The organism is Paenibacillus sp. S150, assembly GCF_019352175.1.
Lineage (GTDB): Bacteria > Bacillota > Bacilli > Paenibacillales > Paenibacillaceae > Paenibacillus_AQ.
This window is the reverse complement of record NZ_JACBYI010000007.1, coordinates 115344-173014: the sequence shown is the minus strand read 5'-3', so window position 1 is coordinate 173014 and position 57671 is coordinate 115344. Positions and strand designations below refer to the sequence as shown.

The window sequence follows — 57671 nt, the reverse complement described above, 5'->3', positions numbered from 1 at the left end:
GGATAAGCTATCCGAAGAGGTAATGAACACGGTATTGCTGCTGGTAGAGCGGGACAGAACCGATATTTTCGCTGATTTATTGGAAACATATGTGAAAATAGAAGGGGACGCTCTGGGAATCGGCGATGCGACTGTGTACTCAACATATGTCCTGAGTCAAGAAGAACAGGATAGTGTGGCTGCAGGGTTCAGTCAGCTTACGAAACGCAAGATTCGCGTTAAGAATCTCGTTGACAAGAGCCTTCTGGGAGGAATGAAGGTCGTAATCGGCGATACGCTGTATGACGGCAGTCTGTCCGGCAAACTTACGCGACTTGAGAAAGCTTTTAATGATAAGCATAGAAGATAGGGGTGAGGATATTGAGCATTAGACCTGAAGAGATCAGCAGTTTGATCAAAAGTCAAATTGAGCAATATAAAGCCGATATCGAAGTTGCCGAAATCGGCACCGTCATTCAAGTCGGCGACGGTATCGCCCGTGTCTACGGTCTGGAAAACGCGATGGCAGGGGAACTGCTGGAGTTCTCCAACGGAGTAGTGGGCATGGCGCTCAACCTGGAAGAAAGCAACGTCGGTGTTGTTATCCTGGGTGAGTACACAGCAATTCGTGAAGGCGACCAAGTAAAGCGCACGGGACAAATTATGCAGGTTCCAGTTGGCGAAGCCCTGCTGGGCCGCGTGGTAAACCCGCTGGGTCAGCCGCTGGACGGCAAAGGCCCGATTGCAACAACTGAATTCCGCCCTGTAGAAAATAATGCACCTGGTGTTATCGACCGTAAATCGGTCCATGAGCCAATGCAGACCGGTCTTAAAGCCATCGACGCGATGGTGCCAATCGGCCGCGGACAACGCGAGCTCATCATTGGTGACCGTCAAACGGGGAAAACGGCAATTGCAATCGATGCGATTATCAACCAGAAGGGCAATGGCATGAAATGTATCTATGTTGCCATTGGCCAGAAGCAATCCACTGTAGCACAGGTTGTTGAAACTCTCCGCCGCCATGGCGCGCTGGATTATACAATTGTTGTAACTGCGTCGGCCTCCGAACCGTCTCCGCTGCTGTATATCGCTCCATACGCAGGCTGCGCAATGGGTGAATACTTCATGTACAAAGGCGAGCATGTTCTTGTTATCTATGATGACCTTTCGAAGCAAGCTTCTGCTTACCGCGAATTGTCCCTGCTGCTCCGCCGTCCACCGGGCCGTGAGGCGTTCCCGGGCGACGTATTCTATCTGCACTCCCGCCTGCTGGAGCGTGCGGCCAAGCTTAGCGATGAGCTTGGCGGCGGTTCATTAACCGCGCTGCCATTCATCGAAACACAGGCCTCCGACGTCTCGGCTTACATTCCTACGAACGTAATCTCGATTACGGACGGTCAAATCTTCCTGGAATCCGATTTGTTCTACTCCGGTCAACGTCCGGCAATCAACGTGGGTATTTCTGTATCCCGTGTTGGCGGTTCGGCGCAGATCAAAGCGATGAAGAAGGTTGCCGGCTCTCTGCGTTTGGATTTGGCGCAATACCGCGAACTTCAGGCTTTCTCCCAATTTGGTTCCGATCTCGATAAATCTACGCAAGCCCGTCTGAACCGTGGTGCGCGCATGATGGAGATTCTGAAGCAGGGTGTTAACCAGCCGCTTTCCGTTGAACATCAGGTTATCAGCTTATACACCGCTGTCAAAGGACATCTGGATGATATTCCAGTCAAAGACGTAAGACGCTTTGAGAAGGAATTCCTTGCTTATGTGGACAGCAACGCCGGTGCAATCGCACAATCCATCTCTGACACCAAGGATTTGACTGCCGATAACGAAGCTGCCCTTAAGGAAGCTATCGACAAGTTCAAGAGAGGTTTCGCGACCAGCTAAGCGCTGCAGCGGCTCTACTAATGCTCCAAACCCGGGCTTTGGCTCAGCCCAAAGCTCTCGAATAGGCTTGCAAACCGGGCCTTGATTAACGTCAAAGCCCGAAAAATGCTGACGATTCTGCTCTGTTTCGTCAAAGCTCAGATTATGCTTGCGAAGTTAGCTTTATTCGTCAAAGCTCTAAGGTGGTGAAATCATGGCAAGAAGCATGCGTGATATTAAACGTCAAATCAAAAGCGTTCAGAACACCAGACAGATCACTAAAGCCATGGAGATGGTTGCCGCCTCCAAGCTGCGCAAAGCGCAGGAGAAAGCGGAAGCTGCCCGGCCTTATTCGGAGAAGCTGAAAGAGGTCGTAACCAGCATCGCTGCCGGTTCAATGGATGTATCGCATCCGATGCTGGTCAGCCGTCCCGTGAAGAAAACCGCATATCTGATCGTAACCTCCGACCGGGGGCTGGCAGGCGGATACAACGCCAATATCCTGCGTAAAGTGGCGCTGCTGCTGGCGGAGCGCCACAAGTCCCAGGATGAGTATGCTCTGTTCGTTATTGGCCGCAAAGGCCGTGACTTTCTGCGCCGCCGTGAATATCCGATCGTGGAGGAATTAACCGAGCTCTCCGATACACCGAAGTTTGCTGACATCAAGTCGATTGCTTATTCGGCGGTGCAGCAGTTTGAAACAGGTGTATATGACGAACTGTACATCTGCTATAACAAGTTCGTGAATGCAATCAGCCAGGTGCCGACCATAGACCGTTTGCTGCCTATGGAGGCGGTGGAACAGCACGAGAAGAGTTCAGCGGGGGTACATGCAATGTACGAGTATGAGCCTTCAGCGAAAGGCGTACTCGAAGTATTGCTTCCAAAGTATGCGGAAACGTTAATTTACAGCGCGGTTCTGGATGGCAAGGCCAGTGAGCTGGGTGCGAAGATGACAGCGATGGGCAGTGCAACGAAGAACGCGTCCAAAATGATCGGAGAACTTAGACTTACGTATAACCGTGCCCGTCAGGCGGCAATTACGCAGGAAATTACCGAGATCGTAGCCGGAGCGAACGCGCAGTCTTAAAGCTGGATTAGGTTAAGCGCAGCGCTTAACCTTCGGATTATATTTTCACGAGAAACAGGTGCCGTATATGTGAAGGGGATATACCCGCCTATACGGTGCGGTGATTTCTTCTTAATGCAACAGCTTTCGAGGAGGGAAATATTAAGATGAACAAAGGACGCGTTGTAAGCATTATGGGTCCGGTTGTCGATATTGAATTTGAACGCGGCCAGCTGCCCGAGATTTTCAACGCTATCAAGATTGTGACCAGCCTGGAAAACGGGCGCACGATTGATTTGACCCTGGAGGTTTCCAATCACCTGGGTGACAATCTGGTACGTTGCATCGCCATGTCTTCCACAGACGGCCTGGTCCGCGGCTTGGATGCCCTTGACCAGGGCGAACCGATTTCGGTTCCGGTAGGCGCGGCTACTCTGGGACGGGTATTTAACGTTCTGGGCAATCCGATTGATAACGGTGCTGAGGTTGTTGCTGACAGAAATCCGATTCACCGCCTGGCTCCGACATTTGATGAACTGTCGACGCAGGCGGAAATTCTGGAAACCGGGATCAAGGTTATCGACCTTCTGGCCCCATATGCCAAAGGCGGCAAGATCGGCCTCTTCGGCGGTGCCGGTGTAGGCAAAACGGTAACGATCCAGGAACTGATCAACAACATCGCTCAGGAACACGGCGGGATCTCCGTATTCGCGGGTGTTGGCGAACGTACCCGTGAAGGGAATGACCTGTATCATGAAATGACCGATTCCGGCGTAATCAAGAAAACGGCAATGGTATTCGGACAGATGAATGAGCCGCCGGGCGCGCGTCTTCGCGTAGCGCTGACCGGACTGACCATGGCGGAGTATTTCCGCGATGTTGAAGGCCGCGATACGCTGCTCTTTATCGATAACATATTCCGTTTCACCCAAGCGGGTTCAGAAGTATCCGCATTGCTAGGCCGCATGCCTTCTGCCGTAGGTTACCAGCCTACGCTGGCCACAGAAATGGGCCAGCTGCAAGAGCGGATTACCTCCACCAAAAATGGTTCGGTTACCTCCATCCAGGCCATCTACGTGCCGGCGGATGACTACACTGACCCGGCTCCGGCAACGGCGTTTGCCCACTTGGATGCTACGACCAACCTGGAGCGCAAAATCTCCGAAAAAGGTATTTTCCCGGCTGTAGACCCGCTGGCGTCAAGCTCGCGTATCCTGGCACCGGAAATCGTCGGCGACGAGCATTACAACGTGGCACAGGGCGTTAAGCAACTGCTGCAGCGCTACACCGAGCTTCAGGATATTATCGCTATCCTGGGTATGGATGAGCTCAGTGAAGAAGATAAGGTCATTGTAGCCCGTGCCCGCAAGGTTGAACGGTTCCTGTCGCAGCCTTTCCACGTAGCCGAACAATTCACCGGCTTCAAAGGCAAATATGTGCCGATCAAAGAAACCGTACGCAGCTTCAAGGAGATTCTGGAAGGCAAGCATGATGATCTTCCGGAAGCGGCGTTCCTGTTTGTCGGAACGATCGAAGAAGCGGTTGAAAAAGCGAAAACATTGTAACCCTGAACTATGTATAATGCTTTCGATGCGAGCTTTATTCCGTAAAGCTCTGAGGAGGAATGAAAGTGAATACCTTTCTGCTTGAAATTGTCACGCCGGAGCATCTCGTTTACTCCAAGCAGGTCAACAGCCTGACAGTAAAAGGAGCTAATGGCGAACTGGGTATCTTGCCGGGACACATTCCGCTTGTGACTCCACTTCAGGTTGCTCCGATGTTCATTAAAGCGGACGGTGCTACAGTTACGGTCGCTGTTCATGGCGGGTTCCTGGAAGTGCATAAAGACAAGGTGACCGTTCTGGCCGAAAGTGCCGAGCTGCCTACCGAAATCGATGTTGAACGCGCCGAAGCGGCACGGGAACGCGCCCAGCGCCGCCTTCAGACCCGCAGCAAACAGGATGAAATTGATCACCGCCGTGCGGAGCTGGCGCTTCAGCGCGCCGTTACACGGATCAAAGTGTCCACGGGAAAAGGACAGCAATAATGATGACACGGTCAAGCCTGAGGCTTGGCCGTTTTTTGCGGAATACAGGCTTTATCGGCTGCCCGCTATCCATTATCCTTAATATTTCTTGCTGAAACGCCGCAGTCCTTCAACAAGGACGGCCAAGGCATTTCTGCCTGGAAAGTGAACATCTCGCAGACATCGCAGCTCACATAGCCTGAAATGTTTAAAAATTTGTAAAAGTACTGGATTCTTTTCCCCTGCACAAGTATGATATAAGAGTCGATTTCCGAGTAACCTAATACACGGGGGGCTAACATGGATCAAAGGTTATATGATGAGTTGTCAAGCTCAATCGGCAGCAGCAGTTTGATTTCAATGGTCGTTTCTTTATTTTGTATTGCAATATCTTGGTGGGCACTTCAGAACCTTAAGCTCGATCTGGTCATAAGATATCCCAAGAGCCCTCAGGGAAGACTGCTGCATTTATTGCTGGCAATCGTGCTGGGTCACTTCGTTGCCGGGTTTCTGCTGGATTACTTAAGCTGGAGCGGGCAGATCCGCAACATGTTTTAAGAATGGACGCTTTGGTTATATCTGTCTTAGGCCTCAGCGGTAAAAAACATGTCGAATAATACGGTTTTATTATGTCAACACTGATGTTTAAGGGCGTGCCCGCATCTCGGGCGCAGGACAAGGAATTTTAACAACTGAATTCTACACTGGGTAATAATTTCAGAAATAATGGACGCGGAGGGAAACCGAAATGAGCAAATTTATCGTCCGCGGTGGCAACAGATTGACCGGGAGCGTGAAAGTTAGCGGCGCAAAAAATTCCGTACTACCGATCATAGCCGCCTCTCTATTGGCAGAAGAAGGAGTCAGCGTCATTGTGGACGCACCTCCGCTAGACGATGTAATGACCATCAGCAAGGTGCTGGAATCTCTGGGTGCGGGTATTACATATCAGAACGATATCATCAAGGTTGATGCCAGGAGCATCACTTCCTGTGAAGCACCATATGAATGGGTAAGAAAAATGCGGGCTTCTTTTTTGGTGATGGGCCCTCTTTTGTCCAGACTGGGGCAGACACGGATTTCTTTGCCTGGCGGCTGCGCCATCGGTACAAGACCGATTGACCAGCATCTGAAGGGATTTGAAGCACTCGGTGCCGAGATCAGCTTGGGCCACGGGTACATTGAAGCGAAATCAAACGGGCGGCTGCGCGGAGCCAAGGTGTATCTGGATGTGGCGAGCGTAGGAGCGACCGAAAACATAATGATGGCGGCGGCACTCGCCGAAGGCGTTACTGTAATTGAGAATGCGGCAAAAGAGCCGGAAATTGTGGATTTGGCCAACTACCTGAACGGGATGGGCGGAGTTGTGCGCGGAGCGGGAACCGGAGTCATTCGCATCGAAGGCGTTGAACGTCTGCATGGCGTGAAGCACCATGTGATTCCTGACCGGATTGAAGCGGGCACCTACATGGCGGCTGCGGCGATTACAGGCGGGGATGTGTACGTGGAAGGCGCAATTGCGGACCACCTGGGCCCTGTGATTGCCAAAATGGAAGAGATGGGCGTTACCATTATACCGGATGAAAACGGTGTGCGGGTAATCAGCGACAAGCCGCTTAAGGCTGTGGATTTGAAGACATTGCCTTACCCTGGTTTTCCTACCGACATGCAGTCGCAAATGATGGCGCTGCTGCTCCGTTCGGAAGGCACCAGCGTTGTAACCGAGACGGTATTTGAGAACCGGTTTATGCATGTGGATGAGTTCCACAACATGAATGCCGAGATCAAGATTGAAGGCCGCTCCGCAATTGTGACCGGCAATGCCCAGTTAGTCGGCGCCAAAGTGTGTGCTACAGATCTCCGCGCGGGCGCTGCGCTGATTCTGGCAGGACTTGTTGCCGAAGGCACAACGGAAGTCAGCGGAACCCATCACATCGACCGTGGCTATGTGCATCTGGCCGAGAAGCTGTCGGGTCTTGGTGCGGACATATGGCGGATTTCCATGGAAGAATCTGAAGCAGCAGCTGCAGTGAAGGAAGAATTGCCCAAGCCGGAAACGGCCAGAAATGAATCCTTTAAGGGCGAAGAGGTTAAACCCCGCTTTCAGATCCAGCCAACCTGGGTATAATTGCAGATCATAAAGCATAAAGGCCATGCCCCTTTGCGGGCGGCCTTTTTTGAAATATAAGAATTTATATGTTTCACGTCATCAATTATCCTTCTATTTTTGGAGAAACGGATACCGCCTCTTTCAGAGGACGGCGAAGCCGTTTTTCTTATTTGCGCAAAGTTAGGAAGAACTCTCTTTCTCTCAATTTGGCGTTCTAGCAGTTGCCGGAAATTCATATCTATAAGAATCAACGGTGACTGTAGGAGGGAGATATAGAGATGAAAGATTACCGCTACCTGCTGCGGCGGATACTGAACCCGCCGCGCCGCACCGTGCGCGCGCGGCGCGCGAAGCCCCCGCTCAGGCGGCTGGCGCCCGCCGCCTGGCTCGCAGCGCCCCTGCTGGCGGCGCTGCTGCTGCCGCTGGCCGTTGTCCCGCTGCGCGGAGGACAACCGGCGCCGCCGGCCGTGCCGCAGGCCACGGCCTCCCCGGCGCCGCCGGGAGCGGCTGCGGAGGAAGCCCCGCAGCCGCAGGTCTCCGTCTATTTGTCGCATAGCGGACAAATCGAGACATTGCCGCTGGAGGACTACGTCAGCGGCGTGGTGGCGGCCGAGATGCCGGCCGACTTTGAGCTGGAGGCGCTCAAAGCGCAAGCCGTCGCGGCGCGCACCTTCATTGTCCGCCGCCTGCTGGCCGGCGACAGAAGCGGCGTGCCCGTTCCGGGCGCGGATGTGACGGATACAGTAAGCCATCAGGCTTATGTATCCGGGGACGTGCTGGAACGGGAGTGGGCGCACGGCGGCAAGAGCGCCGGGCTGGCTAAGGTCCGCCGCGCGGTCCTGGAGACGCGCGGGGTGGTCATGACCTACCAGGGGCAGCCGATTACGGCTTCCTTCTTCGCCTCCAGCGGTGGCTATACCGAAAATTCGGAAGACTACTGGAGTTCGGCTGTACCTTACCTGCGGAGTGTGGCCAGCCCATGGGATCAGCAAATTACGCCAAATCTGGCGGTGACATATACGTTCTCGAATTCGGAACTGATAGAGAAGCTGGGCCTTGCGGACATAATCCTGCCCGCGTCGGGAGATGTGGCGGCTTCTTCCCTGGCGAAGCCGGTCACCTCGTCCACCTCATCAGGACTGCCTGTAGAAGTATTGTCTTTGACAGCCGGACACCGGGTGAAGGAAATATCCATCGGGGGCACGGTGTTCACCGGACGGGAGGTCCGCGAGAAGCTGGGGCTGCGTTCCAGCCAGTTCACCTGGAAGCGGCAGGGCGGCAAAGTTCAGATTACCACTTATGGAAACGGACATGGCGTCGGCATGAGCCAATGGGGGGCCAACGGCATGGCCAAGGGGGGGAGTACTGCTACGCAAATTCTCAAACACTACTACAGCGGGATCTCTTTTAACCAAGTCTCAACTCTCCTGAAAAAATAACTTGAAAGATACGTATAAAAGCGAAGCGCCCGGTAACACTGGTTACTGAGGTGATAAGCATATGAATGAACAAGACAAAAACAAAACAAACCATGATGAATCTCTCAAAAATAAGCAGGGAGATTCAGGCGCACAGCCTTCTTCATGGAACAGACTGTTATCTAAACGGTGGGTATTTCCGGCAGTCTACACGGCGGCAGCGGCAATTATACTAACCTTGGTGTGGGTCTATCAGGACGCAGGCCAGAAGCCGCTGAATCCGGACACCGCCGCCGTTGTTTCACAGGAAGCCGCAGGCACGGGTACTGAAGCAGGAGTAGGCGCAGGCACGGATGACCCTGCAGCACTTGAAGTTGTTGCTTCGGCAGAGAGCCTGGCTTGGCCGGTAGCCAGCCCGGCAGATGTAGAAGTGGTTAAGCCGTTCTATGACGAGAATGGAACAGAAGAGAATCATGTGGCGGCCATGGTGCAGTATAATGACACCTTCGTTCCAAACGTCGGTATCGATATTGCCCGTGAAGACAATCAGACGTTCGATGTAAAAGCCGCACTCAGCGGTGAAGTCACCCGGGTTGAAGATGTTCCGGTATTCGGCAAGGTTGTTGAGGTTACAAGTGCAGGCAATTTGAAGACCGTCTACCAAAGCCTCGGCGAGACCAAGGTGAAGCAAGGCGATGAAGTGAAGCAGGGCGACACGCTGGCAACCGCCGGACGCAGCGAGATCGAGAAGAATCTTGGCAACCATGTGCACTTCGAAGTGTACGAGGATGGCAAGGTAGTCAATCCTTCGGATTTGCTGCCGCAGCGCTAAAGCTTAAAATTCCACAGGGGGCCTGAGCCTCCTGTTTTTTTATTTACCGGGAGCGCATATTTCAGCTTTTCACCGAAATATGGGCCTTTTTAGGTTGTCCAGGAAATAAAATGAGCCTTCCGAAGCTTGTCACGTCCTGAAAGCGCGAATATATAGGCCCGCCCCTCATATAATGTACCAAACTATCCACAGTTGGGAGGCGGGAGCGTGCACGATTACATCAAGGAACGGACGATTAAGATCGGACGCTGCATCGTGGAAACCAGGCATACGGTCCGGACCATAGCCAAGGAATTTGGCGTTTCGAAGAGCACGGTGCATAAAGATTTAACGGAGCGTTTGCCCGAGATCAACCCTGATCTGGCCGATCAGGTGAAGCACATTCTCGAATATCACAAATCGATTCGCCATCTTCGGGGGGGAGAAGCCACAAAAATTAAATATAAGAAAACGACGGGAAAAAAGCGCGAGGTTGCCGTAGCATCGAAGCCATAAGATTTTCGGATTTTAAGAAATAATTCAGTTTTATTACATTGTATCCTTCCCCTAAAGTATGGTATTTTTAAATTTGGGACTAACTAACTATTTTTCTTATTCAAGAAAAAACGGCTGCGCCGTCCATCCAAGGACGGTATCCGTTCCGGCGGGAAATAGAAGGTTAAAGTATATTGTGAAACGTATACTTTCTTATATTTTAAAATAACACTTTGGGGGCTCTTTCATTATGCTTAGCAAGGATATCGGAATCGATCTCGGCACGGCCAATGTGCTCATTCATGTCAAGGGAAGGGGAGTCGTTCTGGATGAGCCCTCCGTGGTCACGCTCGAAAGTGATACGAAGAGAGTCCTTGCAGTAGGCGAACAAGCGCGTCGTATGGTAGGGCGCACACCTGGAAATATCACAACGATCCGTCCGCTTAGGGATGGTGTCATTGCGGATTTTGCAATTACGGAAATGATGCTGAAGTATTTCATTGACCGCGTAGGCGGCCGTACCTGGTACGCAAGGCCCCGTATTTTGATCTGCGCCCCCACCAATATTACCTCCGTTGAACAGAAAGCGATCCGGGAAGCGGCCGAACGCAGCGGGGCCAAGGAAGTTTTTATGGAAGAAGAGCCCAAAGCCGCAGCAATCGGCGCGGGCATGGACATTTATCAGCCAAGCGGAAATATGGTCGTCGACATTGGCGGCGGAACGACGGATGTAGCCGTGCTGTCCATGGGCGACGTCGTTACCGCCTCCTCGATCAAAGTGGCAGGGGACAAGTTCGACGAGGCCATTTTAAGATATATTAAACAGAAGTACAAGCTCTTGATTGGTGAGCGAACGGCAGAGGATATCAAGGTAACCATCGGCTCGGTCCGTCCGGGCGGCATGAAGTCCGAGATGGATATTCGCGGACGGGATATGGTAAGCGGACTTCCCCAGACGCTGACCATTTCTTCCGGCGAGGTGAAGGAAGCGCTGTGGGACCCGGTTTCCTCCATCGTGGCTGCGGCCAAGTCAGTGCTGGAGCGCACACCGCCGGAGCTTTCAGCGGACATTATCGACCGTGGAGTCGTATTAACCGGCGGAGGCGCGCTGCTTAACGGATTGGACGAGCTGCTCTCTGAAGAGCTGCATGTTCCGGTGTGGGTGGCGGAGGATCCGATGCATTGTGTGGTTAAGGGAACCGGGATTATGCTGGATCATTTGGACAAGAGCGTTAAGAAAAAATTCTAAGCCGCCGATAATAAGGTTAACAGCACAATCAGGAAGGGGACTAACCCTCATGCTTAGAGGATTATATACGGCCGCTGCCGGAATGGTAACGCAGCAGCGCAGACATGATACAGCGACGCAGAACATTGCCAATTTGAACACAACAGGGTACAAGCAGGTTGACAGCGTCAGCCATGCTTTTCCGGAAGTGCTTGTCTCCGCAATGAGCGGCGGCACCATCAAGCCCGTGGGCAAGATGAACACAGGTGTGTTTGCCGAACAGTCCGTCTCCCAATATTTACAGGGGGATCTTATTGAAAGCGGAAAGCCTGCCGATTTTGCGTTATCTACGGATCTGCAGGTGGCAGACCCGGCTACAGGCACCAATATTAATTTTGACGGCTCGGGCAAATACGTAAGCGCGGATGGCGAGGTAATATACCGGCCCCAGGCTTTTTTTACGGTTCAGGATAATGACGGCAATAATCTATATACACGCAACGGCAGCTTCACCGTAGGTCCTGCGGGAGAAGTGCTCAGCTCGGGCGGATTTAGGGTGCTTGACAGCAATGGCAACCCGCTCATCTTGACAGTTCCGCAGGACAATCTTAAAGTAGACGGACAGGGGAATGTATTGGATCCTGCGACGGGGCTGCCTTCCGGAAGCCAAATTGGCGTCAGTGTGGTTACAAGACCGCAGGAATTGGTGCGTGACGGCAACGGCGTATTCCACGCTGAAGATGTGGACAATGCGGAAATCCGCTTCGCCAATGCGGCGGACAATCTGCAGGTGCGGCAAGGTTATCTGGAGAATTCCAACGTCGATGCGACGCAGGTGACGGTGGATTTGAACGCGGCCTACCGGGCGTATGAAGCAAATCAGAAGGTAATTCAGTTTTATGACAGCAGCCTGCAGAAGGCTGTAAATGAAGTCGGCAGAGTATAGGACAGGAGGAGTGACCCGTGAATAATTCAACAATTGGCGCAGCCGTCTCTATGTCCAGCCTCCAGCAGCGTCTGGATATTATCGCCGACAATATCGCCAACATGAACACCGACGGCTATAAGAGCAAGGAAGGCTCCTTTGAGGATGTGCTGACCCGTGTTCAGCAGCAATCCAAGGATTATGATCAGCCGGGCCGCAGCACACCGCTTGGCTTTAATATCGGCTTTGGGGTGCGTGTGGCTTCGATTTCCAGAAACTGGGAGGAAGGCGCTCTTCGGGAGACGGGAAATCCTACTGATCTGGCCATTCAGGGCAACGGATTATTTGGGGTTCAGGTGAATGGTGCAACTGCCTACACCCGCCAGGGAGATTTCCACTTTGTGCCTGACAGCGCCAATGCTGATAACATGATGCTGGTGGACAATACAGGCAATCCTGTGCTGGACACAGATGGCAATCCGTTGACTGTTCCGGCGAATGTAAGTGCCGCAATTGATGAGAACGGCCGGGTGCTGACCAAGACAGATGAGAACTCGCCTGTTCAGGTAGCAGGTACCATAATGATTGTAGAACCTTTCAGCAAGAGCTCTCTTCAGGCAGTGGACGGGAATTTCTATGTGCTTGCTGACGGAGTTACGACTCAGCAGGCTTTCAAAGCGGCTGGTGAGCCTTCTACAGTAGGCGTACGGGCCGGATATCTGGAGCAGTCCAATGTGGATCTCAGCAAGGAAATGACGGAAATGATGCAAATTCAGCGCACGTATCAGCTCGCCGCCCGGGCACTCTCCTCCAGTGATCAGATGCTTGGTCTGGCCAATAACATGCGCGGGTAGGTGAAGGAATGGCTCGTCAAAATAACAGGAAGCCGGAAGCAGCGGAAGAAGAGAAACAGCAGCAGCCTGTACGGCGCCGTAAAATCTCTGCATGGACAATTGTTCAGTGGTTTCTGATTCCATTGCTGCTTGTGGCAGCGTTGTCCGGTGGCCTGGTCACCGGTTACGTTGTACTGGGAAAAAAAGAATTCAGCGATGTGCTTCTGTGGAGCACCTGGAAGCATGTTTATGATTTGGTGTTTGCACCATAACTCAGCAGTAATTTTGAACTCCCTTGTTATACAGGGGAGTTTTCTTTTTTATACTGGAAAATGTATAATGATGGAGGCCCCTGAGAGCAAAAAGGGCCCTCTCCGCCATGCTGCCGTGATCGGCGGAGAAAGCCCCTTATCTCAACCTCCACTGCTGCAGGTGGTGAAGGATATTATAGTTTTTGCCGAAGCTGTCCATATTTATGCAGGTCGGTGAAGAATAAAACAAAAACGCTGCAGCGGCAGATAATGTACTAAGATGCGGTTTATATCCGAAAGGAGCTTTGTATCCATGATGAATATCAATGAAATTCAAGAAATAATCCCCCACCGGCCTCCATTTCTGCTGGTGGACAAAATTACCGAAATAGAAATGGGCAAACGGGCAGTGGGCATCAAGAATGTAACGGTGAATGAGCCTTTTTTTGCTGGCCATTTCCCGGGGTATCCGGTTATGCCGGGTGTACTGATCACCGAAGCGCTGGCGCAGGTTGGCGCCGTGGCCATTCTTGGCTTGGAAGCCAACAAGGGGAAGATCGGCTTTCTGGCAGGCTTGGACGGATTCCGTTTCCGCGGCCAGGTTGTTCCGGGAGACACGCTTGTGCTTGAAGTAGAGATTACCCGCCTCAAGGGCAGCATCGGCAAAGGCCAGGCTGCCGCGAAGGTGGAGGGCAAAGTGGTGGCCTCCGGGGAAATTATGTTCGCACTCAGCTAGGACCTGTTATACAATCATATATCATAAATGGAGAAGGAGAGATTGGATATGACTCAATTAAGCCCGAAAGCCGCAGAAACACTGGCACGCTGGCTGCAGGACCCAGCCGTTGACGAGAGTACGAAGTCAGAACTGAACCTTCTTGCGAACGAACCGCAGGAGCTCGAAGAACGCTTTTACAGGGACCTGGAGTTCGGCACTGGCGGTTTGCGCGGCGTTATCGGTGCAGGCAGCAACCGGATTAATAAGTATACCGTGGGCAGAGCGACCCAGGGCTTCGCCAATTATATTATTGAGCAGCATACCGGTGAAGGCAGGCCTTCTGTGGTAATCGCTCATGACTCCCGCCGCTTCTCTCCGGAGTTCACGCTTGAGGCTGCGCTGGTATTGGCCGGGAACGGCATTGAAGCCCATCTGTTCACATCTCTGCGCTCCACCCCCCAGTTGTCCTTTACCGTGCGCCATTTGAAGGCTACTGGAGGCATTGTAATTACGGCAAGCCATAATCCCCCGGAGTACAATGGCTACAAAGTGTATAATGCCGAAGGTGGACAGCTTGTACCGGATGAGGCTGAAAAGGTTATTTCCCATATTATGGATGTCGATTCCTTTAATGGCGTAAAGCGCATGTCTCAAGAGGAGGCGGAGGCAGGAGGGCTGCTGCACTGGCTTACCGAACGGGAAGATGAAGCGTTCACTGATACGGTAGCTGCTGTCAGTGTTGCCCGTGAAGAGATTGCCTCCACGCTGGGACATGATTTCAAAATTGTCTATACACCGCTGCACGGGACAGGCAATCTGCCGGTGCGCAGCGTTCTGAAGAAAATCGGCTTCACCCAGGTGCATGTGGTTCCTGAGCAGGAACAGCCGGATTCGGAATTCTCCACTGTGAAGTCACCCAATCCTGAAGAACGCGAGGCCTTCACTCTGGCAATGAAGCTGGGCGAGGATCTCGGCGCTGACCTGCTGATCGGTACGGATCCGGATGCAGACAGGATGGGCGCCGTCGTACGTGACAATGAAGGCAAGTTCGTCGTACTCTCCGGTAATCAATCCGGCGCGCTGATGATTCATTACTACTTAAGCCGCCTGCAGGAGCTGGGCAAGCTGCCAAGCAACGGCGCAGTTGTCAAGACGATTGTAACAAGTGAAATGGGCGCGGCTGTTGCCGAGCATTACGGGGCTACCGTATTTAATACGCTTACCGGGTTCAAATATATCGGTGAAAAAATGACCCAGTTCCAGCAGTCCGGTGAATATACCTATCTGTTCGGCTATGAGGAGAGCTATGGCTACCTTGCCGGCAATTATGCGCGTGACAAGGATGCCGTGCTTGCTTCCATGCTGATTGCCGAAGCGGGCGCTTATTACAAAGCCCAAGGCAAAACACTGTATGATGTGCTGCAGGAGCTGTACGAGCAGTTCGGTTATTTCCTGGAAAGCCTGGAATCACGCACATTGAAGGGTAAAGACGGTGTGGCGCAAATTCAAGGGATTATGAATGACTGGCGCAGCAATCCTCCGCAGGAAATTGCGGGTGCCGCAGTATCCCAGGTTCTGGATTATTCGCTCGGCCTGAACGGTCTCCCGAAAGAAAATGTGCTGAAATACCTGCTGTCCGACGGTTCCTGGTTCTGCTTGCGCCCATCGGGCACTGAGCCGAAGATTAAAGTTTATTTTGCAGTGCGCGGAGAATCGCTCCAGAACGCCAAGGATAAGGTCGCTACGCTCACACAGCAGGTTATGTCCCGAGTTGACGGGAAATAAATAATAGAAGATACAGGATTCAAGCGAAACGGATACTGCTCCTATAAGGAAGCGCATCCGTTTCTGCTTGAAATATACTTTTTTTAAGCAAAACAGCAGGTTTTTTAGCCTGGAGATGGCTTAAGTGAAAGAGGAGGTACTTTGAAGTGCAGCAGAAATGGCAACGTTGGAACATAGCTTCACGAAAGTGGTTATGGATAATTGTGGTGATTGGTGTGCTTGCCGCATTGCCTGTCGTCTATGACCGTCTGCAGACGGAGAAATCTTCCAAAACGGTTGAATTTGTTTTTGATTACCGCGACCTGGTGGATGTAGCCAGCTACCGGGCAAATCCGCAGGATTATATTTCCCAGCAGCTTGACCGGCTGAAGGCTGCCGGTGTGGGAAGCATGGCCATCTATGAGAACACGCTGGAGGATTACCGCAAGGCCCGCAGGCTGATGATGTGGGGAGCGGCGGATATCGCCAACCTGACGGATACCGTGATTCCGGAGAACGAGAACTATACATATGTCCTCTTTACCAGCCCGGAGAATAGTGAAGCTCTCGCTCCGGTTATCCGTGATGCCTTCAGCGGCCTTGAGATAGCGAGCGAGGACTGGAGCTTCCGCGGGCAGCAGGGGCTTATTATCCGTACCCCGCTGGAGGATGCCACGCTGAAGCCGTTGCAGCCTGACCCGTTCACCCTGGAGATGCTGCATGACAAAGGTTTTAACATTGTTCCTCGTCTTGTGGATTCTCTGCCTTACAATGAGGCTGCCGTTACGAAGCTGCTTGATCAATATCAGGAGCTTGGAGTCAAGCGTCTTCTTTTTGAAGGAGAGTCTGTCAAAGGGTTTAATGATGACGCTGATTCGGGCAGCATCACTGCATTTGCCGACCTTCTTAAGGAGCGCGGGATGGGGATTGCCGCCATTGAGAACATCAAGGTTCAGCAAAAAGGCTTCAATAAATTGGCCTATCAGCTGGATTACAATGTAGCCCGTCTGTATTCGCTCAGCGAAGCCGACTCGGCTCTGTCTCCGGAAACGATAGCCGACCGCTTTGCCCTTGCAACGAAAGACCGTAATATCCGCATGATTTATCTCAACACCATTCCTTCGCGCAACACAAGCAAGGCGCAGATTACCGACACTCTGGATAATCTCATTACGAGCCTTAGCGGACCTGGAGGCGCCGTGGAGAAAATTGAGAACAACGGATTTACTCTGGGACAGGCAACGGCCTTCGATGTCGTGGATTCCTCATTCCAGCGGTATTTTAAATTGGTTGCCGTTATAGGGGCTGTGGCAATGGTCGCCCTGCTGGTTTCTTATTTTATTCCTTGGCTTGCATTGCCTGCCTTTGCGCTAGGCCTGGCGGGAAGCGCTGGACTGATGCTGGTTAAGCCGGAATTGTTCGAGCAGGCTTTGGCGCTGGCTGTCGCCATTAGCGCACCGACGGTGGCAACCATACTGGCTATACGCAAAATTAATGAAATGGGACCTCCGCTGCGGGCGAATGCATTGACCTATACCGTTATGACTCCGCAGCGCCGCCTGGCCCACAGTCTCGTACTCTACATCAAAACAGCGCTGATCTCGCTGAGCGCCGTGCCGTTTGTAATCGCGCTGCTGAACAATATCACCTACGCTCTGGTGCTTAGTCAGTTCCGCGGAGTCAGCCTGCTGCATCTGGCACCCGTTGCGCTTGTTGCCGTATATGTGCTTCTGTACCGTGGAGAGTTTGTGCTGAACAAGACAGGAAAGCTCCTGCGGACGCCGATTACCTTGGCGTGGGTTATTGCAGCCGCCGTTCTGGGCATCATGGGAATGTACTATTTGAGCCGCACCGGCAATAGTGGCAGTGTAAGCTCTCTGGAGATGACTTTCCGCAACTTTCTGGAGAATGCAGCAGGGGTCCGGCCGCGCAACAAAGAATTTCTGCTGGCCCATCCGCTGTTCATCCTGGGCGCCTTTATGGCGTATAAATACCGGAATGCCGCTTTTATAATGATTATCGCCGTTATCGGCCAACTCTCAATGGTTGATACTTTTGCCCATATTCACTCTCCAATCCTGATCTCGCTCGTCCGGGGATTGCTGGGTCTGGGACTGGGACTCATCATCGGGCTTGTCGCGGCAGGCCTATGGCAGCTTGTGGAAGGGTGTTGGAAACGATGGTCGCCGCTGCTCAAAAAATAATCATTTCGGGCTACTACGGCTTCCGCAACAGCGGGGATGAGGCGGTTCTGCTGTCAATTCTAGGAGCACTGCAGAAGCATTCGCTGGCAACGGGAACAGACGTTGAGCCTGTGGTTTTATCGATAGATCCGGATTGGACGACGGCCACCTATGGTGTGAAGTCGGTACACCGCATGAAGCTTGCAGAGGTGCGCAGGGCAATTTCGGACAGTGCCGGTTTGATCAGCGGGGGAGGCAGCCTGCTGCAGGATGTGACCGGGAGCAAAAGTATCCCGTACTACCTGGGCATCATCAAGCTGGCCCAATGGATGGGCAAGCCTACTTTTATTTATGCGCAAGGGATCGGTCCGGTAAACCGCAAGCTCTTCCATCCAATGATCAAAGCGGTTTTCCGCAAGTGCAGCTATATTTCTGTAAGGGACGAGCAGTCACGCCGGCTGCTGCAATCCATGGGTCTTGAGGAGAATAGGATCGAAGTGGTTCCCGATCCGGTTATGGGTCTTAGCCTTTCGGATAATAATGGAACAGGCAGTAAAGGAACAATTGGCGGTACTGAGCCTGTTCCCGGTCAGGATATTTCAAATTCCCGGGCTGCACTGCAGACTGTTGGGATTTCAGTGCGCTTCTGGGAGCAGACGCACAGGGAGCTGGACGCTATCGCGGACGGGTTGCTGAAAGCCGGTGCACAGACGCCGCTTCATCTACGGCTGTTGCCTTTCCACCATCCTTCCGATAATGAGGCTTCACGTTATATCATGCAGGAGCTGGAGGAAGGAATTTTGCAGCACGGCGGAGAGATCAGCATCTGCGAAGATGCACTTCATCCGCAGCAAATGCTCCTTGAGGTGGGGAATTGTGACGTGCTGATCGGAATGCGCCTGCACAGCCTGATTTATGCAGCAGGAAGACGGGTGCCGCTGATCGGGATTTCTTATGACCCGAAGATTGATCATTTCCTGGAGCAGGTCGGCTGCCAGCCTGTTGGATCGACTGCTTCACTGGACAGTGGAAAGCTTGCCGCCGAAGTGCTGCAGCTTTTGGCATCAGGGGATGATTGGAAGCGCAAGCGTGAGCCGCTGATTGCATCTCTGGTCCGGGAAGCCGAGGCACCGGCCCGGCAAATTATTGAACATTTCCGCCGTAAAGGGTGATTGATAAGTGAAAGCAGAAAGTGTGATACCTACGGTGCCGATCTTCGGCATCCGGGTATCCAAAATCGATATGAAAGCCACGGTTTCCTACTTGACCGAAGCAGTTCAAAGACGTGAGCCGCATCAGGTAATTACAGCCAATCCGATCATGGTGATGACCGCTTTGGAGAATCCGGCATATATGCAGATCATGAAATCGGCCGAGCTGGTGGTTCCTGATGGAACAGGAGTTGTATGGGCAGCGGAATATTGCCGTCAGCCGGTAGCCGAACGTGTCGCAGGTTTTGATCTGTTACATGAATTGCTGCGCCAAGGCGAAAGCTATAGCTGGAGGGTATATCTGCTGGGTTCTACCCCTGAGGTGATTCGCGAGACGGCCTCCCGGTTACAAACTCAGTATCCCGGTATCATCATCGCCGGATATCATGACGGCTTTTTTGGACCGGAAGCGGACGAGGAGATTGTAAATGGAATCATCGATGTCCAGCCTGATCTGCTCTTCGTTGCCAGAGGGGCGGATAGCCAGGAGCCTTGGATCGCCAAATACAAATCCCGGCTGAATATCCCGGTGATGATGGGTGTCGGCGGGAGCTTTGATGTGATCTCGGGCAAGAGCCGCCGGGCGCCAAAGGCCTTCCAGAAACTCCGTGCAGAGTGGTTATACCGACTTCTCAAGGAGCCTACCCGTTACAAAAGAATGCTTGCGCTGCCGAAATTTGCAGTAAAAGTGCTGCGTGAGAAAGATAAAGTGACAAAAGCCCATTGAAACCCGGTTATTTACCATGAAAATCCGTTCAACCGCTTAAAAACGGAATTGGAATTTGTTTTTAGTTCAGCGTATAATTCAATGCGGTAGAGAAATGGGGGTCGACTGATCAAATGTTAATCATATACATCGCCGGATTCGTTGTGTGCATGGGACTTGCACTGCTTTTGACACCGCTGGTGAAGAAATTCGCTATTAAGATTGGTGCCACGGATGTGCCGAATGCCCGTAAAGTGCATACTAAGATTATGCCCCGCCTCGGCGGACTAGGTATTTTTCTGGCGTTTGTGTTAGGTCTGCTTGCCGTGTTGCCGATTATTCCTTATGATTTTACTCCGCGGGAGGCAAGCTTCATCAAAGCGCTGCTCTCAGGCGGCGGACTGATCGTTCTTATCGGCGCACTGGATGACCGGTTTGAGCTTTCGGCAAAGGTGAAGCTGCTGGGCCAGATTGCCGCAGCGTGCATCGTTGTTTTCGGATTTGGAATCACTGTTGATTTTGTGAATATTCCATTTAATAATACGTATTCTTCTCTGGAGAGCTGGATTGCCATTCCGCTGACGGTCTTCTGGATTGTCGGGGTCACGAACGCTGTTAACCTGATTGACGGGCTGGACGGGCTCGCTGCCGGAGTATCCGGTATTGCGATTGCAACTATTGCGGTGATGGCCTTTCTGATGGGCAACACCATGGTCGCGCTGCTTTGCCTGCTTTTGCTTGGCAGTATCCTGGGCTTCCTCTTCTTTAACTTTCACCCCGCCAAGATTTTTATGGGGGATACTGGCTCGCTGTTCCTGGGCTTTTGCCTCGCCTTGCTTGCCCTGCTGGGATTCAAACAGATTGCGGTTGTCTCCTTTATTACGCCGCTCTTAATTATCGGAGTTCCACTGTCGGATACGTTTTTTGCCATCGTCCGCCGGAAGCTGCAGAAGAAACCAATCTTCGCTCCGGACAAAGGCCATCTGCATCACTGCCTGCGTGAGCTTGGCTTCAGCCACCGTCAGACCGTACTGATTATTTATGGCATCGCCGCCTTCTTCGGAGTATTGGCTGTTATCCAGACCTCTGCATCTCTGTACGAAGCCAACTGGGTAACCTTCGTAGTCATTTGCGTCATGCTCTTCTTCCTGCAGATCGGTGCGGAGATTACCGGTGTCATCAGTAAGACCAAACGTCCTGTGCTTAATTTCCTGCTTAGAATGAGAGTGAAGCTTAATCCGGAGCGCGGCTCCAAATCATAAAAGCATCCCAACCGTAATCATGCTATTATTTTCCTTTAACTGACAAAGCCCATCCTTTTTAGGATGAGCTTTTTTTGTATATTCCTAAAAAATCCTTCGCCAATGACCGATAAAGAACAAAGTGAAGGATAACGAGAACATAAACTCAAAGGAGAGATATACACATGTTACGCTTTAAGAGACCATTCGTTTGGCTGCTGCTGGCGGCTCTAATCGTTTCCATGTTCCCAGGCCAATATACGCCGCAAGCCGCGGCAGCTACCACGACTTATTTCAGTCCGGATGATCTCACGCTTCGGGATACGGTAGCGCTTAATCCTGATGTGGTAGGATCAATTACACGTTCGAATGTGTATCTGACCACAAATCCAACCTTATCTATTACAGGGACTTACTCACAAGTAACGGCTTCAAGCATGAAGGTTACGATTGAGCAGTTAACTCAAGATAGCAGCGGGAAATGGGTTACAGATTCTACCAGGTTAACTACCGGTACTGTTACGCCTGACACCAATAGCCCGAGCAACCGCTTTACGGCAAGCGGTGTGGTTTTATATACAGGGTTCAACAAAATCACCTTTTCAGGCATGCAGGGGAATCTGACGCGTTCTGAATCTTTCTATGTGCTGTATGACAAAGTGCCTTACCTGACCTCTCTCCAGGTACTGGGTGGCCCGACTGCTCTCAACTTGAATGAGGGAACCCAGGTGGTAGTTCCAGTCGATTCAATTACGCTTCAGGGTAAGGCGACGAATGCTACTCAGGTTACAGTCTCATTAAATGGTGGAACGCCGCTCTTGACTACACTTTTGGAAGACGGTACCTTCTTTACACCGGCATTAACGCTTAAACCGGGGTTAAGCTCACTGAAAATTAATATTAAGAATGCTTCTGACTCTATAGACATTGAGCGTTCCCTGTATTTCTTTGATACAAATCAGCCATATGCTTCATTAAATATAGTTCATGATACCCAAACCTATAATTTGTTGAATAATACGCCTACCTTAAGCAGTGAAGCATCTACTGTGGCTGGTTTTTCCGGTCAGGTGCTTGTGCCCTATAACAGTTCTACCTTCGCCAGCTCTGCCGTAATGACGATTAATAAAGGTTCTTCGCAGGCAGTGGCGATAACTTCATTGGGCGTAACTGAAGAATTGACTATTCCCGGCGCCGATGGAGTAACTCCGGCATATAAGCTGGTGAAATTTACGACTTCAAGTAATCTGACTCTTGTGTCAGGTTTAAATGAATTTACTTTGGCTGTGGATTATGGCAATTACAGCAGTTCGTTGGTCTATTCCTATCGATATTTGCCGGGTGAAATTGTCATTTCAGATATGTACTACCTTCCGGGATACACCGGAACTGGCAGCATAACAGGCATTTCGAAACTGCCGCTCAGCGGCCAACAAATGGAGAAGGACAATTTCTACATCCTGGTCAAAACCAATATACCAGTACCTGCGGCAACCAAATTGACTGCTAACTACCTGCCGCTCAGCACTCAGGCGTTAGCGCTGTCAGATCCGCCTATCACCGGGGTGGCGGGACTCGGAACGAACGAATATATTTATCAAATTACCGGCTTCTCCAATGGACAACAAAAGGTGCAGTTCCGGTATGGGACCTCGGATTCTTATTATAACGCTGACATTTCTTATGTATCCAAGAACTATATTTATGTGAGTAATTTGCAGGATGGGCAGACCTATGAGTTTAATTCTACTACTGATACCAAAATTAACGTTTCCGGTGAATATATTGGATTCGAGAATTTCGTTAGTGCGCAGGTGCAAATTAACGGTATAGATAGTAATCTGCTTCCGGATACATTGAACGGCAATGGTGTTGTTGTCAGATCGAATAGCTTTGCCTTGGGTGTTACGGATACTAAGCAAACTTTTAACTTTGATTTGTGGGTTACCCAATCGGGACCGCTCGTTTACGGTGAAAATAAAATTGTGTTTACAGGAATTTCTCAGGATAACGGTCAGAATCAACGTATCATCACCAAGGAATTAAAAATTTATATTATTGACACCAACGTTTCGAACTTGAGCCAATTCCATCCGGCACTAGGAACAGGCCGCACAACCTTTACCAATCAATCCTTATCTAATGAAACGGAACGCAATAAAATTCTGGCCCTGCCTGCAGAGTTTGTATATAAAGATGAAAAGTACACCACCAATCAGGAAACCTATGATTTGGTGCTAAGAGGCGGGGGCGCTACGATTCTGAATTTGTACAGAGGATCAGAACTGGTGTTCTCATCTGTTGGAATAGCGGACATGCTGGGAACTTCCGATAAGTTGATAGGTCCTATAAATTACGGCACCACTGCACAATATTATGACTATTACGGCAGCAGTACTGATTTCCTTCTGCGTCTTCGTGATTTACAATTCGATGCCCCAGGAAGCCATGTATATACCTTAGAATTAATTAATAAGACTGGCGCTAGAACTACACAGCGTCTTGAAATAGTTCGTGAAGTTTCACCATACAGAATATTGTCACCTGTAGCTACAGTTGGTGATCAAATTGTCGTGAACAAGAACTTCGTCCGTTTCGATATTGAAGCAGAAGGTGCGACCAGGGTGCTTATCGACAAATATGAAGCTACTAAGCGTACCGATTTGGACAACAGATTCACCTATGATTATGTAGGCCTGAAACCCGACAAGGCAACAGCCATCAAAATTCAAGTCATTCGCGCAGACTCAACTCTGAATGATACGGTTTCTGTGTACTATGCCAGTGCCATTCAGGTTGATACACAATATATGGCGGAGAAGGTAGCGACGAAGTACACCGTGTTCAATAAGTCGCTGGAACTGACTTTCCCCAAGGGAACTATAATGAAGGGATACACTACTACGGGGGCAGCTAAATACTACCCGGATACGAAGCTGTTGTTTGGTATTGCCGATCCTGTTGACGGAGTTGTCGAGCGTACCAATGATTACGGGAACATTATTAATGTCAGTCCAACCGATGAGCGCACTCTCGGTGGTAAGCTTCCGCTGGTCATTCCGCAAGAGCTGGTGCTGCGGTTTACATCGACTGCCGCTACGAATAATTTCACAAGAGTATCCAGTATTTACTGGCTGAATGGCGGTCTTGGAGAATCGGGAACCAAGGGCTCGCAATCATACCTTCCGGCGACAAATGGTATTGCTCCATATTCAATTGAAGGATATTTTACCCAATACAGCTCAACACGAAAAATCGTACCTTCCCAACGGGGCGAACTTACACTCAGCTTTAACTCGAGTGTTGTAGACGAAGTCGGATCAACTATTACGGTATTCCGTTATACTGACTCGGGAAAATGGGAGAATATTGGCGGAGAGGTTGATACTAAGGCCCATACCGTAACAGTTCCATTTGATGAATTCGGTTATTACACGGTCATGAAGCTGCGTCGCGGTTATACCGATATTACCAATCATCCTTGGGCCAGAAATATTCTGAATGGGCTCTATTCCAAAGGTATTATGAACAATTTGCGCTCTGATGCATTCGGAGCCGATGATACGACCACACGGGGAGAATTCGCTACCCTGCTTGTTAAGGGGCTCAGCATTCCTTTGAGCTACAATACAAGCCAACAAACGTTTTTTGATATTGTGCCGGAAGCTGTATCGACAACTTGGGATTTCAAATACATCGAAACGGCTGCAAGAGCAGGTATTGTCACCGGGCTGAGCGATGGATTCTTTGGTCCGGATCAGCCGCTTACACGCGAACAGGCGGCCGTCATGATCGCACGGGCACTGAAATTAAAGATGTCAACAAATGATGCGAAATTATTAACGAGTCTGTCCAAATCTTTTGTAGACAGCGGAAGCATGGACTTCTATTCACGTCCTGCCATCGAAGCGGTTTCCAAGGCTAAAATTATGGAAGGCAGCGCTACTACGACAACCGGTTCGACCAAAGCGCTCTATAATTTCAATCCAAAGGGTAAGCTGACACGTGCAGAGGCAGGCAAGATAGCTGTTGAGCTTCTTAAGAAGAGCACAAGCATTTTCCCGAAAACCTTTAACTAAAGCAACTTGGAATAAAAGCGGTCGAATACACACAAGATACTTGTGTGTGATCGGCCGCTTCCGTTTTTGCTGATCAAGGAACTGCAAATGTGAATTATCGCGACATCTTATATAGATAACTTGATGTTACCAGACATAAACTTTGTATTCTGCACCATTTTACGTTACAATAATTTAGAAAATAATATTTTCTGAAAGGTGAAAGCCATCGATGAAACCGATTTTATCAAAAGCACAGCTGGACTACATGAAAGCAAAGAATTCGTTTGAGAATAGAGCAAAAGTTATGGAAAAAGAAATTGCCGCAAAACGGGCACTGCAGGAGATCACACAAGAGGTTATGGAAGAGCTTGTACAGGCTACAGGGTTCCATGATGCATACAACGACCTTGTAACGGCCGAAAATGCTTTGATCGAGTGGTCGCATACCACAATCAAGCATGAGAAGACCTACCGCGAGAACCGCGGGGCAATTGATGCCATGTATGAGAATGTTAATGCAAGTCCTGAGAAGCGTCAGGAATTGATCCAACTATCGATGAAAATTCGTTAGATTATAGCTATAGATAAAAGCGCCGGAAACGGCGCTTTTTGTTTTTCTCGCGATTAGCCAAGCTGGGACAACTAACCGGAGAGAGTCCGGTCGGTGTAAGAACAGATACGCCTTGCGGCTGACAGGCAACAGTTGGATAGCTTCTAAGCTTGTAGTCCTGTGACCAAGCGGCGCTATGGGTTTGTCCGGGCTAAATGGGATGACCAGCGGAAATCACTTTCTGAACGCCGAAGCTCCCTCTCGAAGAAAGTTGCTATTCACATAATTAGACAACTCATTGGGTTTGAAATAGGGTAATTATGTTTATTTACTTAACAAATATTGCTTAATGACGTTTTGAAAGCCTCTATGCTATACTGATTCCCGTAGCTACCCATCATTAGAAATAGTTAGTAGAACATACATATGTATCTTCTATTGGAACGGGAGCAGATCACACGCAAAAAAATTTTTCTAACAAAGCGCAACTTTCTCCAATCATTTGCGTTTAAGGTGTAGAGTCATTTACACTAGGCATTTGCCAGATAACATTTAATGTTGAAGGACATTGCCAAATGGAAAAATTAGCTTTACGTGACTTGAGGCACATTGTATAATACTTAGGTAGAATTAGGAATCTAGTATTACTATGCCTTGAAGCTGTTTACAAGTTTCTGTGATACCCGTCACAGACATTATTTATACTTAATATGCTCAACTCGGGAAAGGGGGTGCATCGGCTAATGAGTGACATGAGCTACCCAACTAAAGAAAAATCTCAGTTCATGAACGTCCAAGGAGGAGAAAAAAAGGTTATGAAGAAAATTTTATCCGTAGCATTATCTACAGCAATGGCATTCTCGATGTTTGCCTCTGTAGCGTTTGGTGAAACTGCAACAACTCCACAACAGAAATTTGATGCTTTGGCAGCTAAAGGTATTCTCAACGGATATCCGGACGGTCAATCTCATCTTGAAAAAGACCTGACTCGCGCTGAATTTGCTAAGATCGTTACTAAACTGTTCGGTCTTACAGAAATTACAGGCAAGTTGTCTTACAACGATAAAGGTTACACTGCAAGCAACTGGGCAGTTCCTTACATCGAAGCTGTTACTGCAGCTAACCTGATGCAGGGTAAAGATACTGTTAAAGGTATCTTCGACTACAACGGCAAAGTAACAGTTGAAGAAGTAGCGGCTGTATTGTTCCGCGCTTTGAAACTTGAAACTCCTGCTACAACTGATAACTCCGCATCCGCATGGGCTAAGGGCTATGCTCAAGCAGTTATCAACGCTGGTCTGGTTGCACAGAGCACTAATTTCAAAGGTAACGCTACTCGCTCTTTGGTAGTGGAAACTGCTTATGCGGTTGATTCTTTGAACGAAGCTCCGGCACTCAAGACTGTTGAAGTTTTGGACGCTAACACATTGAGCGTAACCTTTGTTGACGGCAAAACAGCCGAAATCAAATTGGAAACTGCTCTTGTTGCTGACAAAGCAACTGAAGTGACCTTCACTTACAACGGTTACACTTACAAAACTACTGTTACCCTGACTGCTCCTGAAGTGAAATCTGTAACAGTTTTGAATGCTAAGCAACTTTTGGTTACATTCAACAGAACTGTTGATGAAACTTCCGCAGAAACAGTAACTAACTACACATACCAAATCAATACCTTGAGTGATGATGTAGCAATTCCATCTGACAGTGAGCTTGAGTTGTCTGCTGATAAGAGAAGTGTAACAATCACTACTCCATATGCTATTAACTACAGCTTGGGCAACATTACTGCTGGAACACCATTTAAGTTCTTTGTAAGTGGTGTGAAGGATACTGCAGGAGCAACTGTTGCTGATTACAGCACTACTTTGACTGCTACTGATTCCGTGGCTCCAGTTCTTAGCGCTGCTAGTTCAACTGCTAGAACTACCACAAATATTGTTACATTGACATTCTCTGAACCAGTTGATCCAACAGGCGCTATCGTTTATGTCGGTGGTGTTGCTGCTACTGTAGCTGCTGGTTCTACACCAACTACAATTAAAGTAACAACTAGCCAAACTTTGACTGCTGGTACATCTTATGATATCAGCGCACTGAACTTCAAAGATTTTGCTGGCAACTTCTTGAATCCTAATCCAACTGCTTTGTCTGTAACTGTATCTTCTGATGTAGTTGCGCCGGTTGTTCAAAGTGTTACTGCGACTCGCGATAACAAATTGACAATTAAATTTGATAAATCTATTGATGCTGACAGCGTTCAGACTGCTGGAGCGGTAAAAGTTCTTGACGGAAATGGCTCTGCTATCTCCCTTGATCTTTCCAAAATTACAGTAAGCACCAGCACACTGAGTGTTATTCTTCCTACACTTCCATTCAACTCTGCTGGAACCTTTACTGGAACAGTAATTCTGACTGACGCTATCACTGATACTCTGGGTAATGCCAAAGCGACTTCCAGTCATGCGATTTCTGTGACTAAAGACGTTGTAGCTCCAGTAGTTCAATCTGCTTCTTATACTACTAGCGCAGTTGCCAGTGGTGAAATTGTAGTGAAATTCAGTGAAGATGTTGCAGCGATTGGTGCAACTACTGCCTTCACATTGATTAACTCTAATGGTGTTGTTGTAACAACTCCAGCACTTACTGGCCTGTCTTCCGATGCGGATGATGCAACGCAAATTCGTGTCACTACAGGAACTGCTTTGTCTGCAGGCACTTATACTCTGCGTGTAAACAGCGGAGTTGCTAAAGACCTGTCCAGCCAATCCAACACTAACGGTGCTGCTGTTCTGACATTTACAGTAGGTGCATCTTCGGATTCCACTAAACCAGTTGTAGTTACGACTACTGCTGCTGCTACTGCTGCTACTTCTTCCACTTCCGGTTCGAAAATTGCTATCACACTTACTGATAACATTGGGCTGGATCTTGCATCTGTACAAAGCGTAAGCAACTACCTGTTGAATGGTAAGGCTCTTCCAACTGGTGCTTACGTCACTGTAGCAATTACAAGCGGTTCTGAAAGTGCTGCTACTGGTGTGACTGCAACAATCAACCTGCCTTCCGGGTCTGTTGCTGAAACAGCCAGCTACACTCTGAACGTTACCAATGTGAAGGATAAAGTGGGCAATATCGCTAACCCGGTTGCGATCACTGGTCTTGCCTTGGTTGATGATGTAGCTCCAACACTGAGCACTGCGACAATTTCCAGCAATGGACTTATCGTTATTGGATTCAGTGAAACTGTATCGGGAGTTACACCTGCAACTTATGCTGATTTCGAATTCGTAATCAACAGTGTTACAGTTACTGGTGCACAATTGCAAAACATTGCAAGCTTTGTACCTGGTACTGGAACAGATGCTGGTAAATATGTTGTCACTCTGAAACAAACCGTGGTTGATGGACGTCTGTTCCTGGATCTTGATAACAGCGGTACTTACTCGACCGGTGATATCTCCATCCAAACAAGCTCCAGTGCAACTACTGGTACATTTGATGTGAATAAGGTTACTAGCCTCATTGTTAAGGTTTCGGATACAGCTTCTCATGTAACTGACCTGAGTGCTCTTGCTAACCCAATCACTGCCGGCACAAGCATCACAGTGAAATAATACCTTTCACTTAAGCTTCAATTTAAGGCAGAGAGCAGTAATGCTCTCTGCCTTTTTATTTATTCTCTTCTCAAACATGAATTGAAAGGAATGAGCTTCAACCCGATGAATAAACTTACGAAAATATCTGCGGCTACAGCAGTTCTGGGGGTTACTCTTGTTGCAGGGTCATTATTGAATCCCTTTGCTGAAGGTGCAAGTGTCGGCTCGCAGCCGGGAACGGCGGATGATCCGGTGGTCACCAAAAGCTATGTTGATCAACAAATTCAGAAAGCTCTTCAAGGTGGGGCTGGGGCTACCCAAGCTCCGGCAGCCACGGCTACTCCTGTGCCAACAACCGCGCCCACCGGTGCACCTGTCCAGAATGCTTCAACTGCGTTTGTTATAGTCGATGTGAAGCCAGGCCAGACACTAATTGCCGGAGCAGGTGCTGAGTTTATTGTACGGGCCGGCAAGGCAGTGATCATTACTCAGGATAGCAATGGCGTAGGCGATCTAACTGACGGAATCGATCTTGCCAACGGAGCTGCGGCTCCTGCCAACCACTTGTTGTCTTTTCCGCGGGAAGGCCGGGGAATTGCTGTTCAAGAAGGCCAGACCTTGGGATTGGTTGTGATGGTGCGCGGCACTTATACACTTAAGTAGTCTGCATCACGTAATCAATTTAAGTAGAAAATGATTTTATTACTTATTGAATATAATGCCCTTGCAATAACTTGAAAATACCTTCGGAACGCATTCCCACAGTTGACAAACATTGAGGCGATTCAAAGTCATGGATTCAGCACACAATACTTCCTGTAATCTTAAAAAATACTCAGGAGGTGCTTTAACATGGCACGTACTAATCGCACAGTGGTACCGGAAAGCCGGGCAATGCTGAAACAAATGCAGTATGAAATTGCATCTGAGTTTGGTTTATATGGGGCTTCTTACGGTGGGGGGACAGATACGGAATTTGCCTCCGAGCTGGGTGCAATGGGTGCAGGGACAGGCAGTATTCCTTATCTGGGCCATCTGACTTCCCGGGACAATGGTTCTGTTGGCGGAGAAATCACCAAGAGGCTTGTGAAGCAAGCCGAGCAGTCTCTTTTTAAATAATATCAGCAGCGCAGTTTCCAAGGAATTGTGTTTGGATATTGGAGCTATAAGCAGTTTGTCATTATAACTCTTATTGCAACGGGATGAGGCTTCCTTCAATTGACAGCATACGGTAAATAAGATAATATGACATTTGTGGGAAGCCATAAACCTTTTCCAATCGGAAAAGGTTCATTTTTTGAACTTATCTGACAATATCAACTATGATTATTGAGTCAGGGGATAGAGTAGACGGTCCGCCATAAGCGGACAAGCAGGTTGGCACAAGTTTTTTTGATTTATTTTTGTCCTGTATCTACGATAAAGCCCTTATAAGTGTCAGACTAACAATATGGGAGGTTGTTGTATTGTCTATTAAAGGACGGCATTTGTTTACTTCCGAGTCTGTAACGGAAGGGCATCCGGATAAAATCTGCGATCAGATTTCCGATGCGGTATTGGATGCTTTTTTAGCTAATGATCCTAATGCCCGTGTGGCTTGTGAGGTAGCTGTTGCAACCGGCCTGGTATTGGTCATTGGTGAGATCAGCACCAAATCGGAATATGTAGATATTCCGGCGATTGTACGCAATACGATCAAAGAGATTGGCTACACACGTGCTAAATTTGGTTTTGACTATAATACTTGTGCGGTGTTGAGCTCGCTTAATGAACAGTCTGCTGACATTGCCCAAGGGGTTAATGCTGCGCTGGAAAACCGTGATCCTGCACAGGTTGCGGAAGAGACTGCGAATATCGGTGCTGGTGACCAAGGGTTGATGTTTGGTTTTGCCACCAATGAAACCCCTGAATTAATGCCGCTGCCGATCGCACTGTCTCACCGTATTGCCCGCCGCTTGTCGGAGGTCCGTAAGGATGGAACTTTGGAATATCTGCGTCCGGATGGCAAAACTCAGGTGACTATTGAATATGACAATGAAAGACCGGTTCGTGTGGATACCATTGTTGTCTCCACTCAGCATGCAGAAGAAATTTCGCTTGAGCAAATACAGGCTGACATTAAGGAATATGTAATTTTACCGGTGGTTCCGGCGGAATTGCTTGATGAGAATACGAAATATTTTATTAATCCGACTGGACGTTTTGTGATTGGCGGTCCACAAGGCGATGCCGGCCTGACCGGACGCAAGATTATTGTCGATACATATGGCGGATTTGCCCGTCATGGGGGCGGTGCCTTCTCTGGTAAGGACCCGACCAAAGTTGACCGTTCTGCGGCGTATGCAGCCCGTTATGTAGCCAAGAATCTGGTTGCTGCCGGTCTGGCTGATAAATGCGAAATTCAATTGGCATATGCCATTGGTGTAGCTAATCCTGTCTCGATTAATGTAGATACATACGGAACAGGTAAAATCAGTGAAGAAAAGCTGGCTGAGCTGATTAGCGGCAACTTTGATCTTCGTCCAGCGGGAATCATCTCCATGCTCGATCTGCGCAAGCCTATTTATAGACAAACCGCCGCTTATGGCCATTTTGGACGTACTGACGTGGATCTTCCTTGGGAACGCGTGGACAGAGCTGAAATGCTGAAGGCCCAGGCAGGACTTTAAATAAGAGCCTTTCAAAGCTAGGTGTAAATTCAATTACTTCCTTCATTATATGGAGGTCCGCAGGACAGCGCTTCGATGGTTGAAGCTTGCTGCCCTGCGGGCCTTTTTTTTGCTGCGAATTTGAAGCTAACCGCATACTGCCTATGCAGCTTCCATTCGCGGCAGAGGAATTAATACACATGCTTCTCTCATCCCGGAAGTCTTCTAAACTTTGGAAGCCTATTAGCCGAAATATAAGAATATATGTACAAACGAAAGTACGGCTTGAGAGGAGTCTATCACCGCATGAAAAGAAAAGTTACGATATGGGCGGCACTCATTCTGGCAGGAGATTTGCTCTTGGGTACCGTGTCCCCGGCAATAGGCATCGAAACAACACCGGCAGTCTATGCTGCAAGCGAATTTGGGATTAATGCAACTTCACCGGCAGGGGGAGAGACGAACGTAGATGTGGGTGCCTCCATTAAATTAAGCTTTGATCGTACAGTGATTCCGCAGAGTGGAGATATCACTATTACCCCTGCAGGTTCGAGCACACCTTTTACGACTGTGTCTGTAGGCAGCTCGGGGCTGATTGGCAGCTCCAATCAATATGAGATCAAATGGGGCGCAGGCAAGCTGCTAGAGCGCAATAAGAATTATGCGGTTTCTATTCCAAAGGGATTATTCAAGGACAGCACGGGTGCGGAGTCAGCAGCGGCTTCCTGGACCTTTACTACCGCACCGGAGATTAACCAGGCTCTGACAGCCAGTGAATTCTCACCGGCGAACAGCTCTCGGGTGGATGCGGCAGCGCTGACCCAACTAAGCTTTAAGCTTAACAAGAAGCTGCAAAAAGGTGGCGGGTCCGTCAAGCTTATCTCTTCTGCAAACAATTCACTGATTCAGGAGTTCAAGATCAAGGATGGTGAATCCGGGGTTGAGGTACAGGCTGATGCTGTTTCCACCACCGTGAGATTAACCCTGGCGAGTAAGCTGGCAGCCGGAAGTACATATTATGTGTTAATTGATAATTATGCGCTCAAAGATGATGAGAACAGGACCTTTTCAGGGATATCCAGCGGAAGCGTGTGGAGCTTCTCTACGAAGGGGTCCGGAGTAAATGTGACAGTTGCGCCTGCTGGCGGAGCCACTGCTGTCTCTCCCTCCGGCGATATCCAGCTTACCTTTGACCGCCCGATGATGCCGGCTTCCGGAGTGATTACTCTTACACCGGCTTCAGGGAGCACAAGGTATTTCAATGTTAACTCCACAACGGTTACAGGCGGGGGGACCAGAACCATTACACTGGATGCTGCATCAACAGCCGATCCGCTGGCGGGGAATACCTTCTATACGGTATCAGTGCCACAGGGAGCTTTTTATGATCAGGATGGGAATCTCTTTCCTGCCTCGGGGGCGTACACCTGGAGCTTTACAACGACCTCTCAGACGGGGTTTGCCATCGCAGCACTCAGTCCGGCAGACCGCAGTGAATCCGTAGGCCTTAATCCATCCATCAAAATCACGTTTAATCGGGATGCTGTCTGGAACACTGCGATTGCAAATCCGGTAGCCCTCTACAAAGGAGACGGCACAAAGCTGGCCGCAACTTTATCGGCAGGTGCCTCGGCTAAGGAATTTATCGTTACTCCTGCGGCGGCGTTCGAATATAATACAACTTATTATCTGGATATTGCGAACGCTGTCTTCGTCGACTCCATTGACGGCTCTGCTTTTGGCGGATTAAGCGGCAAGAATTCCTGGAGCTTCCAAACGGTTGCTCTGGACAGGACGGCTCCAGTGCTGTCATTGGCGCAGTTGGATAATAACCGCACCATTCGGCTGAAATATGATGAGGCTCTGAATACAGATATCGCACCGCTCTTTTCCAGCTTCACGGTAACAGTAAATAATGAGAAACGTGCGATAGACAGTATCTACGTTCAGGGGGACAGTGTCTATATCACGCTCAGCACAGGGGTAGCGGTTGGGCAGGTGGTAACAGTCAGCTATACGGGCGGCTTGCGAAACATTCAGGATCTGAGCGGGAATCCTGCGGCGACGTTCTCAACGCGCCAGGTCACAAACGGTATTCAATCGGCGCTCCCTACACCCAAAGACGGAACACTGGCCTCCAAGACAGTAGTGCTGAATTTCAACGATATGCTAAATGCAGTCTCGCCTAACGCATACAGCCAGTTTAATGTATATGCGGACGGCTATTCGCTTGGGGTCAGCTCTATTAGCTCAAGTGGAGGTACGATAACCCTTGGCCTCAACAATGCAGCAACAAGCGCCCAGACTGTCAGGGTAGCCTATTATGCGGGCTCTTATCCGGTGCAGGATGTGAATGGCCAGAGCATCGCGAATTTCAGTGATTTCTATATCCGAAACACCGGGGATACGACTGCGCCTCTATTTCAGAGTGCGGCCGGTTCAGGCAACAAAATCGTTCTGACTTATAATGAAGGGATCTCTTCAGCGAGTCTTCCGATGAACAGCCAGTTCTCTGTGCTGGTGGGCAGTACTCCGAATTATGTAACAGCTGTTGCGGCAAGCGGCAATCAAGTGACACTGACACTGCAAACCGCACTTGTGGTTAATCAATACACTACAGTATCATATGTGCCCGGAACGCTTGGAATCAGCGATCTTAACGGCAACCGTGCGGCCTACATTAATTTGCAGCCGTTGGCGGTTTCAGGGAGCAGCGGAACAGCCGTACCGGATATTAATTCTGCATCAGTAACGGGTGATGAGCTTACCGTAACATTCAGCAAAAATATGCAGGCCTCTTCCACGCTGTATGCCAGCCAATTCGGAGTCAGGGCGGACGGCAGCAGTGTTGGGGTACAGTCCTATTATGTCTCCGGCAATATCCTTAGACTAACCTTGTCGAGTGTGGTGAAAGTCGGACAAACCGTTGATTTGTCCTATATGTCCGGTGCGGGTGCGATTACAGATCTCAGTGGTAACTCCCTGTCCTCTTTTACTGCGCTTTCTGTACAGAATTTGACGGGGGCAAGCACTGCGACGGCAGGACGTCCTTCTTATTTGGGCACGCTGGCTGCAGGCGAGTTCGGAAAAGAATACCCACTTCTCCAAAGCGACTCCGCCACTACAGCGGATGACCGATCCATATACAGCCAGTCGGTAAAAAGATACACGTTGACTGCTGACCGTCTGACTGCCAGCTATGATTATCTGTACAAGCTGGGAACTTCCTCTCTGGCGTTTGAAGTGCCTTCAACGGAACCGGCGGCTTATGTGGCTCTGCCGCTCAAGCCGCTGCTGGATGCGGTGAACCGGGATAAGAAGGCGGAAATCCTGTTGCGGTATGGAGACAATCTTTATAAGCTGGGTCTGAATGATGTAGACATGAACAGTCTCGCCGCGGCCCTGATTGCAGACAGCAGCAATATATCCCTGGTCTTGCGGCTGGAGAAGGTTCCTTCAGGAACCTTTACGCCCTTTGAACAAAAGCTTCAGACACAGGGAATGCAGACAATAACCAGTCTAGTGGATGTCCGGTTGACTGCAGCAGTAAGCGCCAATTATTCGAACGCTACCGCACTCAGCGTGCCTGCGGAGTATGCTGTACGCACAACGGCTACGCTGAATAGCAATCAGACCTCAGCGGCCAGATTGGATCTTGCCTACTATGATGCTGCCTATCTTCCTACCAAAATCAGCTCAGCAGGCAGTTATACTGTGATTCGTGCCAGTATGGTAGGCAACCAGGTTGTAGGCACGTTCCTCTCGACCCGCAGTTTTACCGATATGAGCAAGCACTGGAGTTACTCGATAGTATCCCAGCTGGCCGCCAAAAATATTATCGACAGCAGCTACGGCAGCACCTTCAAGCCGGAGCAAAAGATTACGCGGTCTGAGTTCGCTGTGATGCTCAGCCGTGGACTGGGGCTGCTGGGAGACCGGGAGACGGCACAGCGCTTCAGGGATGTGCAGCCTTCAACACAAACGGGTGATTATATTGGCGCAGCGGCCAAGGCAGGTATTATTACCGGAAATACGGATGCAACATTCCGCCCGGATGATAATATCACCCGCGAGCAGATGGCAATTATGATTATCAGGGCTATGGAGTACACCGGAAATCCGATTACACTGAATGGAAGCTCCGCTTCTGCATTGGCTGCCTTCAAGGATCGTTCCAAGATCCAAAGCCAAGCCGCTGAATTTGTGGCTAAGGCTGTACAGCAGGGAATTATCCTGGGCATGACGACTGCTGAATTCCAGCCTCAAGGCAATGCTACCCGGGCTCAAGCTGCGGTTATGCTGCAGCGGATGCTGAACATGGCTGGATATCTATAAGCTTGAATAGCTTTCTTTATAACCATGGTCCCGCGAATGCGGGGCCTTTTTTCGTTCGATAGAGGGCTTCGGGAAGAATTCTATTAGTTTGAATCTAGCAATATTCGCAACTTTTCCTCTCAAATTCAGTCTATTAAAGGTATAACGGGAAACTAGGAACGAGTTCCCAGCCTTTGCAAGATTCTTATATTTTAAAAAAGAGATGGGAGAGTTACGCTGAAATGAATGAAGTTTTCATGGGGAAAAAGAGCGAAGAGCAATTGCGCGGAATGAAAAAGCTTCCGGCAAAAAAATGGATTGCAGCCTCTTTGGCCGGAGTGCTGTGGATCATGCCCGTTCTCGGCAGTGAAGGTATGCCGCAGTTAGGTTCAGGGCCGGCGCCAATCGCACAGGCAGCCTCATCCTTTACCGTAACCAAGCTGGGGGAAGAAGTGATTACCTCAGGTGCTATTATGATGAATTATAAATTTACAACAGCCCGTTCCGGGAAAACGGTGACCGGTCTGGCGAATGTCATCCGCGTAGACCTGAACAATCCTTATGTTTCTCTTGATGTAATGACGGGGAAGGGCGGCAATTTAACTACACGGCAAAGCACCGGCGGAATGGCTGCGGAGACCGGTGCAGTGGCTGCGGTAAACGGCGACTATTTCAATACAGGCGGAGAAGGTGCACCCATTGGTGGTCAGGTGTCCGGAGGGATAGTAGTATCCACACCTTCGCAGCTCGACGGAATGTACGCCTTTGCTGTGACCAAAGACCGCAAGCCCGTGATTGATGAGTATTCATTCGAAGGGCTGGTAACAGCAGAGGATGGAGCGCAGTTTCCGCTCTCCGGTATCAATAAAGGCGCTTACAGCCCGGAAGGCGGCAGCTCGACCTATAGTCATGCCAATGCGGCTTATATCTATACGGATGCCTGGACTGCACTGGACCGGCCAAAAAACAGCTCCACTACACCTACGGAGGTGCTTGTGGAGAATGAAACTATCACCCAGATTTCTGCGGATATGGCATTGCCCATAGCGGTGCCTGAGGGAGCCTATATCCTGCGCACACACGGGCTGGCGGCACAGTTTGTTAAATCCCATCTGGCTGTAGGGCAAAAGCTGAGCAGTGTCTACACCCTGCGCTCCAAAACCACGCAGCAGGTACTCGACCCGGCCAGTCTGCAGATGATGATCGGCGGGCACACCATATTGGTGAATAACGGAAAAGCGGCTACATTTTCGCGCTCCACCTCAAGTATCGGCGGCTACCGGGCCCGCACAGCGCTGGGCTACTCGCAGGACGGACGGTATGTATATGTGATTGCAGTCCAAGATAATGCCAACAGCGAGGGCATGTCACTGACCGAGCTGCAATCCTTCATGACGAATATCGGTGTCTGGAAGGGACTGAATCTGGACGGAGGCGGCTCTACAACCATGGTGGACCGGCCGCTTGCCGAGACCTCGACTACCCTGACCTTCAATACGGAATACGGCACAGAGCAGCGCAGCATCGTCAACGGGCTTGGAGTGTATACCTCGGCTCCGCAAGGGGAAGTGAAAGGGATCAAAATCAGCGGCAGCTCTGTACTGCTGATCGGACAAAAGGCAACCTATTCTTTAAAAGGCTATGATACGTACTACAATCCGGTAGATGTGGCTTCAGGCAACCCTGCATGGACTTCTAGCAACGGCAGTGCAACCGTAAGTGCAGGGGAAGTGACCGGAGTCAAAGCAGGCACAGCTACATTGACAGCTGTCAGCGGTGTTGCCACCGCTACGACGAAGGTTACGGTTCTCGGTGGGGAAGACCTCTCCAGCTTAACGGTGGGTACGGCTACAGCACCGCTTACAGCAGGTGCATCTGTATCTGTACCGGTGACAGCCTTAGCCAAAAATGGAACGTCGCTTACAGTTCCTCCGGCCTCGCTGAAGTGGGAGTTTATCGGCTTCAAGGGCAGTGTGCAGGATGGCAAGCTGACGGTTACGTCGGTGAACGCTGGCGTTACGACAGGATATGCCATCGCCCGTTATGATGGCTTCAGTACTGCGGTTGTATTATCGGCAGCTGCGGCTACCCCATGGGAGAATTTCGAAAATGTAGGTTATCCTATCGCGTTTACCTCAAATGTGAGCAGTGTGACGGGAACTGCGGCAGTCGTGGCCGGGAGTGCCGAAAAAGCCGGCTCCAAGGTACTGCAGCTCAGCTATGATATGACTGCCGGCAGCGGTAAAATGTATGCTTATGCCCAGTTCAACGGGACAAGCGGCAAACAGATTCCGGCAGCGGCAACATCGATGTCACTGGATGTAATGGGAGATATGAGTCTGAACTGGCTGCGGGCCGAGGTGGTGGACGGCAGCGGAACCACTTCATACATCGATCTGGCCAAAGTAATTGACTGGAACGGCTGGAAGAGCCTCAATATTGATTTGTCGAACTCAGGCATCAAATTTCCGGCAGCGCTGAAGCGTGTGTATGTAGTCAATGTGGAGGAGGGCCAGGATGAACGGGCCAAGACAGGAACAGTTGCTTTTGACAACCTGTCCTTCGTAATGCCTTCGCTCTCCAGTGAGGCCGGACTTCCAAAGGGAACCGCCGCAATGAGCATCGGCTCCAAGTCCATAACGGTTAACGGGACAAAGAAGGCGATTGATGTGGCACCGATTGTTAAGGACGGAACAACCTATGTGCCGATAAAGGTTGTCCTGGATGCATTTGGCGGCAGTGCGGCATGGGATCAGAACACCAAGAAAATCATGGTGCTCCGCGGAGCCAAGGCGCTTGATCTGACGGTGAACAAGAAGGAATATGTGCTGAACGGCAAACGTCAAAGTGCGGAAGTAGCGCCTTTAATCCTACAGGGCAGGACTTTAGTACCGCTTAGACTGGTCTCGGAACAGCTCGGATTGACCGTAAAATGGGAACAGAAAACGAAGACCGTAACTATCGAATCGTGATATGGTAATATTAAAGGAAAGCCTTTAATACGATCCGATAGAAATGGGGCAAGCATCCGTGGAATTTCAAGCCGATGCGATAGATCGCGTCATTAAGAATACCATCGACGTGATGGAGAGCAGCAAGTATCAGATATTTGAAATATTGCAGGTTGCACGGGATGAGCTTGTTGCACTCACCAAAGAACTGCAGCGGGTCATGGAAGAAACGGATGAAACATTGCAAAAGGTAGACAAATTGGAGCTGCAGTACCACCGCTCCCGTATCCGGCTGACAGAAGTCAGCCGGGATTTTGTCCGCTATTCAGAGAAGGATATCCGGATCGCTTATGAGAAAGCTACAGAGCTTCAGCTTGAGCTTATGATGACGAGGGAGAGAGAGGCCTATTTGCGGAGCAGGCGCGACGAGCTGCAATTGCGGGTCCGCGGTGTCGAAAATTCGGTCGAGCGTGCCGAATCGATTGGTTCGCAAATGAGCGTTGTTTTGGAATATCTGTCCGGAGAACTAGGACAAGTGACCAGGATTGTCGAATCTGCGAAGAATAGACAGATGATCGGACTGAAAATCATCCTGGCTCAAGAAGAGGAACGGAAGAGAATTGCCCGGGAAATTCATGACGGTCCCGCTCAAATGCTGGCGAATCTAGTCCTAAGGACGGAAATTGTAGAAAGAATGCTGGTAAAGCAGGAATTTGGGCTGGTGCAGGACGAAGTATTAGACTTGAAAGGGCAGGTAAGATACAGTCTGGAAGAAATGCGCAAGGTGATTTTTAATCTGCGTCCGATGGCGCTCGACGATTTGGGACTGATTCCGACACTGAGGAAATACGTGCATGATTATGAGGAAAAGACGAAGATCCGTACCTCTTTTGAAACAAGGGGCAAGGAGCACCGGCTGTCCTCAGCCATGGAGGCAGCGGTATACCGTCTGGTTCAGGAAGCTTTGTCAAATGCGGCAAAGCACGCTTTTCCAAGTTATGTATTGGTGGAGATTACTTACCAGGCTCAGTTGATCAAGATTGTCGTGAAGGATAACGGATTAGGCTTCAATGTGAAAAAAATCAGTGAGCAGGCAAACCGGGAAAGCTTTGGGCTGGTCGGCATGCGGGAACGCGTGGAGCTGCTGGAAGGAAGAATGGAAATACTGTCAGCCGAGAATCAGGGCACAACAATTGTCATTCACATTCCGACGAATGTGGAAAAAGGAAAGGAGTAATGTGATGGAACACCAGAATTCTGGCAAGTCGCCCATAAAGGTTCTTTTGGCCGATGATCATCAGTTGTTTCGTGAAGGGCTTAAGCGGATTTTAAATATGGAGGAAGATATTGAGGTTATTGGAGAATGCGGCGACGGTATTCAGGTGCTTGAATTTTGCAATGAAAACAAACCGGATATCGTACTGATGGACATCAATATGCCGATTGAAAACGGTGTGGAAGCCACACAAAAGCTGCGGGAAATGTTCCCGGATGTCAAAGTTATTATTTTATCTATTCACGATGATGAGAGCTATGTATTTGAGACGCTCCGCAAGGGGGCCAATGGATATTTGCTGAAGGATATGGAGGCGGAATCCCTTATTAATGCCATTCGTTCGGTCTGTGAAGGCCATGCGTTCATTCATCCCAAGGTTACCGGCAAGCTCATTAACCAATTGCGGCGCATGACCTATCTCAATGAGACAGGAGCGATTGCCGAAACTGCGGTTAAAGAGGCGGGGGTCAAATTTGTTGCAGGCGATAATAATCCGTTGACCCGGCGTGAAGCGGAAGTGCTGCGGCTGATGGCGGAAGGCAAGAGCAACAAGATGATTGGTGAATACCTCTTTATCAGTGAAAAAACGGTCAAAAACCATGTCAGCAGCATCCTGCAAAAAATGGAAGTTGACGATCGCACGCAGGCTGTAATCAATTCGATCAAATATGGCTGGGTAACCCTGTGAAGCATGGGTGAAGCTTCAAAACATTACATATAATGGATGCAGCCGCTCTGCTGCATTTAAAGTACTGTTTGAGTCTGCAGCATGTGTCGAATTCTGCATGATACTGGTTTGGAAATATGTACCCGCAAATCATGAATTTGACCCGGCTGTTTATGTGCAAGCAAAATTTATGGAGTATCCGGAAACCCTGAGTTCAACGTAAATGGGAGTCTGCTCTGGGCAGTCACCGACCTTTTATTCCCGGCATATAGTGTCGGTATAAGAGGAGGTGTATCTCCATGGCAGCCCAGTTAATGTGGATAGCGGCCATCTATGTTTTTGCGGTAGTGTTGGTTCATATTCTGCATGGCCGGGAGCAATCCTGGCAGCGCAGCCGGTCTGGCAAACGGCTTCATTACATTCTTATTACCCGTAACCATGAATATGTGTTGGAATGGTACATCAGAGCGCTGGCCTTCCATGCTCTATTGAGCGGAAAGGTGCTGCAGATTACCCTGATGGATGAAGGGTCAAGTGATGGAACGGTGGACATAGCCTCACGGCTTGCCCGAAATGGCTCTGCGCTGGATTTTGCTCCTGCGGCTCCCAACTCTTTGATGGAAGCGGAGCTTAAGCTGCAGCCCGGAATTATAGTGGATTTACGGGAGTCGGGACATTCTTTACCGCTGTCTTTTCTGCAAATGCCGTGGAGCAGGGAATGCAGATCAAAGCGAGGCGAATAATCATAACATATGCAAGCCAGGCAGGAAACGGGTGAAGCACACTCTCCAGAATTGGGAGGGTGTGCTTTTTTGCGTGGTAAGGCTGCAGCGTTGATAAAAAATTCCAGGAGGCGAAAAGGATGCAGGCTGCTGTGTATGGTGTAGAGCTTGGAGGAGAGTGGGAGGTAAGAATTTCAATCAATATGAGTGTAGACTGGGCGTGGTGGGACGGAACAGGGGAGGAACGGGCAGGCTGGAATAACCGATCTGCGGATAAGCTGGTGGTTCTCTCTAACTCGCTTCCCCTCGGTTGGGCAGTGAAGCTGCGGCAGCAATGGGTTTCAACTAGAGCGGCACGGCAATGGCAGAAAGCGGAGTGGGGGATGTACATGGTGAAGGTGCTCAGAGCAGAACTTGGCGAAGAGAAGACAGCCGGGGGGGAGTGGAGCGAAGGCAGATTATATGAAGAAATCTCGGTTTGTGCACTGCTGAAAGAAGCGGAAGAAGCTGCTGTACATAGCGGGAGGGCAGGCGTTATAGAAGGACAGTTCAATTCAGCGGACTTGAAAGAAAAGAGATGCCGATTCTCTCTTGGAGCAGCGGCAGAACAGCTGGCACAGGCACTGGAGGGACGCTCGATGCTCCAGCCCGAAGCGGAAGCGCTTCTTGCCGAGCAGCTTCCGGAATTGGCCGGGCAGTGGCGTGCAGCCGCTCAGCTGGCGCATCTGCAGGGGCGGATGAGGCTGGAGGCCGCTGTGGGTGCAGTTCCTGCGCGCGGTGCCCGCGCGCGCAGGCTTGGCGCAGGCCGGTTCCCTGCGGTCACCGGCCGCCTCGTGCGCGCTGCGGCGCTCCGCCTGCCGCAGCTGCTGCCCCGGCGCGGCGCTGCCGCCCGCCGCGCCGAACCGCGCTGCCTGCGCTGCGGCAGCGCCGCAACCGGCCGCACGGCCTGTGCCGCGTGCGGCCTTGCGGGCTGCGCCTATTGCGAGGCCTGCCTCGCACTCGGGCGCAGCCGGGCATGCGCGCTGCTGCTGCGCAGCGCGGCCTCTCCGGCCGTGCGGTGCACGGCCGGGACTTCCCCCGCCGTGGCGGCACGCCGGTGGGGGCTCAGCGCGGCGCAGGCGGGAGCCGCCGGCGCTGCGCTGGGGTTCCTGGCGGAGCCGCGCCGGCGCTCCGCCGCCTTAAGCCCAGAGCGGTTCCTGCTCTGGGCGGTCACGGGAGCGGGGAAGACGGAGATCACCTTCCCGCTCCTGGAGGCAGTGCTCGCTGCCGGAGGCCGCGCACTCGTAGCGACGCCGCGGCGCGACGTCGTACTGGAGCTGGCGCCGCGGCTTGCCAAGGCTTTCCCGGCGGTGGCACTCGCCGTGCTGTACGGCGGCAGCGCAGACCGCTGGTTATATGGCCGGCTGACCTTGGCCACTACGCATCAGCTGCTGCGCTTCCACCAGAGCTTTGACCTGGTCATCATCGATGAGCTCGATGCCTACCCCTATCATAACGATCCCATGCTGGCTTATGCGGCGGAGCATGCCTGCAGACCCGGAGGGGCGTTCATCTACCTATCCGCCACTCCGCCCAAAGATCTGCAGCGGTTGGCACGCTCAGGCAAGCTGCCGCATGCCAGAGTGCCTGTCCGCTTTCACGGTCATCCGCTGCCGGTACCCTGTCATTTGGCGGCTGCTTCGGTCCAGACTTGCCTGAAGCGCGGGGCTCTGCCCAAGAAGCTGCTTCAGGCACTTCGCAGCTCCTTCGCGCGCAAGGCACAAATCTTTCTGTTTGTGGCGCGGATTGCCCACATCGGCGGTCTTCTGGCTATGCTCCGGCAGAGCTTCCCCGCTGCTGCTATCGAGGGGACCTTCGCCCAGGACCCCCTAAGAGCCGAGAAGGTTGCGGCTTTCCGCAGCCGCGCAATCTCGCTTCTTGTAACCACCACCATTCTCGAACGGGGTGTTACAGTTCCACGCAGCGATGTATTTATTTTGGATGCAGACAGCAGCCTGTTCGACGAGGCCTCACTGGTCCAGATGGCCGGAAGAGCCGGGCGTTCCAGGGAGGACCCGGCCGGAACCGTTTTGTTTCTCTCCCCCCAGTGGACGAGGCCGCAACGGGGAGCGGTCGCACAGATCCGTACAATGAATGCCCTTGCCCGAAGACAGGGATACATACGCAAGGAAGCCAGAGGATGAACTTGATGAACACATGGTTGAAAATTGCCCAGTCCCTGCTCGCACCTTCTGCCTCCGACTGCCCCATATGCGGCAAAAAGTGTCAAGCTTCATCCGAGCTTCCCGGAGTTTGCAAGAGCTGCATGGTCTCCATCCCCTGGATCCGCAATCCGCGCTGCTCCAAATGCGGCCGCCATGTGGGCTGTCCCGATTGCAGCCGCGGCGGTGATCCGGTTCCAATTGTGTGCAACCGCAGTGCAGTGGCCTATACAAGCGTGATGCGCGAACTCCTTGGTCAGTATAAATATCGGGGGGATGAAAGGCTGGCCCCCATCCTGGGGCTGATGCTGGATCAGGCTTATACGATACTCCAAGCTGAGCAGGAGCGGATGAAGCACTATGTACAAGTCCAGCGGCAGCTTCCGGTTTTGAAAAGCAAAGGTACCGGCCGCGCGGGCCTATGGCAAGCCGACCTGCTGGTTCCGGTTCCCGTAAGCGGCTCCCGGCTGGCCGAACGGGGATTTAACCAGGCAGAGCGGCTGGCTGGCGTCCTGTCCGGGAGTAGGGGGATTCCGCAGCTTCCGCTGCTGGTCCGTACCCATCATACCGGCAAACAAAGCTTCAAAAGCCGGGCCGAGCGGTTAGCCGATATGAAGCATGCTTTTGCCGCCAACCCCGATCCGGCAATTGGAGCACAGTTCGCCTGTTGGCTGGATTCACTTGGGCCGCTGATCCGGTCAAGGCCGCTGCAGATTATCATTATTGACGATATTTACACCACAGGAAGCACGGTGCGTGCTTGTGCGGAGACACTTAAGATATTAACCAAGAAGTACAGCTGCATTGCGGAAATATACAGCCTGACCTGGGCACGCTCATAAGGGAAGGTATCCTGAGGCTCAGAGCACGGCTTCGGCCAAGCCATTGGGCCGTTCCTTTGACCAGCCCGGCCGCATTTGCTCAGTTCTTAGAACTCTTCCATGCAGTAAACACGGCGGCTTTCTGAATCTGTAAAAGATAGGGATCAGATTTCATAGTGTTTTTTGTTATAATAATGTAATCTATGACATTCCATAGCCGATACTAATCATAGACGAAGCTCCTGCAATCATGTAATCTAGGAGCATAAGAAGTCTACACGCTGCACAAACTGTTTAGAAGGGAGCCGCTGCTGAAAATGAATCTAGACAATTGTCCAAGATGCGGCCGGTTATACGTCAAAAATATTATGGAACTGTGCCAGCCCTGCGTTAAAGAATTGGAGCACCAGTACGAAGCCTGCGTGAAGTTCTTGCGTGAGAACCGGGGCACCACTATTCAGGAGCTGTCCGATGCAACGGAAATCCCCATCAAGGAAATCACCCGTTTTATTCGCGAAGGCCGAATTTCTATAGCGAATGCCCCCAATATGATGTACCCCTGCGAAGTATGCGGGTCCTTAATCCGGGATGGGCATATGTGCGACAGCTGCCGGACCCGTTTGCGGAAGGATCTCTCGAATGCGGCCAAGGAAAGCGCTGCTGCCGAAACCGCCAAAAAGCCTGGCGAAGGCGCGTATCGGGTTGTCGACAAGCTCCGGGAGTAATTAAATCTGCAAAAAAACGCTTGCAGCTATAAAGAATGTTTCAAACGTGGCCGATAAACTTAGTAAAGATTATCGGCTTTTTTATATCAGAAGGAAGGTGGAAGTTATGAAAATTAACGAGACCGGACGAATTAATCCCATTAACCCATATCAACGCAGTGCTGAGTCGCAAAGGCAGGAACAAATGAAGAAGAGCTCACGCAAGGATGAGGTTTCGATCTCTGATGAAGCGATAAAGCTATTGCAGGCGCAGAAGAGCGGCGAAGTTGACGCTGAACGTGCGAGCAAGATTGAAAGCCTGAAACAGCAAGTTTCCGCAGGCACCTACCAAGTCGACGCAGCTAAGCTCGCAGCCACACTCGCCCCCTACTTCAAGCAATCCTCCGAGAATTAGGTGAATCCATCCATGACACTTACACCATTGTTAGAATCATTGGAACGGCTGGATGAAGCACATGTGCATATGCTTGATCTGGCCGATTCCAAGAAGCAGTCCATTAAGGAAAACAAAGTAGAAGATCTTATCAGAATTCTCAACAAGGAATCCAAGCAATTAAAGCTGATCGAACAGCTGGAGGAAGAGCGGGGGCAAGCGGCATATGCCTTTCTGCAGGGAGTTGGGATAAGGTCCAACCTGAACCTCAACTTAACAGAGCTCTCCCGGCTTGTGTTTGATCTGGAAGACAAACAAAAACTGCTGGATATCCAGAAGAGGCTTTCGGGTACCCTGCAGAAGCTTAAAGAAGCAAATACGCTGAATCAGCAATTGCTGCAACAAGCGCTCTCATATATAGATTTTTCGATTGAAAGCATGTCTTATTATTCTGAGACAGAAGCTACTTATCATCATCCGGCGGGAAAATCAGCCGGGGTGCAACGCCCCGGACTCTTTGATTCTCGGGCCTAATTTGGAGGAGTAAAAGATGACCTCAACATTTCATAGTATAGAAACCGCCAAACGAAGCCTGAACACCCAAACGGCAGCTTTAAATACGACAGGACACAATATATCCAACGCCAATACGGAAGGCTACACCAGACAAGTTGTGAAGATGCAAGCCTCTCTTCCCATGGAAGCCTATGGGTTCCTGCGCTCTGCAGCAGCCGGGCAAATGGGTACCGGTGTTGAATTCACCTCAATTGAACGGATTAGACAGAGCTTTCTGGATGACCAGTTCCGTAATGAGAATTCCAATCTTGGCAGCTGGAGCATCAGATATGACACGCTGGAGAAGCTTGAAGCCATTGTGAATGAGCCGTCAGATACGGGGATTCGCAAGGTTCTGGACAACTTTTGGAGTGCATGGTCCGATCTGAGCCTGGACCCTGAGAACATTACCAACCGCAAGATCGTCAAAGAAACTACACAGGCACTTACCGATGCGATGAATCAGGTCAGCACACAGCTGGATGCATTAACCTCGGACCTCAACAATAATATTACTTTGAAGGCTACGGAGATCAACTCCCTTCTTCAAACGGTTGCAGACCTGAACACCAACATTATGAAGCTGGAAGGTCTTGGAGACAACCCGAATGACCTCCGGGATCAACGGGACTTGGCGATCGATAAACTTTCCAAGCTTGCTAACGTTCAAGTCACCGAACTGAGTGACGGGTACCAAGTGACATTGGGGGGACAGCTGGCAGTAGCAGGGAATCAGGTTACTCCAGTAACTGAGGTCAGCCTGAAGGCGGCGTACGATGGCGGAACGCTTACCGGCGGTGAAGTGTATGGAATGATTATGTCCAGAGATAAATATGTCACTGACTACAAAGCGCAAATGGACCAATTAGCCAATACGGTTGCCAACGGCGATGTTGAGATCACCCTTCCTGCGGGTACTGTGTTGCCTGAAGGCACAGTGCTGAATACCGGAACCAACGGAACGGCGGTCACTTATTCGAATGCAAATAATAACAGAACACTAACGGCTGACACTAAGGTAACGGTAAAAGGCATAAATGGAATCCTTCAATTGGGGTACACCGTAAATGGAACAACTCCTGAAAAAGGACTTGCGCTCTTCACTTCCAAAGACGGAGGAGCCATTACTGCAGGCAACATTACACTGAACCCGGAAATTCAAAAGGACCCTAACAAAATCTCTACCTCCATGCGAGTTGAGAACGCAGGTACTGCCAATGAAAAAGTAGTGGTTGGCAATAATGATATGGCGCTTATTATGGCGGGCTTAAAGACTGCAAAATTTGATTTTGGAGATGCCTTGTCAACGCCAGGAACCGTCGATGATTTCTTCAGCTCCATTGTGGGCCAATTAGGTGTCCAGACACAGGAGGCTGAACGTCAAACGAAGAATGCAGAGCAGCTGACAGATCAAGTGGAGCTGAACAGACAGTCAGTCAGTGGGGTATCGCTCGATGAAGAAATGACGGATCTGATTAAATTTCAGCATGCCTACAGTGCAGCTTCACGGTTTATGACAACCTTTGACGAACTTCTTAACAAGCTGATCAATGGTACAGGCCGAGTAGGCCTCTAAAAATAGCGGAAGGAGGCAAATGAATGTCTATCAGAGTCACCCAAAATATGATGAGCATGCAGACACTCAGCAATTTGAACAGAAATTACCGCAATATGAGTGACATGGAGAACCAGATCTCCAGCGGCCGCAAAATCAATAAGCCTTCCGACGATCCGGTCGGGGTAACTTATGCGCTTCGATACAGAGCAGAGCTTGCTTCCAATGAGCAGTTCCAGACCAATGCCGATTCTGCGGTAAGCTGGCTGGATTACACTGATACAACGATGCAGCAGGCTACAGATGTAATGCAACGGCTTAAAGAGCTGACTGTGCAAGGGGGCAATGGAACCTTGCCGCAATCTGGCTTGGATGCGATTAAGCTTGAGATACAGCAGCTGAAGGAGCAAATGGGCAATATCGGAAATGCCCAAATTAAAGGGAAATACATTTTTAACGGCCAGAATTATAATCAGGTACCCTATGAAATATCCGGCACAGTTACGAATTTTTCTCAGATTGACACCGATACAGGAGCGGTGAAATATGCCATCGGTGACCAGTCTACTTTTCAGGTGAATACAACAGGCAGCGAGTTTTTTGGCAGCTCTACGGATGGAGACAATGTCTTTAAAGTCATGGATGATCTGATTGCCGCGTTAGACAGTGGCGATTACACACAAATCAGTGCCCAGACAGCTAACATCGAATCGAGATCCAACAAAATGCAGTCCTGCCTGTCTGAAGTTGGTGCACGCACAAATCGTGTAGAACTGGTACAGGCTCGCCTGGTTGACCGGGATCTGAATCTGACCAATTTGCAATCGAAAACAGAGGATGCGGACATTGCCGAGCTAATAATAAAATCTACAACTGCACAGACCATCTATGAGTCCGCCTTGAAATCTTCAGCTCAAATATTACAGCCTTCTTTAATGGATTTTATGAGCTAGGCTTGATTCTTTGAAACCGAAATGAGAAGCTATGGACAAGTATACAGTCCATAGCTTCTTTTGTTAGTATTCCGAGGAGGATGATAGAATGACACCAGTTCATGAGCAACGGGAGAATGTTCCAACTTCGACTATACCCGTATATTTGTTCCCGAAAGGCTTGCCAGGTTTTGATCAGCTAAGAGAGTTCACCCTGCAGGAGCATAATGAGGTATTCAGTTTACTAAGTGCTGTGGATCAGCCAGAGGTTAGTTTTATCACTGTCAATCCATTTGATTTTATAACCGACTACGAATTTGCTCTCTCGGATGACACAATATTGGATATAGGAATTGTTAATCGCGACCAAGTTTCTGTTCGTTGTATAGTTACATGGCACAGCGATAGGAAGAATACCACTATTAATTTGTTGGCACCTATTATCTTTAATATCGAGAGTTATAAAGCGAAGCAAATAGTACTGCAGAATACACCTTACACAACGAAACATCCTCTTTGGACTGCACCTGCAAGGGATAATGAAGGCGGTGATTCCTGATGCTGGTGCTTACGCGTAAAAAAGGAGAATCTATTGTAATTCATAATGACATTGTTCTCACGGTACTGTCCGTAGAAGGGGATGTCGTGAAAATGGGTATCACTGCTCCAAGAGATATTGATATCTACCGTAAGGAAATATATGATGCCATTCAGTTAAATAACCAGGTTGCAGTTATGGATTTGGCGGCTATTAAATCTGTCATGTTGGATTTGGATCAAAAAAAAGGCAGTAATTGATGTGAGAAAAATCGACATTCGAGGAAACAATCGGTTACTAAATAAAATAACAGATAGGTATAAACAATGCTCAATTAATTGTCGATATTTATTAAAGAGCAGTGGTTCTTCAGGGCGGCCGACCTGTGGACACTGATACCACAAGGATGTGGGCATAAAACCATTCAGGGAGGAAATAACAAATGATTATCAACCACAATATTCCAGCATTGAATACTCACCGCAACATGGGACTGAACAACGCAGCAGCAAGCAAAAACATGGAGAAGCTGTCTTCCGGTCTGCGGATCAACCGCGCCGCTGACGATGCAGCAGGTCTGTCCATCTCCGAAAAAATGCGCGGTCAAATCCGTGGTTTGGAACAGGCACAACGTAACGTTCAAGACGGTATCTCATTTGCACAGACAGCAGAAGGTGCAATGAACGAAGTATCTTCCATGCTGACCCGCATGAAAGAACTGAACGTACAAAAAGAAAATGGGACTTACAGCGATAGTGATAAATCCAATATTAATGCCGAGCTGAATCAATTGGGTTCGCAGATCGACAGCATCATGACCAAGACGACTTTTAACGGAATTGCTATCACATCTTCAGTTACCGTTCAAGCGGATGATAAGGATTTCACAATCGAAATTAGCGGCGTATCTAGAACTGGTTTCAGTGGTCTGAACTCTTCCAACTCACTTACTTCAATTAGTGATGCAATTGAAAAAGTGGCAACTCAACGTGCCAACCTGGGTGCGGTACAGAACCGTCTGGAATACACATCGAACAACTTGGGAACAACGGTTGAGAACCTGACAGCATCCGAATCCCGTATCCGTGACACCGATATGGCAAAGGAAATGGTTGCTCTGTCGAAGAACAATATCCTGCTGCAAGCATCGCAATCCATGCTGGCACAAGCTAATTCTGCACCGCAAGGGGTATTGTCTCTGCTTCGGTAATTTTTTCTTTGAGTGTTTCGCCAAGGCTCTGCAGTGCAGGGTCTTTTTTTTAATCCTTGTTTCTCAGAGAGAATAAGATTAGAACAATAAAAATAAAGGAGGAGCTATAAACAATAACCTGTGTTCAGACGATAAATAGTGTAGAGCGTTGATTCACCAGGGCGATCGACCTGTGAAGAGCGCTGATACCACAAGGACGTGGGCATAAAACCATTCAGGGAGGAAATAACAAATGATTATCAACCACAATATTCCAGCATTGAATACTCACCGCAACATGGGACTGAACAACGCAGCAGCAAGCAAAAACATGGAGAAGCTGTCTTCCGGTCTGCGGATCAACCGCGCCGCTGACGATGCAGCGGGTCTGTCCATCTCCGAAAAAATGCGCGGTCAAATCCGTGGTCTGGAACAGGCACAACGTAACGTTCAAGACGGTATCTCATTTGCACAGACAGCTGAAGGTGCAATGAACGAAGTATCTTCCATGCTGACCCGCATGAAAGAACTGAACGTACAAAAAGAAAATGGGACTTACAGCGATAGTGATAAATCCAATATTGATGCCGAGCTGGATCAATTGGGTTCGCAGATCGACAGCATCATGACCAAAACAACCTTTAACGGAATTAACATCACTCAATCCTCAGTCACGGTTCAAGCCGATGATAAAGATTTCACGATCACAATTAATGGTGTTGACACATCTGGATTTAATGGTTTGGGATCGACAGATGCACTTAGTGCAATCAGCAGTGCAATTGAGAAAGTAGCAACTCAACGTGCCAACCTGGGTGCGGTACAGAACCGTCTGGAATACACATCGAACAACTTGGGAACAACGGTTGAGAACCTGACAGCATCCGAATCCCGTATACGCGACACCGATATGGCAAAAGAAATGGTTGCTTTGTCGAAGAACAATATCCTGCTGCAGGCATCGCAATCCATGCTGGCACAAGCGAACTCTGCACCACAAGGTGTATTGTCCCTGCTTCGTTAATATCTTTTCCTTGAAGTGTTTTGCCGAAGGCCCTGCAGATGCAGGGCCTTTTTTAATCGTAATTTCTTAGAGGAATAAGATAAAAACCATAAAAATAAGAGATGAGCTATAAACAATAACCTGTGTGCAGACGATAAATAGTGTAGAGTGTTGATTCACTAGGGCGATCGACCTGTGAAGAGCGCTGATACCACAAGGATGTGGGCATAAAACCATTCAGGGAGGAAATAACAAATGATTATCAACCACAATATTCCAGCATTGAATACTCACCGCAATATGGGACTGAACAACGCAGCAGCAAGCAAAAACATGGAGAAGCTGTCTTCCGGTCTGCGGATCAACCGCGCCGCTGACGATGCAGCGGGTCTGTCCATCTCCGAAAAAATGCGCGGTCAAATCCGTGGTCTGGAACAGGCACAACGTAACGTTCAAGACGGTATCTCATTTGCACAGACAGCTGAAGGTGCAATGAACGAAGTATCTTCCATGCTGACCCGCATGAAAGAACTGAACGTACAAAAAGAAAATGGGACTTACAGCGATAGTGATAAATCCAATATTAATGCCGAGCTGAATCAATTGGGTTCGCAGATCGACAGCATCATGACCAAGACGACTTTTAACGGAATTGCTATTACATCCTCGGTTACCATTCAAGCGGATGATAAGGATTTCACAATCGAAATTAGCGGTGTATCTAGAACTGGTTTCAGTAATCTGACAGCTTCCAACTCACTTAGTGATATCAGTGCAGCAATTGAAAAGGTAGCTACCCAACGTGCTAATCTCGGTGCGGTGCAAAACCGTCTAGAGTACACATCCAATAACTTGGGCACTACAGTCGAAAACTTGACAGCATCCGAATCCCGTATCCGTGACACCGATATGGCAAAGGAAATGGTTGCTTTGTCAAAGAACAATATTTTGCTGCAGGCATCGCAATCCATGCTGGCACAAGCAAACTCCGCTCCGCAAGGTGTATTGTCCCTGCTCCGTTAATTTGTTTATTAGATGGTTTCTACGAAGATCCTGCGGATGCAGGGTCTTTTTTTGATTTTCTCTGGATTTCCATAAAGATTTCAACAGGTTAACCCGATATATAAGATAACAGCCATGAATTTTACTTGGACGGACGGCAGGTAAGGGTTAATACTGGGGTGAGTGGGGGGATTAGGTATGGATCCGATGATTTCTAAAAGTTCAGCTGGAAGTACATCAATGCAACTTCATGGTATAGGCAAAAAAGAGGCAAGTGCAAGCATTAGCCTTGTACCGACTCCAGCGCAGGTAAATGTCCAAAGCGCTACTACCATAGATAGTCACAAGTCACAAGAACAAGTGGTTGCAGAGCTACAAAAAGCAATTGATGCAATTCAAGGACCACAAAAGTCACTGGAAATTTCTGTGCATGCGAAAACTCATGCTATCATGATTAAAGTGCTTAACAAAGAGACGGGTGAATTAATACGCGAGGTGCCTCCGGAAAAAATTCTGGATCTGGCAGCTCGTATGATGGAAATAACGGGCATAATTGTTGATAAAAAAATCTAAGGAGGGCTTAGATGGTAACCAGAATAACCGGCTTAGCTTCTGGGATGGATATTGATGCAATGGTGAAAAAACTGATGACGGCTGAAAGTGCGCCGCTCAATAAATTGAACCAGCAAAAGCAACTGATGGAGTGGAAGAGAGAAAATTACCGGGAAACTAGTGTAAAGCTCGTTTCATTTCTTCAAGACAAATTAGATGGTTTAAGCAAAAGCAGTACTATCAGTGCACAGAAAGCTACAGTGACCGGAAATACAAGTGCCGTAAGTGCAAAGGCAACCGCCACAGCCAGCGGCTCTCTGGAGGTCAGGGTAACAACATTAGCTACAGCTGCTAGAGTTTCATCTTCGGCAGCACCGGCCAAGACAGATAGTACGACTGCTGATTGGGGCGCAGTGAAGTTATCCGCGATTACAGGTTCGGGCATTGACGCAAGCAGTACAGATAAAATTTCAGTAACGATAGGCGACGCCAGTATTGAAATTGATCCGCAGACTGAAACTTTATCCTCTTTTGTCACTAAAATAAATGCCAGTACTGCCGGGGTCTCTGCTGTGTATGACTCTGCTACAGGCCAAGTATCTCTGATGAGTAAGGCCACAGGAGCGGCAGGCAACGACATTGAGCTTGGGGGAGACGGAGCTTCAGTATTCACATCCTTGAAACTGTCCAGCAAGCTTCAGGGTGGGGTTGATGCAGAGCTTACAGTCAATGGAATGGCTATTACTAGGTCCTCCAACAGCTTCTCAATGAACGGAGTCGAACTTACACTTAACAGTGTCAGTGGCGGTACTGCCACTAACATAGAAGTAACCAAGGATGTAGATGCATTAGTAACGGCTGTGCAAGGCTTTGTAGATGCTTATAATGAAGTCCTGTCCTTTATGAACAGCAAGGTCAGTGAAGAGAGGTATTCCAAGTATTCACCATTAACTACTGACCAGAAAGCTGACATGACAGATGATGAAATTGAATTATGGACCACCAAGGCTAAAAGCGGGATGCTTAAAAACGACAGTATTCTAAGTTCTGCGATTTCCAGTATGCGAACTGCAATCGTTGAAGGTGTTACGTTATCTGATGGGTCTAAAATTGATTTCACTCAACTTGGAATTACAACAGGAAGTTATGAAACCAAAGGGAAATTAATTCTTAATACTGATAAGCTCAAAACTGCAATAGAGAATAATCCGGAGATTGTCACTAACTTTTTGGGGAATAAATACTCCACTTCTTCGTTAAGTAACACATATACAGCAGAAGATGGTATATTGGCAAGAATGAAGAAAATTTCTAATAGTACACTTGTTAAGCTGGCTGAAACTGCCGGCACATCGAAATATAGTTCAGATCTGACGGCCTCTTTCCTCACTAATAGCACGATGGGAACTAACCTGTTAAGCCTCGACAAAAGAATCAGTGATCTCACTGATAAACTGACGATGAGAGAAACGAATTATTATAAGAAGTTTACTGCTATGGAGACCGCTATAAATAAATACAATAACATATCATCAAGTCTAAGCTTTTAGGTACAAGGGGGAGGCATTTTGATTAACTCACCATATCAGAAATATCAGCAGGCACAAGCACAAACTGCATCCAAGCCCAAGCTTTTGATCATGTTGTATGACGGTGCCATCCGTTTTATAAAGGCAGGGATGGAAGGTATATCTCATAAGGATTATGAAAAGGCGAATAATAATCTCTGCAAAGCCCAAGCGATCATTAACGAGCTGATTTCAGCATTGGACTACAATTATCCCATTTCAAATGATTTGCTCAAAGTCTATGAATACATGCAGCATCGTTTGATTGAATCTAATGTTCATAAGCAAGTAACACAAGCCCAAGAAGTTCTGGAATATCTTCTGGATCTTAGAGAAGCTTGGGTCGAAGCCAGCAAATCTCAAGGTTTGAGCTCGGTGCAGGATGGAAGATAGACATTTTGAACAATTACTCGAGGAATTAAGGGAACTGTCGTCACAAACAGTAAGGGATATTGCTGTTCTGGATACAGACGAATTAGTTGATTTTGTTGAACGGCGGGAAGAAATTGTTGTTGCTATGAAGCCTTACCTTGCCTTGATGTCAGATGCAGCTAAGGAAATTATAAAACAAATGCTGGTTGATGAGAGAGTAATTCTGGACAGGATGTACCAATTGAAGAATGAGGCGGGGGAATGGCTTCAAAATCTTGGGAATGTTCGTGTCCAGCAGAATGCATATCAACAATCTTATTCAATAGACAGCCTATTCATAGATCATCGTAAATAAATTGAATCCTCGCCCATTTTATGGGTGGGGATTTTCGCCTCTAAGAGGTTCATTCTCATTGAAACAAGTCCGATATATAGAATATAAAATAATCCGGAATGGTGGTATCCGAGTGTCATACTTTGAGCAAAATCAGACAGTGTTGAAAAAACGGTTTCCTCATGTAGCGAATAAAATGCTAAACATGGAAACGACAAGTGATGACAAAACTTTATATTCCGAACCACTTGAAAAGGATCACCTATGGTTGGAAGCAGTGGAGGGCTCGGTTGAAGAACGAAAGCTTATTTTCTTATATGGATTTGGACAAGGATTAGGGTTAGTTGATTTGTTAGAAATGTATCCAGATCGAATGTTTTTTGTTTATGAACCTAATGAAGAGAACTTCCGTAAAAGCTTAGAGCAAATAGACTTAGGACTTATTTTAGAGCAGCCCAACTTATTTTTTCTGTCTGTTGGAAAGTCACAATTAAATCCGTTGTTTTATTCCGTGTGTACACATATTAGAAGAGAATTGGCTTTTGTAGCGCTAAGAAATTATTTGGAGAACAGTGCAGACGTGTTGCTGGAAGTGAAAAATGATTTTCGGAAATACTCTGAAAATTTTGATGCTAACAGGCTTACACAGCATAGGTTTCGTAATGACTGGCTTAGGAACAGTATGTTGCAGCTGGCAGGAATGTTAACTACACCAAATATCAAAGAACTGTATAAAGCTTATGAGAACACTACTGCTATTATTATTGCTTCAGGCCCTTCATTGCAAACTGACATTGAGTGGGTAAGGAAAATGAAGCCCCATGCTCTTATCATATGTGCTGGTTCAAGTATCCAAGCCATGGTGAAAAATGGGATTCAGCCGCATTTGACAGCTCTATTAGACGGCAATCCTATTAATAATAGGGTCTTCTCGGATCCTTCTGCCTTAGCTGCTCCTTTTCTGTTCCTATCGTCCTCATATTATGAGATTGGTGATAAGAAAAAACAGGACAAAATTCATGCCATCATTCATAATGACGAAGTTTCACAATACTATCTGGGAATTAGTAAACAACAGGCACAGATCAGGCCGACTTCAACGGTCGCTGGGACGGCTGTTCAGGCAGCAATATGGTTGGGAGCAAAACGAGTTGTACTGATGGGACAGGATTTATCATTTCCTGATGAAAAATATTATGCAGACGGTGTAGGTCACTTTGAGAAGGGGTTTACAGATAGTCAAGTGAAAAACTCTACTTTGACTGTATTAAATGTACAGGGCACCTATAATTCTACTAATGCCTCCTTTCTGGCAATGAAGGAGAGCCTGGAAAGTTTGTTCGGTTCTTACCCGGATGTGGAATTTATAAACTCTACACGTAAAGGTGCAGTTATTGAAGGGACGGTCTGGAAACCTGCTGAAGAAGTATTTGAGATGTTGAGTAAGCAGAGTATTGGTGAGAATGCGATCCGAGATTTAATAAACAAAAATGATTACGCGCCAACTGACAAAGAGTTGCTTGATGTTAGAAACAAAGTATCTGCCTCACTTCGTGATTTAGATTTGATTATGCAGGAATTCAAAAAAATCAGGCAACATATTGGAAAGTTAAGAGAATTAAGCCGTGCTAATCCCAATAAATGTCAACGCACAATCGTAGAGATTGAGAAAATGTGGGGAGAGGTGATTAAGCGTCCGTGGTTCGAGGTGGTCTTTGAGACTCTGATGCCCCTTGAGATTGCTGAATATGATAGAGGTCTTCCCGCTATTGTATCCGAAAAGAATCTTGTGCAAAAGTCCAACTTGATTAATGATGTTCTTGGCACACTTCTGAAAGAAGTTGAAAAAGAAGTTCCCTTCTTAGAAGAAGTATTTGAAGAGGCTCTGCGGAGGCTTGAACTAATCAGCGCTTAAATGTAATTTAATAATTGCGTATAATAGATATAGAGCGCTCAACAGTAGGGAATATGTATAGAAGATTAAAACTCATGTTCACTTTTCGATAAATGTGCTATAACCGTCGGAAATAGTTTGTGAGTATTTTTTTTGGGAAGGTGAAGTTGTGACAAAAAAAGTGAAAAAAATACTAGTAACTGGGTCGGACGGATTTATAGGCTCGCATTTAACAGAAGCGCTGGTTCTTGCCGGATATGATGTTAGGGCATTTGTTTACTATAACTCATTTAATTCACTGGGATGGTTGGACTCTTGCTCAAAAGAGGTGAAAAATCAATTCGAAGTGTTCTCAGGAGATATCCGCGATCCCTATGGAGTACGTAAAGCTGTTCAGGGATGTGATGCTGTACTTCATTTGGCAGCACT

49 protein-coding genes (2 of these 49 cut by a window edge) are annotated in these 57671 nt (G+C 49.0%); all 49 read left to right on the top strand.

What is annotated here, in order from left to right; translation table 11 throughout:
• On the top strand, positions 1-349 hold the 3' portion of the coding sequence (locus tag HYD27_RS09975; protein WP_219214340.1) for a F0F1 ATP synthase subunit delta. Its footprint begins 203 nt before the window's first position; the window shows 349 of its 552 coding nt (coding positions 204-552); its start codon lies off the left edge, out of view; the stop codon is at positions 347-349.
• Between the two features lie 11 nt (positions 350-360).
• Positions 361-1872: a F0F1 ATP synthase subunit alpha gene (gene atpA / locus HYD27_RS09970; RefSeq protein ID WP_219214337.1), complete on the top strand. Its 1512-nt coding sequence runs from the start codon at positions 361-363 to the stop codon at positions 1870-1872.
• 193 nt (positions 1873-2065) lie between these two features.
• The gene (atpG, locus tag HYD27_RS09965) at positions 2066-2941 is read left to right on the top strand and encodes an ATP synthase F1 subunit gamma (protein ID WP_219214334.1); all 876 of its coding nucleotides are present in this window, start codon (positions 2066-2068) and stop codon (positions 2939-2941) included.
• A gap of 146 nt (positions 2942-3087) precedes the next feature.
• Positions 3088-4485 (top strand): F0F1 ATP synthase subunit beta, encoded by a 1398-nt coding sequence (atpD, locus tag HYD27_RS09960; protein WP_219214331.1) that lies wholly within the window; start codon positions 3088-3090, stop codon positions 4483-4485.
• A 65-nt stretch (positions 4486-4550) separates the two neighbouring features.
• A complete protein-coding gene (locus HYD27_RS09955; protein WP_219214329.1) occupies positions 4551-4967 on the top strand; it encodes a F0F1 ATP synthase subunit epsilon in 417 nt (138 codons plus the stop codon).
• Positions 4968-5246: 279 nt separating this feature from the next.
• Complete coding sequence (locus HYD27_RS09950) at positions 5247-5504, top strand: DUF1146 family protein (RefSeq protein ID WP_219214326.1); 258 nt, start codon at positions 5247-5249, stop codon at positions 5502-5504.
• Between the two features lie 190 nt (positions 5505-5694).
• Positions 5695-7074, top strand: coding sequence for a UDP-N-acetylglucosamine 1-carboxyvinyltransferase (murA, locus tag HYD27_RS09945; protein ID WP_219214324.1), 1380 nt, complete (start codon positions 5695-5697; stop codon positions 7072-7074).
• Between the two features lie 260 nt (positions 7075-7334).
• Complete coding sequence (spoIID, locus tag HYD27_RS09940; RefSeq protein ID WP_219214321.1) at positions 7335-8495, top strand: stage II sporulation protein D; 1161 nt, start codon at positions 7335-7337, stop codon at positions 8493-8495.
• A 61-nt stretch (positions 8496-8556) separates the two neighbouring features.
• Positions 8557-9306, top strand: a complete 750-nt coding sequence (locus HYD27_RS09935) for a M23 family metallopeptidase (RefSeq protein ID WP_219214318.1) — start codon at positions 8557-8559, stop codon at positions 9304-9306.
• A 207-nt stretch (positions 9307-9513) separates the two neighbouring features.
• On the top strand, positions 9514-9801 hold the full coding sequence (gene spoIIID / locus HYD27_RS09930) for a sporulation transcriptional regulator SpoIIID (protein WP_019915029.1): 288 nt from the start codon (positions 9514-9516) through the stop codon (positions 9799-9801).
• A gap of 229 nt (positions 9802-10030) precedes the next feature.
• Positions 10031-11029 carry a rod shape-determining protein gene (gene mreB, locus HYD27_RS09925; protein WP_219214317.1) on the top strand — a complete coding sequence of 333 codons (999 nt, stop codon included), beginning with the start codon at positions 10031-10033 and terminating at the stop codon, positions 11027-11029.
• A gap of 49 nt (positions 11030-11078) precedes the next feature.
• Positions 11079-11954, top strand: a complete 876-nt coding sequence (locus HYD27_RS09920) for a flagellar hook-basal body protein (RefSeq protein ID WP_219214315.1) — start codon at positions 11079-11081, stop codon at positions 11952-11954.
• Between the two features lie 17 nt (positions 11955-11971).
• On the top strand, positions 11972-12787 hold the full coding sequence (locus HYD27_RS09915; RefSeq protein ID WP_219214313.1) for a flagellar hook-basal body protein: 816 nt from the start codon (positions 11972-11974) through the stop codon (positions 12785-12787).
• Between the two features lie 8 nt (positions 12788-12795).
• Positions 12796-13038 carry a DNA-directed RNA polymerase subunit beta gene (locus HYD27_RS09910; protein ID WP_219214311.1) on the top strand — a complete coding sequence of 81 codons (243 nt, stop codon included), beginning with the start codon at positions 12796-12798 and terminating at the stop codon, positions 13036-13038.
• 292 nt (positions 13039-13330) lie between these two features.
• Entirely contained in the window at positions 13331-13753 is a 423-nt protein-coding gene (gene fabZ, locus HYD27_RS09905) for a 3-hydroxyacyl-ACP dehydratase FabZ (RefSeq protein ID WP_219214309.1), read from the top strand.
• A 48-nt stretch (positions 13754-13801) separates the two neighbouring features.
• Positions 13802-15520, top strand: coding sequence for a phospho-sugar mutase (locus tag HYD27_RS09900; protein WP_219214307.1), 1719 nt, complete (start codon positions 13802-13804; stop codon positions 15518-15520).
• Positions 15521-15666: 146 nt separating this feature from the next.
• Positions 15667-17703, top strand: a complete 2037-nt coding sequence (locus HYD27_RS09895; protein WP_219214305.1) for a DUF5693 family protein — start codon at positions 15667-15669, stop codon at positions 17701-17703.
• Positions 17679-18854, top strand: coding sequence for a polysaccharide pyruvyl transferase CsaB (gene csaB / locus HYD27_RS09890; protein WP_219214303.1), 1176 nt, complete (start codon positions 17679-17681; stop codon positions 18852-18854). Before HYD27_RS09895 ends, csaB begins: the two co-directional genes overlap by 25 nt.
• A gap of 7 nt (positions 18855-18861) precedes the next feature.
• Positions 18862-19620 carry a WecB/TagA/CpsF family glycosyltransferase gene (locus HYD27_RS09885; RefSeq protein WP_219214300.1) on the top strand — a complete coding sequence of 253 codons (759 nt, stop codon included), beginning with the start codon at positions 18862-18864 and terminating at the stop codon, positions 19618-19620.
• Positions 19621-19733: 113 nt separating this feature from the next.
• Entirely contained in the window at positions 19734-20861 is a 1128-nt protein-coding gene (locus HYD27_RS09880) for a glycosyltransferase family 4 protein (RefSeq protein WP_219214297.1), read from the top strand.
• A gap of 164 nt (positions 20862-21025) precedes the next feature.
• The gene (locus HYD27_RS09875; protein WP_219214294.1) at positions 21026-24919 is read left to right on the top strand and encodes an S-layer homology domain-containing protein; all 3894 of its coding nucleotides are present in this window, start codon (positions 21026-21028) and stop codon (positions 24917-24919) included.
• A gap of 211 nt (positions 24920-25130) precedes the next feature.
• Positions 25131-25472, top strand: a complete 342-nt coding sequence (locus HYD27_RS09870) for a hypothetical protein (protein ID WP_219214292.1) — start codon at positions 25131-25133, stop codon at positions 25470-25472.
• A 722-nt stretch (positions 25473-26194) separates the two neighbouring features.
• Complete coding sequence (locus tag HYD27_RS09865; RefSeq protein ID WP_219214289.1) at positions 26195-29068, top strand: Ig-like domain-containing domain; 2874 nt, start codon at positions 26195-26197, stop codon at positions 29066-29068.
• Between the two features lie 105 nt (positions 29069-29173).
• On the top strand, positions 29174-29713 hold the full coding sequence (locus HYD27_RS09860) for a hypothetical protein (protein WP_228745067.1): 540 nt from the start codon (positions 29174-29176) through the stop codon (positions 29711-29713).
• Between the two features lie 189 nt (positions 29714-29902).
• Positions 29903-30169 carry an alpha/beta-type small acid-soluble spore protein gene (locus HYD27_RS09855; RefSeq protein WP_219214283.1) on the top strand — a complete coding sequence of 89 codons (267 nt, stop codon included), beginning with the start codon at positions 29903-29905 and terminating at the stop codon, positions 30167-30169.
• A 347-nt stretch (positions 30170-30516) separates the two neighbouring features.
• A complete protein-coding gene (metK, locus tag HYD27_RS09850) occupies positions 30517-31719 on the top strand; it encodes a methionine adenosyltransferase (RefSeq protein WP_219214281.1) in 1203 nt (400 codons plus the stop codon).
• 285 nt (positions 31720-32004) lie between these two features.
• Positions 32005-36033, top strand: a complete 4029-nt coding sequence (locus HYD27_RS09845) for an Ig-like domain-containing protein (RefSeq protein ID WP_219214278.1) — start codon at positions 32005-32007, stop codon at positions 36031-36033.
• 221 nt (positions 36034-36254) lie between these two features.
• Positions 36255-38984 (top strand): stalk domain-containing protein, encoded by a 2730-nt coding sequence (locus tag HYD27_RS09840; protein ID WP_219214276.1) that lies wholly within the window; start codon positions 36255-36257, stop codon positions 38982-38984.
• A 58-nt stretch (positions 38985-39042) separates the two neighbouring features.
• Complete coding sequence (locus HYD27_RS09835) at positions 39043-40200, top strand: sensor histidine kinase (RefSeq protein WP_219214274.1); 1158 nt, start codon at positions 39043-39045, stop codon at positions 40198-40200.
• A 4-nt stretch (positions 40201-40204) separates the two neighbouring features.
• Positions 40205-40927, top strand: a complete 723-nt coding sequence (locus tag HYD27_RS09830) for a response regulator (protein WP_219214272.1) — start codon at positions 40205-40207, stop codon at positions 40925-40927.
• 278 nt (positions 40928-41205) lie between these two features.
• Positions 41206-41649: a glycosyltransferase family A protein gene (locus tag HYD27_RS09825; RefSeq protein WP_219214270.1), complete on the top strand. Its 444-nt coding sequence runs from the start codon at positions 41206-41208 to the stop codon at positions 41647-41649.
• Positions 41650-41768: 119 nt separating this feature from the next.
• Positions 41769-43811 (top strand): helicase-related protein, encoded by a 2043-nt coding sequence (locus HYD27_RS09820; RefSeq protein WP_219214268.1) that lies wholly within the window; start codon positions 41769-41771, stop codon positions 43809-43811.
• Positions 43812-43816: 5 nt separating this feature from the next.
• Entirely contained in the window at positions 43817-44671 is an 855-nt protein-coding gene (locus tag HYD27_RS09815) for a ComFC family protein (protein ID WP_219214266.1), read from the top strand.
• A gap of 296 nt (positions 44672-44967) precedes the next feature.
• Positions 44968-45375, top strand: a complete 408-nt coding sequence (locus HYD27_RS09810; protein ID WP_219214263.1) for a TIGR03826 family flagellar region protein — start codon at positions 44968-44970, stop codon at positions 45373-45375.
• Between the two features lie 106 nt (positions 45376-45481).
• Positions 45482-45769: a flagellar biosynthesis anti-sigma factor FlgM gene (flgM, locus tag HYD27_RS09805; RefSeq protein ID WP_219214261.1), complete on the top strand. Its 288-nt coding sequence runs from the start codon at positions 45482-45484 to the stop codon at positions 45767-45769.
• Positions 45770-45781: 12 nt separating this feature from the next.
• A complete protein-coding gene (locus tag HYD27_RS09800) occupies positions 45782-46282 on the top strand; it encodes a flagellar protein FlgN (protein ID WP_219214258.1) in 501 nt (166 codons plus the stop codon).
• 16 nt (positions 46283-46298) lie between these two features.
• Complete coding sequence (flgK, locus tag HYD27_RS09795) at positions 46299-47879, top strand: flagellar hook-associated protein FlgK (RefSeq protein ID WP_219214253.1); 1581 nt, start codon at positions 46299-46301, stop codon at positions 47877-47879.
• Between the two features lie 23 nt (positions 47880-47902).
• On the top strand, positions 47903-48811 hold the full coding sequence (flgL, locus tag HYD27_RS09790; RefSeq protein WP_219214251.1) for a flagellar hook-associated protein FlgL: 909 nt from the start codon (positions 47903-47905) through the stop codon (positions 48809-48811).
• A gap of 88 nt (positions 48812-48899) precedes the next feature.
• Complete coding sequence (fliW, locus tag HYD27_RS09785) at positions 48900-49349, top strand: flagellar assembly protein FliW (protein ID WP_219214248.1); 450 nt, start codon at positions 48900-48902, stop codon at positions 49347-49349.
• Positions 49349-49588 carry a carbon storage regulator CsrA gene (gene csrA, locus HYD27_RS09780; RefSeq protein ID WP_219214246.1) on the top strand — a complete coding sequence of 80 codons (240 nt, stop codon included), beginning with the start codon at positions 49349-49351 and terminating at the stop codon, positions 49586-49588. Before fliW ends, csrA begins: the two co-directional genes overlap by 1 nt.
• Before the next feature lie 182 nt (positions 49589-49770).
• Positions 49771-50538 carry a flagellin N-terminal helical domain-containing protein gene (locus HYD27_RS09775; protein ID WP_219214244.1) on the top strand — a complete coding sequence of 256 codons (768 nt, stop codon included), beginning with the start codon at positions 49771-49773 and terminating at the stop codon, positions 50536-50538.
• 232 nt (positions 50539-50770) lie between these two features.
• Positions 50771-51541: a flagellin N-terminal helical domain-containing protein gene (locus HYD27_RS09770; protein ID WP_219214242.1), complete on the top strand. Its 771-nt coding sequence runs from the start codon at positions 50771-50773 to the stop codon at positions 51539-51541.
• Positions 51542-51775: 234 nt separating this feature from the next.
• Positions 51776-52543: a flagellin N-terminal helical domain-containing protein gene (locus HYD27_RS09765; RefSeq protein ID WP_219214240.1), complete on the top strand. Its 768-nt coding sequence runs from the start codon at positions 51776-51778 to the stop codon at positions 52541-52543.
• A 177-nt stretch (positions 52544-52720) separates the two neighbouring features.
• The gene (locus tag HYD27_RS09760; protein WP_219214238.1) at positions 52721-53095 is read left to right on the top strand and encodes a flagellar protein FlaG; all 375 of its coding nucleotides are present in this window, start codon (positions 52721-52723) and stop codon (positions 53093-53095) included.
• A gap of 11 nt (positions 53096-53106) precedes the next feature.
• Positions 53107-54624, top strand: a complete 1518-nt coding sequence (fliD, locus tag HYD27_RS09755; RefSeq protein WP_219214236.1) for a flagellar filament capping protein FliD — start codon at positions 53107-53109, stop codon at positions 54622-54624.
• An 18-nt stretch (positions 54625-54642) separates the two neighbouring features.
• Positions 54643-55035, top strand: a complete 393-nt coding sequence (gene fliS, locus HYD27_RS09750) for a flagellar export chaperone FliS (RefSeq protein ID WP_219214232.1) — start codon at positions 54643-54645, stop codon at positions 55033-55035.
• On the top strand, positions 55025-55369 hold the full coding sequence (gene fliT / locus HYD27_RS09745) for a flagellar protein FliT (RefSeq protein WP_219214230.1): 345 nt from the start codon (positions 55025-55027) through the stop codon (positions 55367-55369). The genes fliS and fliT overlap by 11 nt, the downstream gene beginning before the upstream one ends.
• Before the next feature lie 112 nt (positions 55370-55481).
• Positions 55482-57263, top strand: a complete 1782-nt coding sequence (locus tag HYD27_RS09740; RefSeq protein WP_309242044.1) for a motility associated factor glycosyltransferase family protein — start codon at positions 55482-55484, stop codon at positions 57261-57263.
• Positions 57264-57411: 148 nt separating this feature from the next.
• Positions 57412-57671, top strand: partial view of an NAD-dependent 4,6-dehydratase LegB gene (locus HYD27_RS09735; RefSeq protein WP_309242043.1) — the 5' end (the start) only. Its footprint extends 751 nt past the window's final position; the window shows 260 of its 1011 coding nt (coding positions 1-260); it begins with the start codon at positions 57412-57414; its stop codon lies beyond the right edge, outside the window.

Coding starts and splice junctions, on each gene's coding strand:
- atpG (WP_219214334.1), top strand. CDS start 2,066: ATGGCAAGAAGCATGCGTGATATTAAACGTCAAATCAAAAGCGTTCAG.
- atpD (WP_219214331.1), top strand. CDS start 3,088: ATGAACAAAGGACGCGTTGTAAGCATTATGGGTCCGGTTGTCGATATT.
- HYD27_RS09950 (WP_219214326.1), top strand. CDS start 5,247: ATGGATCAAAGGTTATATGATGAGTTGTCAAGCTCAATCGGCAGCAGC.
- murA (WP_219214324.1), top strand. CDS start 5,695: ATGAGCAAATTTATCGTCCGCGGTGGCAACAGATTGACCGGGAGCGTG.
- spoIID (WP_219214321.1), top strand. CDS start 7,335: ATGAAAGATTACCGCTACCTGCTGCGGCGGATACTGAACCCGCCGCGC.
- HYD27_RS09935 (WP_219214318.1), top strand. CDS start 8,557: ATGAATGAACAAGACAAAAACAAAACAAACCATGATGAATCTCTCAAA.
- mreB (WP_219214317.1), top strand. CDS start 10,031: ATGCTTAGCAAGGATATCGGAATCGATCTCGGCACGGCCAATGTGCTC.
- HYD27_RS09920 (WP_219214315.1), top strand. CDS start 11,079: ATGCTTAGAGGATTATATACGGCCGCTGCCGGAATGGTAACGCAGCAG.
- HYD27_RS09910 (WP_219214311.1), top strand. CDS start 12,796: ATGGCTCGTCAAAATAACAGGAAGCCGGAAGCAGCGGAAGAAGAGAAA.
- fabZ (WP_219214309.1), top strand. CDS start 13,331: ATGATGAATATCAATGAAATTCAAGAAATAATCCCCCACCGGCCTCCA.
- HYD27_RS09900 (WP_219214307.1), top strand. CDS start 13,802: ATGACTCAATTAAGCCCGAAAGCCGCAGAAACACTGGCACGCTGGCTG.
- csaB (WP_219214303.1), top strand. CDS start 17,679: ATGGTCGCCGCTGCTCAAAAAATAATCATTTCGGGCTACTACGGCTTC.
- HYD27_RS09880 (WP_219214297.1), top strand. CDS start 19,734: ATGTTAATCATATACATCGCCGGATTCGTTGTGTGCATGGGACTTGCA.
- HYD27_RS09875 (WP_219214294.1), top strand. CDS start 21,026: ATGTTACGCTTTAAGAGACCATTCGTTTGGCTGCTGCTGGCGGCTCTA.
- HYD27_RS09870 (WP_219214292.1), top strand. CDS start 25,131: ATGAAACCGATTTTATCAAAAGCACAGCTGGACTACATGAAAGCAAAG.
- HYD27_RS09865 (WP_219214289.1), top strand. CDS start 26,195: ATGAGTGACATGAGCTACCCAACTAAAGAAAAATCTCAGTTCATGAAC.
- HYD27_RS09860 (WP_228745067.1), top strand. CDS start 29,174: ATGAATAAACTTACGAAAATATCTGCGGCTACAGCAGTTCTGGGGGTT.
- HYD27_RS09855 (WP_219214283.1), top strand. CDS start 29,903: ATGGCACGTACTAATCGCACAGTGGTACCGGAAAGCCGGGCAATGCTG.
- HYD27_RS09845 (WP_219214278.1), top strand. CDS start 32,005: ATGAAAAGAAAAGTTACGATATGGGCGGCACTCATTCTGGCAGGAGAT.
- HYD27_RS09840 (WP_219214276.1), top strand. CDS start 36,255: ATGAATGAAGTTTTCATGGGGAAAAAGAGCGAAGAGCAATTGCGCGGA.
- HYD27_RS09830 (WP_219214272.1), top strand. CDS start 40,205: ATGGAACACCAGAATTCTGGCAAGTCGCCCATAAAGGTTCTTTTGGCC.
- HYD27_RS09825 (WP_219214270.1), top strand. CDS start 41,206: ATGGCAGCCCAGTTAATGTGGATAGCGGCCATCTATGTTTTTGCGGTA.
- HYD27_RS09820 (WP_219214268.1), top strand. CDS start 41,769: ATGCAGGCTGCTGTGTATGGTGTAGAGCTTGGAGGAGAGTGGGAGGTA.
- HYD27_RS09815 (WP_219214266.1), top strand. CDS start 43,817: ATGAACACATGGTTGAAAATTGCCCAGTCCCTGCTCGCACCTTCTGCC.
- HYD27_RS09810 (WP_219214263.1), top strand. CDS start 44,968: ATGAATCTAGACAATTGTCCAAGATGCGGCCGGTTATACGTCAAAAAT.
- flgM (WP_219214261.1), top strand. CDS start 45,482: ATGAAAATTAACGAGACCGGACGAATTAATCCCATTAACCCATATCAA.
- HYD27_RS09800 (WP_219214258.1), top strand. CDS start 45,782: ATGACACTTACACCATTGTTAGAATCATTGGAACGGCTGGATGAAGCA.
- flgK (WP_219214253.1), top strand. CDS start 46,299: ATGACCTCAACATTTCATAGTATAGAAACCGCCAAACGAAGCCTGAAC.
- flgL (WP_219214251.1), top strand. CDS start 47,903: ATGTCTATCAGAGTCACCCAAAATATGATGAGCATGCAGACACTCAGC.
- fliW (WP_219214248.1), top strand. CDS start 48,900: ATGACACCAGTTCATGAGCAACGGGAGAATGTTCCAACTTCGACTATA.
- csrA (WP_219214246.1), top strand. CDS start 49,349: ATGCTGGTGCTTACGCGTAAAAAAGGAGAATCTATTGTAATTCATAAT.
- HYD27_RS09775 (WP_219214244.1), top strand. CDS start 49,771: ATGATTATCAACCACAATATTCCAGCATTGAATACTCACCGCAACATG.
- HYD27_RS09770 (WP_219214242.1), top strand. CDS start 50,771: ATGATTATCAACCACAATATTCCAGCATTGAATACTCACCGCAACATG.
- HYD27_RS09765 (WP_219214240.1), top strand. CDS start 51,776: ATGATTATCAACCACAATATTCCAGCATTGAATACTCACCGCAATATG.
- HYD27_RS09760 (WP_219214238.1), top strand. CDS start 52,721: ATGGATCCGATGATTTCTAAAAGTTCAGCTGGAAGTACATCAATGCAA.
- fliD (WP_219214236.1), top strand. CDS start 53,107: ATGGTAACCAGAATAACCGGCTTAGCTTCTGGGATGGATATTGATGCA.
- fliT (WP_219214230.1), top strand. CDS start 55,025: ATGGAAGATAGACATTTTGAACAATTACTCGAGGAATTAAGGGAACTG.